At 71.0% G+C, this 56,855-nt stretch carries 50 protein-coding genes (2 of these 50 running past the window's edge); 31 read left to right on the top strand and 19 right to left on the bottom strand.

What is annotated here, in order from left to right:
- On the bottom strand, positions 1-942 hold the 5' portion of the coding sequence (locus OG302_RS16355) for an ABC transporter ATP-binding protein (protein WP_371750137.1). It extends 18 nt beyond the left edge of the window; the window shows 942 of its 960 coding nt (coding positions 1-942); it begins with the start codon at positions 940-942; its stop codon lies beyond the left edge, outside the window.
- Positions 943-1,405: 463 nt separating this feature from the next.
- Here OG302_RS16355 and OG302_RS16350 point away from each other — a divergent pair, with 463 nt between their 5' ends.
- From OG302_RS16350 to OG302_RS16335, 4 genes are all read left to right on the top strand, one after another.
- Positions 1,406-2,725: a sensor histidine kinase gene (locus OG302_RS16350; protein WP_371527474.1), complete on the top strand. Its 1,320-nt coding sequence runs from the start codon at positions 1,406-1,408 to the stop codon at positions 2,723-2,725.
- Complete coding sequence (locus OG302_RS16345) at positions 2,722-3,381, top strand: response regulator (RefSeq protein WP_371527473.1); 660 nt, start codon at positions 2,722-2,724, stop codon at positions 3,379-3,381. Before OG302_RS16350 ends, OG302_RS16345 begins: the two co-directional genes overlap by 4 nt.
- 652 nt (positions 3,382-4,033) lie before the next feature.
- Positions 4,034-5,236, top strand: coding sequence for an IS110 family transposase (locus tag OG302_RS16340; RefSeq protein WP_371527472.1), 1,203 nt, complete (start codon positions 4,034-4,036; stop codon positions 5,234-5,236).
- Positions 5,237-5,278: 42 nt separating this feature from the next.
- Positions 5,279-8,263, top strand: a complete 2,985-nt coding sequence (locus OG302_RS16335; protein WP_371527471.1) for a CARDB domain-containing protein — start codon at positions 5,279-5,281, stop codon at positions 8,261-8,263.
- Between the two features lie 56 nt (positions 8,264-8,319).
- Here the strand turns inward: OG302_RS16335 and fusA are convergent, their stop codons facing one another.
- The gene (gene fusA, locus OG302_RS16330; RefSeq protein WP_371527470.1) at positions 8,320-10,464 is read right to left on the bottom strand and encodes an elongation factor G; all 2,145 of its coding nucleotides are present in this window, start codon (positions 10,462-10,464) and stop codon (positions 8,320-8,322) included.
- A 500-nt stretch (positions 10,465-10,964) separates the two neighbouring features.
- Between fusA and OG302_RS16325 the strand changes: the two genes are divergently transcribed.
- The gene (locus OG302_RS16325; protein WP_371527469.1) at positions 10,965-11,621 is read left to right on the top strand and encodes an NADH oxidase; all 657 of its coding nucleotides are present in this window, start codon (positions 10,965-10,967) and stop codon (positions 11,619-11,621) included.
- Between the two features lie 48 nt (positions 11,622-11,669).
- Here OG302_RS16325 and OG302_RS16320 read toward each other — a convergent pair whose 3' ends face one another.
- From OG302_RS16320 to OG302_RS16305, 4 genes are all read right to left on the bottom strand, one after another.
- On the bottom strand, positions 11,670-12,275 hold the full coding sequence (locus tag OG302_RS16320; RefSeq protein WP_371527468.1) for a response regulator transcription factor: 606 nt from the start codon (positions 12,273-12,275) through the stop codon (positions 11,670-11,672).
- A gap of 69 nt (positions 12,276-12,344) precedes the next feature.
- Positions 12,345-13,586, bottom strand: coding sequence for a sensor histidine kinase (locus tag OG302_RS16315; RefSeq protein WP_371527467.1), 1,242 nt, complete (start codon positions 13,584-13,586; stop codon positions 12,345-12,347).
- Positions 13,587-13,856: 270 nt separating this feature from the next.
- Positions 13,857-16,151, bottom strand: coding sequence for a TOMM precursor leader peptide-binding protein (locus OG302_RS16310; protein ID WP_371527466.1), 2,295 nt, complete (start codon positions 16,149-16,151; stop codon positions 13,857-13,859).
- Positions 16,148-16,327, bottom strand: a complete 180-nt coding sequence (locus OG302_RS16305; RefSeq protein WP_371527465.1) for a hypothetical protein — start codon at positions 16,325-16,327, stop codon at positions 16,148-16,150. Before OG302_RS16305 ends, OG302_RS16310 begins: the two co-directional genes overlap by 4 nt.
- 344 nt (positions 16,328-16,671) lie before the next feature.
- Here OG302_RS16305 and OG302_RS16300 point away from each other — a divergent pair, with 344 nt between their 5' ends.
- From OG302_RS16300 to OG302_RS16270, 7 genes are all read left to right on the top strand, one after another.
- Complete coding sequence (locus tag OG302_RS16300; protein WP_371527464.1) at positions 16,672-17,454, top strand: thioesterase II family protein; 783 nt, start codon at positions 16,672-16,674, stop codon at positions 17,452-17,454.
- A 25-nt stretch (positions 17,455-17,479) separates the two neighbouring features.
- Entirely contained in the window at positions 17,480-18,127 is a 648-nt protein-coding gene (locus tag OG302_RS16295) for a thermostable hemolysin (protein ID WP_371527463.1), read from the top strand.
- A gap of 4 nt (positions 18,128-18,131) precedes the next feature.
- Positions 18,132-19,742 carry an AMP-binding protein gene (locus OG302_RS16290; protein ID WP_371527462.1) on the top strand — a complete coding sequence of 537 codons (1,611 nt, stop codon included), beginning with the start codon at positions 18,132-18,134 and terminating at the stop codon, positions 19,740-19,742.
- Complete coding sequence (locus tag OG302_RS16285) at positions 19,739-20,641, top strand: TauD/TfdA family dioxygenase (protein WP_371527461.1); 903 nt, start codon at positions 19,739-19,741, stop codon at positions 20,639-20,641. Before OG302_RS16290 ends, OG302_RS16285 begins: the two co-directional genes overlap by 4 nt.
- A 103-nt stretch (positions 20,642-20,744) precedes the next feature.
- Complete coding sequence (locus OG302_RS16280) at positions 20,745-22,988, top strand: MMPL family transporter (RefSeq protein WP_371527460.1); 2,244 nt, start codon at positions 20,745-20,747, stop codon at positions 22,986-22,988.
- Between the two features lie 52 nt (positions 22,989-23,040).
- Positions 23,041-25,401 (top strand): LuxR C-terminal-related transcriptional regulator, encoded by a 2,361-nt coding sequence (locus OG302_RS16275; protein ID WP_371527459.1) that lies wholly within the window; start codon positions 23,041-23,043, stop codon positions 25,399-25,401.
- On the top strand, positions 25,398-26,168 hold the full coding sequence (locus OG302_RS16270) for a 4'-phosphopantetheinyl transferase superfamily protein (RefSeq protein ID WP_371527458.1): 771 nt from the start codon (positions 25,398-25,400) through the stop codon (positions 26,166-26,168). Before OG302_RS16275 ends, OG302_RS16270 begins: the two co-directional genes overlap by 4 nt.
- A gap of 65 nt (positions 26,169-26,233) precedes the next feature.
- On the opposite strand, the gene OG302_RS16265 is transcribed toward OG302_RS16270, so the two are convergent.
- The 5 genes from OG302_RS16265 to OG302_RS16245 form a co-directional block, all read right to left on the bottom strand.
- Positions 26,234-26,728 carry a hypothetical protein gene (locus tag OG302_RS16265; RefSeq protein WP_371527457.1) on the bottom strand — a complete coding sequence of 165 codons (495 nt, stop codon included), beginning with the start codon at positions 26,726-26,728 and terminating at the stop codon, positions 26,234-26,236.
- A 93-nt stretch (positions 26,729-26,821) separates the two neighbouring features.
- Complete coding sequence (locus OG302_RS16260) at positions 26,822-28,018, bottom strand: FAD-dependent oxidoreductase (RefSeq protein ID WP_371527456.1); 1,197 nt, start codon at positions 28,016-28,018, stop codon at positions 26,822-26,824.
- Positions 28,019-28,104: 86 nt separating this feature from the next.
- Positions 28,105-29,130: a 3-oxoacyl-ACP synthase III family protein gene (locus OG302_RS16255; RefSeq protein WP_371527455.1), complete on the bottom strand. Its 1,026-nt coding sequence runs from the start codon at positions 29,128-29,130 to the stop codon at positions 28,105-28,107.
- A complete protein-coding gene (locus OG302_RS16250) occupies positions 29,127-29,798 on the bottom strand; it encodes an SRPBCC family protein (protein ID WP_371527454.1) in 672 nt (223 codons plus the stop codon). The genes OG302_RS16255 and OG302_RS16250 overlap by 4 nt, the downstream gene beginning before the upstream one ends.
- Complete coding sequence (locus OG302_RS16245; protein WP_371527453.1) at positions 29,795-31,570, bottom strand: thiamine pyrophosphate-binding protein; 1,776 nt, start codon at positions 31,568-31,570, stop codon at positions 29,795-29,797. The genes OG302_RS16250 and OG302_RS16245 overlap by 4 nt, the downstream gene beginning before the upstream one ends.
- Before the next feature lie 206 nt (positions 31,571-31,776).
- Here OG302_RS16245 and OG302_RS16240 point away from each other — a divergent pair, with 206 nt between their 5' ends.
- From OG302_RS16240 to OG302_RS16180, 13 genes are all read left to right on the top strand, one after another.
- The gene (locus OG302_RS16240) at positions 31,777-32,025 is read left to right on the top strand and encodes an acyl carrier protein (RefSeq protein ID WP_363307939.1); all 249 of its coding nucleotides are present in this window, start codon (positions 31,777-31,779) and stop codon (positions 32,023-32,025) included.
- Positions 32,022-32,915, top strand: a complete 894-nt coding sequence (locus OG302_RS16235; RefSeq protein WP_371527452.1) for a class I SAM-dependent methyltransferase — start codon at positions 32,022-32,024, stop codon at positions 32,913-32,915. The genes OG302_RS16240 and OG302_RS16235 overlap by 4 nt, the downstream gene beginning before the upstream one ends.
- Positions 32,916-34,241 (top strand): FAD-binding oxidoreductase, encoded by a 1,326-nt coding sequence (locus OG302_RS16230; protein ID WP_361833077.1) that lies wholly within the window; start codon positions 32,916-32,918, stop codon positions 34,239-34,241.
- Entirely contained in the window at positions 34,238-35,254 is a 1,017-nt protein-coding gene (locus OG302_RS16225) for an SDR family oxidoreductase (RefSeq protein ID WP_371527451.1), read from the top strand. The genes OG302_RS16230 and OG302_RS16225 overlap by 4 nt, the downstream gene beginning before the upstream one ends.
- Before the next feature lie 21 nt (positions 35,255-35,275).
- The gene (locus OG302_RS16220) at positions 35,276-36,226 is read left to right on the top strand and encodes an SDR family NAD(P)-dependent oxidoreductase (protein ID WP_371527450.1); all 951 of its coding nucleotides are present in this window, start codon (positions 35,276-35,278) and stop codon (positions 36,224-36,226) included.
- Positions 36,227-36,278: 52 nt separating this feature from the next.
- On the top strand, positions 36,279-37,757 hold the full coding sequence (locus OG302_RS16215) for an MFS transporter (RefSeq protein WP_371527449.1): 1,479 nt from the start codon (positions 36,279-36,281) through the stop codon (positions 37,755-37,757).
- Between the two features lie 53 nt (positions 37,758-37,810).
- On the top strand, positions 37,811-38,821 hold the full coding sequence (locus OG302_RS16210) for an acyl-CoA desaturase (RefSeq protein ID WP_371527448.1): 1,011 nt from the start codon (positions 37,811-37,813) through the stop codon (positions 38,819-38,821).
- 2 nt (positions 38,822-38,823) lie between these two features.
- Positions 38,824-40,473, top strand: a complete 1,650-nt coding sequence (locus tag OG302_RS16205) for an AMP-binding protein (protein ID WP_371527447.1) — start codon at positions 38,824-38,826, stop codon at positions 40,471-40,473.
- 56 nt (positions 40,474-40,529) lie between these two features.
- Positions 40,530-41,636: a histidinol-phosphate transaminase gene (locus OG302_RS16200; RefSeq protein ID WP_371527446.1), complete on the top strand. Its 1,107-nt coding sequence runs from the start codon at positions 40,530-40,532 to the stop codon at positions 41,634-41,636.
- A 43-nt stretch (positions 41,637-41,679) separates the two neighbouring features.
- Positions 41,680-43,518: an acyl-CoA dehydrogenase gene (locus OG302_RS16195; protein ID WP_371527445.1), complete on the top strand. Its 1,839-nt coding sequence runs from the start codon at positions 41,680-41,682 to the stop codon at positions 43,516-43,518.
- 64 nt (positions 43,519-43,582) lie between these two features.
- Positions 43,583-44,224 (top strand): hemerythrin domain-containing protein, encoded by a 642-nt coding sequence (locus OG302_RS16190; protein ID WP_371527444.1) that lies wholly within the window; start codon positions 43,583-43,585, stop codon positions 44,222-44,224.
- Between the two features lie 174 nt (positions 44,225-44,398).
- Positions 44,399-45,061, top strand: coding sequence for a DUF6875 domain-containing protein (locus OG302_RS16185; RefSeq protein ID WP_371527443.1), 663 nt, complete (start codon positions 44,399-44,401; stop codon positions 45,059-45,061).
- A complete protein-coding gene (locus tag OG302_RS16180) occupies positions 45,058-46,083 on the top strand; it encodes a beta-ketoacyl-ACP synthase III (protein ID WP_371527442.1) in 1,026 nt (341 codons plus the stop codon). Before OG302_RS16185 ends, OG302_RS16180 begins: the two co-directional genes overlap by 4 nt.
- A 56-nt stretch (positions 46,084-46,139) precedes the next feature.
- Here the strand turns inward: OG302_RS16180 and OG302_RS16175 are convergent, their stop codons facing one another.
- The gene (locus OG302_RS16175) at positions 46,140-46,403 is read right to left on the bottom strand and encodes a hypothetical protein (protein WP_371527441.1); all 264 of its coding nucleotides are present in this window, start codon (positions 46,401-46,403) and stop codon (positions 46,140-46,142) included.
- A gap of 159 nt (positions 46,404-46,562) precedes the next feature.
- Between OG302_RS16175 and OG302_RS16170 the strand changes: the two genes are divergently transcribed.
- Complete coding sequence (locus OG302_RS16170) at positions 46,563-46,856, top strand: chaplin (protein WP_371527440.1); 294 nt, start codon at positions 46,563-46,565, stop codon at positions 46,854-46,856.
- Positions 46,857-46,901: 45 nt separating this feature from the next.
- On the opposite strand, the gene OG302_RS16165 is transcribed toward OG302_RS16170, so the two are convergent.
- The 3 genes from OG302_RS16165 to OG302_RS16155 are packed head-to-tail and all read right to left on the bottom strand — an operon-like array spanning position 46,902 to position 48,924.
- Positions 46,902-47,774, bottom strand: a complete 873-nt coding sequence (locus OG302_RS16165) for a tyrosinase family protein (protein WP_371527439.1) — start codon at positions 47,772-47,774, stop codon at positions 46,902-46,904.
- A 44-nt stretch (positions 47,775-47,818) separates the two neighbouring features.
- The gene (locus tag OG302_RS16160) at positions 47,819-48,235 is read right to left on the bottom strand and encodes a tyrosinase family oxidase copper chaperone (protein WP_371527438.1); all 417 of its coding nucleotides are present in this window, start codon (positions 48,233-48,235) and stop codon (positions 47,819-47,821) included.
- Between the two features lie 38 nt (positions 48,236-48,273).
- Positions 48,274-48,924 (bottom strand): vitamin K epoxide reductase family protein, encoded by a 651-nt coding sequence (locus OG302_RS16155; RefSeq protein ID WP_371527437.1) that lies wholly within the window; start codon positions 48,922-48,924, stop codon positions 48,274-48,276.
- Between the two features lie 134 nt (positions 48,925-49,058).
- Between OG302_RS16155 and OG302_RS16150 the strand changes: the two genes are divergently transcribed.
- Complete coding sequence (locus OG302_RS16150; protein ID WP_371527436.1) at positions 49,059-49,271, top strand: hypothetical protein; 213 nt, start codon at positions 49,059-49,061, stop codon at positions 49,269-49,271.
- Positions 49,272-49,373: 102 nt separating this feature from the next.
- Here the strand turns inward: OG302_RS16150 and OG302_RS16145 are convergent, their stop codons facing one another.
- The 4 genes from OG302_RS16145 to OG302_RS16130 form a co-directional block, all read right to left on the bottom strand.
- On the bottom strand, positions 49,374-49,877 hold the full coding sequence (locus tag OG302_RS16145) for a DUF5949 family protein (protein WP_371527435.1): 504 nt from the start codon (positions 49,875-49,877) through the stop codon (positions 49,374-49,376).
- A gap of 300 nt (positions 49,878-50,177) precedes the next feature.
- Positions 50,178-50,459: a hypothetical protein gene (locus tag OG302_RS16140; RefSeq protein ID WP_371527434.1), complete on the bottom strand. Its 282-nt coding sequence runs from the start codon at positions 50,457-50,459 to the stop codon at positions 50,178-50,180.
- Positions 50,460-50,700: 241 nt separating this feature from the next.
- Complete coding sequence (locus tag OG302_RS16135) at positions 50,701-51,369, bottom strand: hypothetical protein (protein ID WP_371527433.1); 669 nt, start codon at positions 51,367-51,369, stop codon at positions 50,701-50,703.
- Between the two features lie 179 nt (positions 51,370-51,548).
- Positions 51,549-51,788, bottom strand: a complete 240-nt coding sequence (locus OG302_RS16130; protein WP_361833779.1) for a chaplin — start codon at positions 51,786-51,788, stop codon at positions 51,549-51,551.
- A gap of 345 nt (positions 51,789-52,133) precedes the next feature.
- Between OG302_RS16130 and OG302_RS16125 the strand changes: the two genes are divergently transcribed.
- The 4 genes in view from OG302_RS16125 to OG302_RS16110 are tightly spaced (at most 55 nt apart) and all read left to right on the top strand, a layout consistent with a single transcriptional unit that may run on beyond the window.
- Positions 52,134-53,240, top strand: a complete 1,107-nt coding sequence (locus OG302_RS16125) for a DUF3344 domain-containing protein (RefSeq protein ID WP_371527432.1) — start codon at positions 52,134-52,136, stop codon at positions 53,238-53,240.
- A gap of 33 nt (positions 53,241-53,273) precedes the next feature.
- A complete protein-coding gene (locus tag OG302_RS16120; protein ID WP_371527431.1) occupies positions 53,274-54,428 on the top strand; it encodes a glycosyltransferase in 1,155 nt (384 codons plus the stop codon).
- Positions 54,425-55,903, top strand: a complete 1,479-nt coding sequence (locus OG302_RS16115; RefSeq protein WP_371527430.1) for a sugar transferase — start codon at positions 54,425-54,427, stop codon at positions 55,901-55,903. Before OG302_RS16120 ends, OG302_RS16115 begins: the two co-directional genes overlap by 4 nt.
- A gap of 55 nt (positions 55,904-55,958) precedes the next feature.
- Positions 55,959-56,855: the 5' portion of an O-antigen ligase family protein gene (locus tag OG302_RS16110; protein ID WP_371750136.1), read on the top strand. 411 nt of this gene lie beyond the right edge of the window; the window shows 897 of its 1,308 coding nt (coding positions 1-897); its start codon is at positions 55,959-55,961; its stop codon lies off the right edge, out of view.

The raw sequence follows: 56,855 nt of genomic DNA, 5'->3' as shown, positions 1-56,855 counted from the left end.
CTGCTGGTCGCGGGCGATGATGTCGTGGATGTCGCCCGCCTGGGCGCTGGGGGCGATCAGCGGAGGCGCGTCGGGCGACCGCAGATAGGCCAGGAGAAGCTCCTCCAGGGTGGGCGGCTCGGCCTGCCCGCCGTACTGGACGGGTGTGCCGAGACGTACCAGGACACCCGGACGTCCCTCGTCGTTGCGGGACTCGATGACCCGGTGGGGGGCGAGGGCGGGGGACGTGGCGGCCGTCGGGACGGCGAACAGGGCGTGTGCGGCGCGCAGTTCGTTCACCTCGCCCGCCAGCCGCAGACCGCCGTTCGCGACGACGACGAGGTAGTCGCAGATGTGCTGGAGCTCGGCGAGCATGTGCGACGACACCAGTACCGTCGTGCCGTGCTGGGCTGCCTCCGTCTTGAGCGTCGTCATGAGCTCGCGGCGGACCAGCGGGTCCAGATCGGACATCGGCTCGTCGAGGATGAGCAGATCGGGGCGCTTCCCGAAGGCCAGGGCGAAGGCCACTCGGGTGCGCTGCCCGCCGGACAGGGTCCCGATCTTTGCCTGCATCGGCACCCCGCCCGCGTTGACGATGCCTTCCGCGACACCCTGGTCCCAGCGGGGGTTGAGTTCGCGGCCGAGGCGCAGGGTCTCGGCGACGGTGAAGCGCCGGAACAGCGGCTTCTCCTGGGACAGGAACGCGGTGCGCAGGACCGCCTCCCTCGACCCCGGTACGGCGCCGAACACCCGCAGGGCGCCGGCCGTCGGCTGGATCATGTTGGTGGCCAGGCTCATCAGGGTGCTCTTGCCCGCGCCGTTGGGGCCGACGAGGCCGCACACCCGCCCGGCGGGCAGCCGGAAGGAGACGTCCCGCAGTGCCCAGCCGCGCCGGTACCTCTTGCCGAGTCCGTGGGCCTCGATCGCCGATGCTCCGAGGGAGGGCGGGGGCCCGAACCCCATTCCGTTTCCGTGGTGCATCGCTGAGTGGCCGTGGTCCATGGGTGGCTCCTGTACGTGGGGAGAGGAGGGGGGGAGCGCGGAGGGGAGACGGGAGGGGGTGACCGGGGCGGTCACGGTCACGGTCTCGGTCTTCCCGCGGGGCGCGGCTGCGAGCGGTGCCCGGCTGTTCCGTCGCCCCGGCCGACGCTCCGGCATCCCGGGGCGGGGAGCAGTCCCCCGGGGCGGGCTCCAGCACCTGCGGGGTTCCCCGCCGGGGTGAGGTCGGCCGTGATCATGACATGCTCCCTGTGTGGTGAAACCCGTGTGGTGAGACCGCGTGGCGGAAGGCGATTGCCGCCCCGACCGCCGCCCCGGTGGACACCACTCTTCTCCGCCGCGTCCCGCGGCGGATCGGGCGAAAGGCAGATCTTGTGCGGCCGGCTCCGACTTTCGGCCGGTCCGCGGAGGGACGACGGTGAGAGAGATGACGGACGCGGCGGAGACGGCGCACGAAGCGGCCCCGCCCGCGGCGACACACCTGGGCACATCCCCGGCCGCGAGCACAGCCATGGCCGCGGCCACTCGTGGCAAGGGGCGCGCCCTGCAGGCCCTGCCCGTCCAGATCTGGGCCCTGCTCGTCTGCGGTCTGTTCGGCCTGGTCGTGCTGGACACGTTGGGCGGTGCCTACTGGATCGAGAGGCACGGCCCCGCCAAGCTGATCGGCGTCCTGGTGGCCATCGGTGTCGTCATGGCCTCGCCCCGGCTCGGCAGCCGGGCACTGCCGGGCGTCGCCTGCGTACTCGCGGTGGTGTCGCTCTGCCTCTCGGTATGGCTGCACCTGGAGATGCGGGTCGCCTCGCAGGCGTTCGGACTCGCCGAACCGGCCGCACTGGTGTGGCTCGTGCTGGTCGTCGCCCGACGAGGGAAGCCGTCCTGGGCGACGGTGGCCGTCCCCCTGCTGTTCATGGCGATCGTGCTGCGGCCGGTGTCGATCTCGGTACGGCAGAACATGGTCATCATGGCGCTGATCTACGCCCTGGCCGCGGTCACCGCATTGGGCATCGGCCTCGGGATACGTCTGCTCCTGGTGGACCGGCGGCGACAGGCGGCGGCTCTCAGGCTGGAGCAGCGGACGGAGTTCGCCAGGGACCTGCACGACTTCGTCGCCCACCACGTGACCGGCATCGTCGTACAGGCACAGGGAGCCCAGGTGATGGCCGGCCGGAAGCCCGAGCTCGTGCCGCCCGCGCTGCAGCGGATCGAGCAGGCGGGCTCGGAGGCGCTGACCTCCATGCGCCACATGGTGGGGATGCTGCGCGACGCCGACGGGGAAGTGGCGCTGACGCCGCTGGCCGGCATCGACGAAGTGCGTTCGCTCGTCGAGGAGTTCTCGGCGGTCGGTGGCGCCCGGGCCCGGCTCGATCTGCAAGGGAGCTTCGACGACCTGCCGGTGGAAGTGACCACCACCGCCCACCGGGTGGTGATGGAGGCCCTCACCAACGTACGCAAGCACGCCCACGGATGCACCGAGGTGCGGGTGCGCGTGGACCGCTCGGGAGACCGGGTCGCCGTACGGGTCACCGACGACGGACGGCCGCGGCACGTCTCCGGCAGCGGTTTCGGGCTGAAGGGGCTGGCCGAGCGGGTGGGCCTGATCGGCGGAAGCGTCCAGGCGGGCCCGGTGACGGCAGGCGGCTGGGGCGTCGAGGCGACGCTCCCCATGACACCGGTGCCACCGGAATCCCAGGGAGCCCAGACAAACCGGACGTCATCGGCGTCCTCGACAGGGACGGTGTCCTCGTGACGATCCGAGTGCTCATCGCCGACGACCAGGCCATGGTCCGCGCCGGGTTCGCGATGATCCTGGCCGCGGAGGACGACATCGACGTCGTCGCGGAGGCCGTGGACGGCGTGCATGCCGTGGAACTCACCCAGCGCCACCGGCCCGACGTGGTGCTCATGGACATCCGGATGCCCCGCATGGACGGGCTGGAGGCACTGCGCAGGCTGACCCGCCCCGGCACCGTGAACCCGCCGAAGGTCGTCGTGGTGACGACGTTCGACGACGACGAGTACGTCCAACGAGCCCTGGGCGAGGGCGCTTCCGGGTTCCTGATCAAGGACTCAGGACCCGCCCTCCTCGTCGAGGCGATCAGGGCTGCCGCCTCGGGCGAGGCGCTGGTGAGCCCGGCCATCACGGTCCGGTTGCTGCAACGCCTCAACAGCGCGGTGCCCACCCCGCACCGGCAGCCGCACACCGCGCTCTCCGTGCGGGAGGAGGATCTGGTGCGGCTGGTGGCCAGAGGCCTCACCAACGCCGAGATCGCCACCGAACTGACCATCTCGGTGGGCACGGTGAAGACCCATCTCGCCAACGTGCAGACCAAGTTGACCGCCCGCAACCGCGTGGAGATCGCCGCCTGGGCGTGGGAGTCGGGGCTGGTGGAGGGGCGAGGCTGACCCACGTGGCCCCGGACAACCGGTGCCACGGGGGACGCAAGATCTTGATGAATTCGAGCAAGAAGTTCGCTTGCCTGGGTGCCGGCCCTCACGCTCCTCGCTCCGTGCAAACCATCCGCTGGCCAGGCGCATGTCGCCCCGGGCCCCGGCGGTGCTGCGGCGCACGGTGAACACCCTTGCTGTGTACAGGAGTTACATGGTGTGCGTGAAGCGTTGACATTCCTGAGGCGTGGGGCAAATCTGTGGTCCTGCAAGTGCAAAAAATCGACTGGACTCAGAAAATTCCGCATAGACCCATGCGCGTCGTGAGTTCACGTCAGGAACTTCCCCCAGTACTCCCAGTTCCCCCGGCACTCCCAGTTCCTCCAGTACTCCCAGTTCCCCCGCCCCGTTATCTTCTTCGCGGTTCCGCAATGGGACCGCTGGCCTCCGGGCCCGGCATGACTGTTGCCCCCTGTCGAACCGATGACCTGGGGGGTGGTGTCACCGGGCCCGAGAGGCGCCGTTGGAGACGCTGATGAGAGGTCCGACCACCGCCTGGCCTGGCGCAATGCCCGGCCGTTCGCGGGCGGCAGGTCTGCATAACGTGGATGCGCGCATACGACGCCAACGCCCTGGCCAGCACCGCACGAACCTCGTTAGGGAGGATGGGTTGGACAACATCGACGACGTGGGCGTCTTCCTGGGTCTGGACGTCGGCAAGAGCGCCCATCACGGGCACGGCCTCACCCCGGCCGGGAAGAAGGTCTTCGACAAGCAGCTGCCCAACAGCGAGCCGAAACTGCGGGCCGTCTTCGACAAGCTGACCGCCAAGTTCGACACCGTCCTGGTGATCGTGGACCAGCCCGCCTCCATCGGCGCCCTGCCCCTGACCGTCGCCCGGGACGCCGGCTGCAAGGTCGCCTACCTGCCCGGTCTGTCGATGCGACGCATCGCCGACCTCTACCCCGGCGAGGCGAAAACCGACGCCAAGGACGCCGCGGTGATCGCGGACGCGGCCCGGACCATGCCACACACCCTGCGCTCGTTGGAACTGACCGACGAGATCACCGCCGAGCTGACCGTGCTGGTGGGCTTCGATCAGGACCTGGCGGCCGAGGCGACCCGCACCTCCAACCGGATACGCGGCCTGCTCACCCAGTTCCACCCCAGCCTGGAGCGCGTCCTTGGCCCGCGCCTGGACCACCAGGCCGTGACCTGGCTGCTGGAACGCTACGGGTCCCCGGCCGCGTTGCGGAAAGCCGGCCGCCGCAGGCTCGTTGAGGTGATCCGGCCCAAGGCTCCGCGCATGGCCCAGCGGCTGATCGACGAGGTCTTCGACGCGCTCGACGAGCAGACCGTCGTGGTCCCGGGCACCGGCACCCTCGACGTCGTGATCCCCTCCCTGGCCCGTTCGCTCACGGCTGTCCACGAGCAACGACGAGCTCTGGAAGCGCAGATCGGACAGCTGCTGGAGGCTCACCCTCTTTCCGCGGTCCTGACCTCGATTCCGGGGGTCGCGGTCAGGACCGCCGCCACCTTGCTGGTCACCGTCGGCGACGGCACCGGCTTCCCCACCGCCGCCCACCTGGCCTCCTACGCCGGCCTCGCCCCCACGACCAAGTCATCCGGGACATCGATCCACGGCGAACACGCCCCCCGAGGCGGCAACCGGCAACTCAAACGGGCGATGTTCCTGTCCGCGTTCGCCGCCCTGCACGATCCCGCCTCCCGCGCCTACTACGACAAATGCCGGGCCAGAGGAAAGACCCACACACAAGCCCTCCTCCGGCTCGCCCGGCAACGGATCAACGTGCTGTTCGCGATGCTCCGCGACGGCACCTTCTACGAACCCCGCACCCCACGCCTCGCTTGACGAAAGACATAGAGGCACCCCCGTGGAACAGAGGACGACGCCATGAGACGGAAGCAACGCAGCCGGCGGCTGATCCCCGCCCTGCTCAGTGCTGGACTGATAGCCCTCGGCATTGTGCCCCTCGGCTCCGGCGCGGCCACCGCGCGGCCCGCCGCCGAGCCCGTGAACCTCGCCCTGAACAAGCCGATCGAGGCGTCCTCGTCGACGCAGAACTACTTCGCCACGAACGCCAACGACAACAGCACCAGCACCTACTGGGAGTCGAGCGGCCATCCGTCGACGCTGACGGTGAAGCTCGGCGCCAACGCAGACCTCGCCTCGGTCGTCGTCAAGCTCAACCCCGACGCCGCCTGGTCGACCCGCACGCAGAGCATCGAGGTGCTCGGGCGTGAGCAGGCCGCCCAGGACTTCAAGTCCGTGAAGGCGCGGGCCGATTACTCGTTCAACCCGTCCGGGAATCAGAACTCCGTGACGATCCCGGTCAGCGGCCGGTACGCCGACGTACAGCTGAAGATCTTCGGCAACAGCTCCGGATACGGCGCCCAGGCCGCCGAGTTCCAGGTCATGGGGACCCCGGCCCCCAACCCCGACCTGACCGTCTCGAACCTCACCTGGGATCCCGCGCAGCCCTCCGAGAGCGACACGATCAACGTGAACGCGACGGTACGCAACACCGGCAGCGCGGCAGCCGCCGCGACCACGGTGAACGTCAGTCTCGGCGGCACCGTCGCGGGCAGTGCTCCGGTGCCCGCGCTCGGCGCCGGGGAGTCGGCCGTCGTCAAGGTCGGCATCGGCAAGCGGGCACAGGGGAGTTACACCGTGTCCGCGGTGGTCGACCCGACCGACACGATCGACGAGCAGAACGACGACAACAACAGCCGTACTGCGGAAAGCAAGTTGACGGTCGGTCAGGCTCCCGGGCCCGACCTGGAGGTCACCGGGATCACGTCCAGCCCGGCCAACCCCGCCGTCGGCGCGAAGGTCACCTTCGCGGCGAAGGTCCACAACCGCGGTACCAGCGGCGTGAGCGCGGGATCGGTGGCCCGGCTGACGGTGGGCGGCACCACGCTCAACGGCACGACTCCGGCCATCGCCGCGGGTGAGACGGCCACCGTGAACATCAGCGGCAGCTGGACCGCCGCCAGCGGCGGTGCCACGCTCACCGCGACCGCGGATGCCACGAACGCCGTCGCCGAGACCAACGAGAACAACAACGTCTTCGCGCGCTCCATCGTCGTCGGGCGCGGGGCGGCCGTCCCTTACGTCGAGTACGAGGCGGAGGACGCCCGGTACGAGGGCACCCTCCTGGAGGCCGACGCGGAACGCACCTTCGGTCACACCAACTACGCATCGGAGTCCTCGGGACGCAAGTCGGTGCGCCTCAATTCCGCTGGCCAGTATGTGGAGTTCACCTCGACGAGCGCGTCCAACTCCATCGTCGTACGCAACTCCATCCCCGACGCGCCGGGCGGCGGCGGCCAGGAGAAGACCCTCAGCCTCTACGCGGACGGCAAGTTCGTGCAGAAGCTGAATCTCTCCTCCAAGCACAGCTGGCTGTACGGCAACACCGATCAGCCCGAGGGTCTGACCAACACCCCGGGCGGCGACGCGCGGCGGCTCTTCGACGAGTCGCACGCACTGCTCGCGCAGACGTATCCGCAGGGCACCAAGTTCAAGCTGCAGCGCGACGCCGGTGACGACGCCGCGTTCTACATCGTCGACCTGGTCGATCTGGAGCAGGTGGCCCCCGCGGCTAGCAAGCCCGCCGAGTGCACCTCGATCACCACGTACGGAGCGATCCCGAACGACGGCATCGACGACACGGCCGCGATCCAGCGCGCCGTGACGGCCGACCAGAACGGCGACATCGCCTGCGTGTGGATCCCGGCGGGACAGTGGCGCCAGGAGCAGAAGATCCTCACCGACGACCCGCTGAACCGCGGCCAGTTCAACCAGGTGGGCATCCGTGACGTCACGATCCGCGGTGCGGGCATGTGGCACTCGCAGCTCTACACGCTGACCCCGCCGCAGGACGCGGGCGGCATCAACCATCCGCACGAGGGCAACTTCGGCTTCGACATCGACGACAACACCAAGATCTCCGGCATCGCCATCTTCGGCTCGGGCACCATCCGCGGCGGCGACGGCAACGCGGAGGGCGGCGTCGGTCTCAACGGCCGCTTCGGCAAGAACACGAAGATCGACGACGTATGGATCGAGCACGCCAACGTCGGCACCTGGGTCGGCCGCGACTACAGCAACATCCCCGAGCTGTGGGGCCCCGGCGACGGCCTGGAGTTCAGCGGGATGCGGATACGCAACACGTACGCCGACGGCATCAACTTCACCAACGGCACCCGCAATTCGACCGTCTTCAACTCCTCGTTCCGCAACACCGGTGACGACGCGCTCGCCGTGTGGGCCAGCAAGTACGTCAAGGACACGTCGGTGGACGCCGGTCACGACAACGTCTTCCGCAACAACACGGTGCAGCTGCCCTGGCGGGCCAACGGCATCGCGGTGTACGGCGGTTACGGCAACAAGATCGAGAACAACCTCGTGTACGACACCATGAACTACCCCGGCATCATGCTCGCGACCGACCACGACCCGATCCCCTTCACCGGGGAGACGCTGATCGCGAACAACGGGCTCTACCGCACCGGCGGCGCGTTCTGGAACGAGGACCAGGAATTCGGCGCCATCACGCTGTTCGCGCAGGGTCCTTCCATCCCCGGCGTCACGATCCGCGACACCGACATCCATGACTCGACGTACGACGGCATCCAGTTCAAGACGGGTGGCGGTGCCATGCCGGACGTGACGATCTCCGACGTGACGATCTCCAAGTCCAACAACGGCTCCGGCATCCTCGCCATGGGCGGCGCACGCGGCAGCGCGACGCTCACGGACGTGACGATCACCGACTCGCGGGACGGGAACATCCTGATCGAGCCCGGCTCGCAGTTCGTGATCAATGGAGGAGGCGCCAAGAAGTCCGCCGCCCGGAGTTTCTCCCTCCGGTAACGGCGGAGGTGGCGTCGAAGCGGGGTCATGCCGTGGGGGCGTGACCCCGCTTCTGCCTACCGGGCGAGCACCCCGGCCGCGACGCCCGCCGGGACCGCCGCGTAGCCCAGCGGCCGGGTGGTGAACGTGCCCCGGCCCTGCGTACGGCTGCGCAGACGTGACGCGTAGCCGAACAGCTCGGACAGCGGCACCGTCGCCGTGACCGTGACCGTGACCGTGGCCGTGCCGGAGCGGGTGGCCGAATCCGTGACCCGGCCGCGACGTGCCGCCAGGTCACCGAGCACTCCGCCCACCGCGTCCTCCGGCAGTGTCGCCGTCAACTCCACCACCGGTTCCAGGAGTTCCATCCGCGCCGCCCGAAGTGCCGTACGCAGGGCGAACCTGCCCGCCGTCCGGAACGCCATCTCCGAGGAGTCCTTGGAGTGGGTCGCCCCGTCGGTGAGCGTGACGCGCAGACCCGTCACCGGATGCCCGCCGAGGGGGCCCTCGGCGAGAGCGTCCCGGCAGCCGGCCTCCACCGCCCGGATGTACTCCTGCGGCACCCGGCCCCCGGTGACCGTGGCGGCGAAGGCGAAGGTGTCGGCCGCGAAGGTGTCTGTCGTGCCCGGCTGTGCCTCCAGTGGGTCGACGTCCAGGACCACGTGCGCGAACTGGCCTGCCCCGCCGTCCTGTTTGACGTGCCGGTACACCAGACCCGACACCCCACGCACGACCGTCTCGCGGTACGACACCTGCGGGCGGCCGACGCCGACCTCGATGCCGTGAGCCCGGCGGATCTTCTCCGCCGCGACCTCCAGGTGCAGTTCGCCCATGCCGGAAAGGACCGTCTGGCCCGTCTCGCGGTCGACCCGTACCGCCAGCGAAGGATCTTCCTCGACGAGGCGTGCCAGCGCAGACGACAGCCGGCCGCTGTCCACGCTCCTGCGCGCCTCGACCGCCACGGAGACCACCGACGCGGCCACCGCGGGAGGTTCGAGGACCAGCGGCGCCGCGGGGGAGCACAGCGTGGTGCCGGCGCGGGCCGTCTTCAGGCCCACCACGGCCACGATGTCCCCGGTCGTCGCCCGGTCCAGTTCCGCGTGGCGGTCGGCCTGCACGCGCAGGATCCGGCCGATGCGTTCGGTGCGGCCCGTGCCCGCGTCCATCACTGTCTCTCCCTTCGTGATCGTCCCTGAATACACACGCACGTACGTCAGCCGTCCCGTCGCCGTCGCGTTCACCTTGAACGCCAGGCCCGCGAACGGCGCCGCGGGGTCGGCGGGCCGCTCCTGCACGGTGTCGCCCAGGGTCCCGCGCACCGCGGGAACGTCCGTCGGCGACGGCAGGTAGGACACGACCGCTTCGAGCAGCGGCTCGATTCCGCGGTTGCGGTAGGCGGACCCGCACAGCACCACCACGCCCTCACCGCTGAGGGTGAGGTCGCGCAGCGCCGCCGCCAGCGTGGGGGTGGAGAGTGCCGATGCCGTGCAGTACTCCTCCATCGCCGTCGCGTGCAGCTCCGCCACCGTCTCCTCCAGCGCGTGCCTGCGCCGGTGCGCCTCGTCGCGCAGGGTCTCGGGGACCGGCGTCACCTCGTACGTGTCGTTGCCCGCGTGCCAGATCAGCGCACGCATGCCCAGCAGGTCCACGACCCCGGTGAACCCGTCCTCCTGCCCGACCGGCAGCTGCACCACCAGCGGAACCGTGTGCAGGCGCTCCCTGATGGACGCGACAGCCGTGTCGAGGTCGGCGCCCGCCCGGTCCAGCTTGTTGACGAACGCGATCCGCGGCACCGCGTACCGGTCGGCCTGCCGCCACACCGACTCGCTCTGCGGTTCCACGCCCGCGACGGCGTCGAACACCGCGACCGCGCCGTCGAGCACCCGCAGCGAACGCTCCACCTCGTCGGCGAAGTCGACGTGACCCGGGGTGTCGATCAGGTTGATCCGGTGGCCGTCCCAGGAGCAGCTGACCGCCGCGGCGAAGATGGTGATCCCGCGGTCGCGTTCCTGCGCGTCGAAGTCGGTGACGGTCGTGCCGTCGTGGACCTCGCCCCGCTTGTGGGTGGCGCCGGTCAGGAACAGGATCCGTTCGGTGACGGTCGTCTTGCCCGCGTCGACGTGGGCGAGGATGCCGAGGTTCCGTACGTCGGCCGATGAACGGGCCTGCGGGCGTGCGGTGTTGGTGGTGGTCCTGCTGGTGGTGTGGGTGTTGGTGCGCATGGCCCTGGGCCTTTCGGTGTCTTGCGGGGCGGGGCAGCGCGATTTCCGGGCGGGACTGTTCCACGTGACTGTTCCAGGAGCCCGCAGGCAGGAGCGAGCAGGCAGGAGCCGGCAGGGGAGAGCCGGACGGCAGTGGGTCAGGTGGTCAGGTGGGTCAGGTGGTCGCCGCGGACACTCGGTGACGGCCGCGCAGCCGGCACCGCACGCGCGAAGACACCAGGATCACGTCGAACCGGGTCCGGGGAGCGCGGGCAGCTGTGCGGTGACGCATGGCCCGGTCCTCTCCCTCGACTGATCGGTTGACCGATCACTTGGCTTGCGAGTCTAGGCAGCCGTGCCTCCGCCGTCACCGGAATATCCCCGCCCCCCCGCAGCCGGCAGACGATGCCGGGGCCCGAACCCGTGAAGGGATCACAGTCCCCGGCATGAGTTCATGACTGTCGGGACTCCTTCGCGCGCCTTCAGAGTGGACACACTCAGACACTGCGAGGAGCGCGCGCATGGAGGCCACGATCGACCTGCTGGAGCTGCCTGGTGGACGGCTCCGGCATCTCTGGTCGTTGCGCGAGGACGTGGAGGTCGAGTCCGACGCGGTCACGGGGTCCCTGGTGCTCACCTGGGACCAGGGCACCGCCCGCCTGGCGTGCCCGGAGCCGACCGTCCTCGAAGTACTCCGGCGCATGCAACTGGGTCCGGTGCTGCTCGGCAACGCGCTGCTGGACGACGGCGAAGGGGGCCGGGACCGGGACGCGAAGGTCTACGTCATGATGCGGCCGGTGTTCGGGCGCTTTCCCCACCTGCTGGTCCGCACCCTCGCGCTCGACGGACTGAGCAGTCCGCTGCTCTCGTTCGCGCCCCTGCCCGAGGCGAGCGGGGCCTCCCTGACCGTCGTACCCCTGGATCAGTTGGAACCCATCCGGCTCTTCCTCGGCCTCTCCTTCGCGTTCGACCCGCTCACGGCCGTCTTTGAGTCCCGTACGGCCTCGCACCGCCTGGTCATCCACCGGCAGGAGGCCATGATGGTCTTCGCCCTCGCCCTCGCCCGTCCCGTGACGCTGCGGGCCATCACCGCCGTGCTGCCGCTGCCCGCCGACGTGACGGAGGGCATCCTGTGCTACCTCGCGGCGGCGGGAGTGGCTGCCCAGCCAGGGGCCTGACGGCCCCCGGACACCGCTTCCCGATACCGCTCATGGTGGAGCGCGGCCTCACAGCCACCCGGAGTCATTCGCGATGCGGATCGCGTCCACCCTGTTGCGGGCGTTGAGCTTGGTCACCACGGTGGTCAGATAGTTCCGTACGGTCCCCACCGACAGGCGCAGCCGCTTCGCTATCTCGCCGGCGTCCGAACCCTGTGACGTGAGGCGCAGCACCTCGGTCTCGCGGGAGGTGAGCGGGCTGTCCGCGCTGCCCCACGCGGCCAGCGCCAGTTCGGAGTCGATGACCCGCTGGCCCGCCGCCACTTTCCTTACCGCCTGGGCGAGTTCCTGCGGCGGGGCGTCCTTGAGCAGGTATCCGGAGACCTTGGCGGACATCGCGCGGCGCAGTGTGCCGGGGCGGCCGAGGCTGGTGAGGATCAAGGTGCGGCACTGCGGCAGCCGTTCGTGCAGTTGTTCCGCCGCGCTCAGGCCGTCGAGGCCCGGAAGATCGATGTCGATGATGGCGACGTCAGGCTGGAACTCGCGGGCCGTGGAGAGAATCTCGTCGCCGCGTTCCACGCTGGCCACGACATCCAGGTCATGTTCGAGATTCAACAAGGCGACCAATGCGCCTCTCAGCATCTGCATATCCTCAGCGAGCATTACACGGATCATCGATAGCCCCCCATGATTACCCGTATCGCGAACCCCCGTTGTTGCTCGCGGCCACATGTTATCAGCCGACTAGAACACGCCATTCGGATTTATTCGCCCGATTTTCTGGGATTGTTCCGCACTGTTTCGGCCGACGGCCTGCGCGGGCAACTCGGCGACGAGCCGGAACCAGCCCCCGCAGGCCGGGGGTATCTCCTTCTCGCGTTCGGTGATCAGCCGCCCGCCGAGCTCGTCGAGCCGCTGTTTCAGGTTGCCGAGGCCGTTTCCGCTGTCCGGCGAGGGATCGTGATAGTTCTCCACCACACCGTCGTTGATGATGGTGAGCCGTGCCGTTCCGTCGTCGACCACCGCGGTGATGTTGCAGTGCGAAGCCTTGCTGTGGCGCAGCAGATTGGTGACGCCCTCGCGCAGGACGGTGGCGAGCGCCGTGCCGGCCTGCGAACTGATCTTCTCGATGGCCGGGGCGAGGACCACCTCGACCTCGACCTCCGCGGCGTCGAGCACCGACTTGGCCGACGAGACCTCGGAGACGAGCGACATGTCGCGGTAGCTGCGGGCCACCCGGCGCACGTCGCTCAGCGCCTGCCGGGAGATGGCGAGGACCTCCTCCACCTCCTGGTCGGCGCGGGGGTGCTGGGCCCGGACCAGCCGCTGCAGGAGCTCGCTCTTGAGCACGATCGCCGAGATGCTGTAGCCCAGGAGGTCGTGCAAGTCCCTTGCAAGCCGCAGGCGTTCGCTGGCGACCGCCATCCTGGCTATCTCGGCGCGGGCGGCGTACACCTCCTCGACGAGGGACGAGAGCCGGGACAGGCCGTAGACCACCAGGCCGGTGAGCAGGGTGCTCTGGCACATGTAGACGAGGTCGACCACGGACATTCCGCCGATGATCCCCGGGATCAGCAGGCTCAGCCCGGTCACCCCGTAGAGCGGCCAGGCCGCCCGGGGCGGCAGCAGGAGCAGCAGCGATCCGCCGAGGAAGCCCGCCATCGCCCCCCACAGGATGCCGAAGAAGGCCAGGGGCAGATAGGTCAGCAGGGCCTGCGCGCCCAGGGTCGCGGCCTTCGACCAGGGTGCGGCGCGGTCGGCTCCGGGCCTTGAATGCAGGAGTTGCAGGCCGAATACGGCGGAGAGCGTGACGAGACCGGTGATGAGTTCGGGCGTCGAAGGCCCTTGGCTCAGCAGATTGATCGCGGTGATGCCGAGATAGCAGATGAGCGCCGCCAACAGGATGACGTGGGCCAGCCGGGGGGCGGGCCGAGGGCTCCATCGGGAACCGGTCACGTCAGACGTGTCCTTGGTGTCGCTGTGCATCCTCGAAGTGCTCCTCTTCTGCCAGGAGAGCGTACGAGAGCGCGTCCTCGCGGGCGCCCCCGAACCCCGGGCCCGCGGTATTCGGCCACAACGCTCGTCCAGCAGACCTTACGTGGGATGGCTGCGCATCAGTCCCTTCCGGGAAAAACCGTGCTTTCGCATGAACTCGTGGAGAAGGGCTAGGACTTTGCGTGGTGCGTCGTCCGGAGAAATGCCTCTCCTGTTAGACGTCCTGTCAGATGTCCCCACGGGAACTCATGAGTTCCCGTGTCAGACGAACAGCGGGATCGGGTTGAGTTCCTCGTACGGCGTCGGTTCCGCGAGCCTGCCGAGTGCGACGGGCACGTCGTAGAGGCGTCCGGGTGCGTATCGCGCCCAGAAGTGCCTCAGTCCGGGAACGACGACCTTGACCACGGGGAGCCCGATGTCGGGGCGGGTCTGGTCGAGTACGAGCAGATCCATGCCGTGCGAGGCGAGCAGGCCGGTGGCCGCCGAGAGGTCGTCCCGCAGGTCGCCCCGCGCGGTGTAGGACCAGGAGTGGGGCGCGCGGGGTGACGCGTCGGTTGCGGGCGTCACGTAGGTCTGGCTGGCCGTCGTCTCGCGCAGCCACCAGTGCATGGCTTCCGGCTGGTCGACGCGGTAGCCCGAGCCGTCGGGACGCGCGCCGGAGACGGCGGGGAGGAGCTGCCCCATCTCGGTCAGCGCCCGGCGCAGTGCGATGCGGGGATCGAGGTGGGCGCCGAAGCCGAAGATGATGTCCTCGGACGGTTTGTCGGTGCGCCGGGAGAAGGCCGCGACGACGGGGATGCCGAGGTCGGCCGTGAGGTCGAGCGCCCAGATCTCGCGGTTCAACCGGCGGTACCCATCGCTCAGTTGGTCGATGTAGGGCTCGGCGAAGGACCGCAGGTCGATGCCCGGCTGGCGCGTGCGGTTGTACCACCACAGGGCCACGGCGTCGCGTTCGACCAGCTCCAGGAAGCCCTGGAGCACGGCGTCCTCGAAGCTGCTGCCCGCCGCGTTGCCGTTCGAGTCGGCGATCGGCTCGTGCGCGGCCACCGTGTCGCTGGGGAAGTACAGCATGCTCGTCGGAAGAAGCCGGTGCGTGCCCGTGGCCAGGGACCACAGGGGGGTCCAGTCGACGGGGCGGTTCTCTTCGAAGCGTTCCGGTACGTGGGTGAAGGGCGAGCGGGCCGCGTTCCAGTGGGACCGGTCGCGGAACTGCCGGTCGTCGTACAGCTGGCAGGAGTTGGGGTGCAGGGCCACCTCGCCGAGGCCGCGGAAGGTGTCGCGCACCACTGCCTCGTCGCCGCGCCGGGTCCCGCTGTACCGCTCGATGGCCTCGCCGAGCGCGCTGACCTTCGCCTCCTCGGCGGTCAGGCCCTTGCCGCCGCTGAGCGAACGGAGCCCGGCGCGCAGTCCGGACAGGGTGCTGGCCTCCATGGCGAGGTTCTGGCCCGACACATAGGCCTGGGTGAAGTCGGGGGAGCCGGGAGCCCGGCGGATCTCCTTCACCACGCCCGTGACCGGGCCGACCAGGTGGCCGTAGCGCTGCAGCATCCGCGCGGTGCCGAGTGCGCGGTGGCCGCCGCCCGTGCCGTCCGCCGACTTCGGGCGGCTGCGCGGTTCCGTGGGCCGCCAGCCGCGCTCGCTCATGAGCGCCGGGTCGCCGCACTCCGCGCACTGCGGGAGGCGGGAAACCGGGTGGGTGGCGGTCTGCAGCGTGAGGGTGTTCAGGGTGCGTACGGTGCTCTGTTCCGGACTGCGAAGGCCGCTGGCCCACTTGACCGCCTCCAGGACCGCGGCCTGTACGGCCAGCGCCCGCCCGGTGGGCAGGTCCGCGGCCGGTCTGGCCACCGGGTGGTCCAGGCGCAGCGCGCGCTGCAGGGGCAGTTCGGTGGTGCGGTGGCCGCGCAGCCGGGTCGCCAGACACGACCAGCAGGGCCCGTCGTCCGGGCGGAACACCGGCCCGAACCACGGCTCGGGACCGCCCAGGCGTACGAGGAGCCAGGGGCGCCCCGTAGCCCGGTGCTCGGCGTCCACCTCGCGCAGGCCGGGAGAGAGGTAGTCGTCGCACAGGACGAGGCTGAGGCAGGCCTCATCCGCCGATTCCGTGATCCGCAGGCCCGAGGCCGCACAGGCCTCGCGGACCGGGACCTCGGCCGCCGGGTCCGCGCTCCCGGCGAGCACCACGATCCGCACGGCCGCCCGTGCCGCCTCCTCGGTGGCACGGGCACCGTCGAGGCCCGCGAGGTCCCAGTAGGCCTCCGCGGCCCGGTCGGCCGGGGATCTGCCGGGCTGCCGCTGGAAGCGGAGCAGCCCGGCGTCGGCGAGGACCCGCAGCGCGTCGCCGACCTCCTCGGAGGTCAGGGAGGAAGCGGCGGCGCGGGCGATGGCGGCCGGGGTGCGGGTCCCGTCGAGCAGCGGGGCCAGCGCCTCCGCCTGCGCCCCGCGCAGGGCCGTGATCCCGGAGTGCGATACCAGATAGGCCGCTTCTCCGGGGACGACCGCGCAGCGCAGGTGGCTCTTGAACTCTACGAACGCGGTCTCTTCCCCCGTGACCGTCATGCGTGGGAGAGCTCGTTGACCGTGCTCGTGCCGGGCATGAGGGTGCAGAAGGTGAACAGCGCCACCGAGTCGTCGGCGCCCGCGTCGAGGTGGTCCACGACGAGTGCGGGACGCGCGGAGGTGTGGCTGTCCGCGGTGGTGGGGAGCGTGAGTGCGCCGGCAATGATCTCGATCATCAGCACGTTCCTTTTCGGTCTGGGGAGGCGTTCTCCGTTGACAGGATCCTCATACGGGGAAGCGCCCGCAGAAAGTGAAGGGCTCATCAGTGGGGGGTGAGACTTTCCCATGCGTCACCTTCGTATTTCACCCCCCGCCGGCCCCAGCGGCACCGCGGTAATCGGAAACTTCCCTTCACCTTTGCTCCGCCGAATGGCAGGCGGTCTTCTGGAGGATTCGATTCCGGCGTTGTGATTTCTTCACGGGTGTGACGTGGTCACATCCCGGGGCAGAGAAACCCACCCCGAACGCCGGTACGCACCCACTGTTTCCAGCCCCTGCCCGAATGGAATCTTCGGTGTCCATGAGGGTCACCGAGACGCCGTATCTGCCGCAGCCGGCACGCACCGCCGCCGCCGCGGGGCCGACTCTGTTCTGCCTGCCCTGTGCGGGCGGCGGCGCGTCCTCCTACGCACGGTGGCAGCGGGAGCTCGATGTGCGCGGCGCGGGAGTCCAGGTGCGGCCGGTGCAGCCGCCGGGCCGTGAGGAGCGCGCCCACGAGACGCGGTTCACCGACCTGGACGCGCTGGTGGAGGAGATGGACGAGCAGCTGGACGACGCGTTGTCGCGCCCCCACCTGCTCTACGGACACAGCATGGGGGCGTTCATCGCCCACGCACTGACCCTGCGCAGACAGCGGCGGGGTGCCGCACTGCCGCGGGCGCTCGTCCTCAGCTCCCACCGCGCACCCCACATACCGCCCAACCGGATCCTGGACCCGGCGGCGGACGACGAGGAACTGGCCACGAGCCTGGCCGGACTGGGCGGAATTCCGCCCGAGCTGGCCGCCCGGCGCAGATTCCGTCAGCGGTTCATGCCACTGGTCCGGGACGATCTCAAGCTCTGCTCGGGGGTGGTGAAAGAGAACGAGATCGAACCGCTGCGGGTGCCTCTGCGCCTGTTCGTGGGGGAGCAGGACCGGCTGGTACCGGTCCACAAGATGGCCGCCTGGTCGGAGCACGGAAGCAGGGGGGCCGAGCTGCGCACGATGCCGGGCGGACACTTCTTCGTCCGCTCCCAGGAAAGCGCCTTGCTGGAAGAACTCGCCGTGGTGCTGCGTGAGTTCGGTGCCGTACCGGCCGAGTAATCCATTCTCGAAAGGAACACGGAACGTGAAGATAGTGATCGCCCGGCGGGGGACGCCGGTCTGGCTGGAATCCGCATCGCTGGTCAGCAAGGTGTTCGGGACGAGTTTCGGGGCCCAGGTGACCCCGGATCCGGATCAGTTCATCGCGTACGTAGGACGGCAGGACGGCGGCCCCGACGAGGTGGAGGCCTGCATCGGGATCTCCTTCCCGGAGAACGGACCGGTCTTCCTGGAGCGGTACCTGGACGAACCACTCGAGGACGCGCTGCGCGAGGCGGCGGGACAGGACGTGCGGCGGCACCAGATCGTCCAGCTCGGCAGCGTCGCCTCGGTCGCGAACCTGGCGGGCGCGGAGATCTACCGCGCGCTTCCGCTGATCCAGGCCTGTCTGGGCCGGTCGTACGCCGCCATGACGATGACCAACCGGTCCGCGGCGCTCGCGAAGCGCCTCGGCCTCATCACCCACCGGCTGTGCGACGCCGACGGCACCCGCCTGGGCGCCGAGGAACTGGCCCGCTGGGGAACCTTCTACGACCAGCGGCCCGCGGTCCGCTGGGGCCGCCTGGCCGAGCACTCCCAGCAGCTGGTCACGGGGGTCGAACGCTACGCACTCGACTCCGTCGACATCCGCCTGCTCTCCCGGAACCGAACGGAGCTGACCCGTGCTGCCTGATGTCATGCCGGACACCGCATCCCTGGCGGCCGGGTTCCTGAAGCGCGCCGAGAGCGACGCGGCCATGGTCGAGGTCCTCTCCTCCACCGGAGGGCCCGGCATCCGCCACACCTACCGTGAACTCATCGGCGCCGCGCGGGTGTTCGCCGCCGACCTGCGCCGCCGCGCGGAGGCGCTCGGCCGCCCCGTACGGGTGGGGCTGCTCGCCGACAACTCAGCGCAGTGGGTCGTCGCCGACCTCGCCGCCCTGTTCGCGCGGGCCGTGGAGATCCCGGTCCCCATGGCCTTCACCTCCGAACAGGCCGCCTCGCTGCTGGCCGGCGCCGACGTCTGCCTGGTCGACGCGCGGGGCGGGCAGTGGCTGGAGCAGGCCGCCGCCGCGGGCGCCCGGGTACTGCCCGCGGACTGCGCGGTCGTCACGATCGACCTGCCGGGGCTCATCGAGGCCGCCGCGAGCGCCCAACTCCCTCCGCTCGCCGAGGAGATCGCGGAGGCGGAAGCGGCCGGGGACACCGTCATCAAGGTGGTGCACACCTCGGGCACGACCTCCGCGCCCAAGGGCGTGCAGGTCAGGCTGCACGGAGTCGAGGCACTGCTCGCCTCGCTCGGCGGCCGGGTCGACGACGCGGTCTTCGCCCGCTATCTCTCCGTGGTGCCGCTGAGCCTGCTCATCGAACAGGTCGCCGGCCTCTACATGCCCTTCCTGAACGGCGGCAGCGTCACCTTCCTGCCGCCGGGCACCGCCCTGATCGGCACGGTCGCCGACGCGGGCCCGCGGATGCTGTCGCTGCTCCGCCAGGCGCAGCCCACCGCCATGGTCGTACCGCCCACCGTCGCGGGCCTGCTGCTCGCCCTGTGCGAACAGAACCCCACGGAGGACCTGGCCCGGCGCAGGCTCCGGCTCTTCGGCCACACCGGCCCCGTCTTCATCGCCTGCGGCGGCGCGCCCGTCTCGATCGACGTGCTCAAGCGCCTCGAAGCGTTCGGGATCCCCCTGTACGAGGGGTACGGGCTGAGCGAGAACAGCTCGGTCGTGGCCTGGAACTTCCCCGGGCAGTTCCGGTTCGGCACGGTGGGCCGGCCGCTCGACCACGTACGGGCGCGGCTGGCGCAGGACGGTGAACTGCTCATCCAGAGCACGTCGTTGTTCGCCGGATACACCCAGGAGGACCCCTCCAGCGTGGTCGTCGACGAGCAGGGGTGGCTGCACACCGGCGACCTCGCCACCATCGACGACGACGGCTACATCCGGATCACCGGCCGCAAGAAGAGCCTGGTCATCACGGCCGCGGGACGCAATCTGTCCCCCGAGTGGGTCGAGGCCCGCTACCGCGAACTCGGCTTCGTGCGCGAGGCGGCCATCGTCGCGGACGGCCTGGACGAGGTACGCGGCCTCTTCGTGATCGGCGCCGGCACGGACCGCGCGGAGGCCCGCCGCCAGATCGAGGAGTTCGGCACCGGCCGCCTCTCCGCCATCGAACGGGCCACCTCCGTACGCCTCATGGCCGAGGACGACCCGGAGTACACCACCTTCTTCACCGTGACCGGACGCCCCCGCAGGGACGCCGTCCGAGACCTGCTGACCCGCACCGCACCCGAGGAGATCACCGCATGAGCACGGCCCTGACCACCACCCCGTACGGCACCGGCGGCGGCCTGCTCGTGACGCCCGCCGAGCCGGGCGCCCTGTCCGGCGTCGAGCCCAAGGAACTGCTCGACCTGCTGGCCGAGGCGGGCTTCCTGCTGCTGCGCGGCTTCGGCGCCGACATGGCCTCGTTCACCTGCCTGGTGCAGCGCACCTCCACCTCCACCACCCTCGACCCGGCCCGCGACTTCTACTCGGAGGTCGCGCAGAAGGTCGACGCGGGCCTCGACGAGGTCGGCCTGCACACGGAGAACGGCAACAGCCCCTTCCGCTCCCACCTCGCCTGGTTCTTCTGCGAGAAGGCGGCCACGTCCGGCTCCCAGACCACGGTCTGCGACGGCTACCGGGTGTGGGAGAAGCTCGAAGAGCCCGTACGCACGGCGTTCCTCGGCCAGGACATCGTCTACAGCAGGCACGTCGCCGAGCCCCAGTGGCGCGCCATGGCCCACCACCTCACGGGCAGGCACGCCGAGGAGATCTCCGTGGACGAACTCGTCGGCCTCGCCGCGACGCTGCCCGGCACCGAGGTGACGCCCGAGGCGGACGGCGGGGTGCGCTACTCGTTCCGCACGCCGGCGGCCGGACCGACGCTGTTCGGCGAGCGGATCTCCTTCGCCAACAGCATCCTCGGCCCGTCCTTCAACTACGAGAAGCCGCGCATCACCTTCGCGGACGGCCATGAGCTCCCCGAGGAGCTGCTCGCCGCCGTCACCGAGACCACCGGCGCGCTCACCGAGAACCTGGAGTGGGCCGACGGTGACGTCGCGGTCATCGACAACACCCGGGTGATGCACGGCCGCAGGGCGATCACCGACCCGCGGCGGACCATCTACAACGCGCTGAGCTTCGTGGAGCCCGTGGCCGCCTGATCCGCGCCGCCCGAGCGGCGGCGCACCCTACCGGCGGAGGCCGGAACCACCCCCCGGCGCCGGCCTCCGCCCCCGTACTCCCGAACTCCGAAGGTGATCACGCATGTTCTCTGCCCTGGGCTCCGCCCTCCACGCGAAGCGGAGGCTGACCCTGTACCTGGTCATCGGCCTCGCCGTGCTCGCCGCCCTCTTCGGCGGCACCCTGCAGAGCAAGGTGACCAACGGCCTCGCCGACTACGACGACCCGACCGGGTCGCACACCGTGGCCCGCAAGGTCATCCAGGACGCCACCGGCATCGACCCCCAGCAGGGATACGCGCTCCTGATCCGCACGGACGAGGCCATCGAGCCCGGCGGACCGCGGCCGAAGGCAGTGACGGCGGGCATCGCCCTCCTCAAGGACCGGCCCGAGGTGAAGCGGGTCATCGACTACAAGTCGGCCGGGGACCCGGCCCTGATCTCCAGGGACGCACGCTCCACCGTCCTCGTCGGCGCGGTCGGGCCGATGAAGGACAAGGAGACCAAGGACGCCGAGAAGGCGTTGCGGGAGGCGATCGACGCCGACCCCGCGCTGCGCGGCCACGCCCACCTGGGCGGGCCGACCATCGGCATGGTGCAGGTCGGCGAGGTCACCACCAAGGACCTCTCGATGGCCGAGGGCATCGCCCTGCCGGTCGTGCTCGTCCTGCTCTTCCTCGTCTTCCGCGGCCTGGTCGCGGCGCTCCTTCCGGTCATGGGCGCGATCCTCACGCTGCTGCTCACCATGGCGGGGCTGCGCCTGGTCACCCTCTTCGACAACGTCTCCACCGGTGCGCTCAACCTGGCCTTCGCGCTCGCGCTCGGGCTCGCCGTCGACTTCGGCCTGCTGATCGTCTCCCGCTACCGCGACGAGCTCGCGCAGCACGGCGCCGGGGCGCTCGCGCTGCGCCGCACCATGGAGACCGCGGGACGCACCGTGCTGTTCAGCGGTCTCACCGTGGCCGCCGCGCTCGCCGCGCTGCTCGTCTTCCCCCAGCCGTACCTCCAGTCCATGGGCATGGCGGGCGTGATCACGTCGCTCGCGGCGGTGCTCTTCGCGCTCCTCGCCCTGCCCGCCGTGCTCGCGCTGCTCGGCGATCGCGTCAACTCCCTCGCCCCGCGGCGCTGGCAGCGCGTCACGCGGACCGAAGGGACCGAGGGGTCCGGCGACCCCGCCGTCAGGCGCTGGCGGCGGATCGCGCAGCTCGTGATGCGCAGGCCCGTCGTCGTCGCGGTCGCCGCCACCGCGCTGCTCCTCGCGCTCGCCTCACCGGTGCTCGGCATCCGCTTCACCGGCGCGGACGCGTCGGCGCTGCCCACCGGCATCAGCGCGGGGAAGGTCTCGGCGGCTCTGCAGGACGACTTCGCCGAGCCCGCCACCTCGCCGCTACGGGTCGTCGCCGACACCTCCGACGGCGGCCGGCTCGGCGCGTACGCGAAGGAGATCGCGGAGGTGCCGGGCGTCGAGGCGGTCGCGAAGCCGGTACGCCTGGACGCCGGGCACTGGGAGATCGACGCCGTACTGGAGGGGGAGCCGCTCGGCACGGCCGCCAAGGACGCCGCCGACGAGGTCAGGTCGCTCGACGCGCCCACGCCCGTACGGTTCACCGGGCAGACCGCCGACTTCCTCTCGCAGAAGGACGGCATCCGTGACCGGCTGCCGCTGGCCATCGGCGTACTCGCCCTGGTGACCCTGCTGCTGCTCTTCGCCTTCACCGGCTCGGTGGTCCTGCCGTTCAAGGCGCTCCTGATGAACACCCTGTCCACCGGGGCCGCGCTCGGCTTCCTCGTCTGGGTCTTCCAGGACGGGAACCTCGGCTTCACGGCACAGAGCGGCATCGAGTCCACCACTCCGGTCCTTGTCTTCGCACTCGCCTTCGGACTCTCCACGGACTACAACGTCTTCCTGCTCGGCCGGATCAAGGAGGCGCGGGCCGCCGGCCTGGACGACCGCACGGCGGTGGCCGAGGGCCTGGCCCGCACCGGACGCATCGTGACGTCGGCGGCGCTGCTGTTCTGCGTGGCCGTGGGCGCTCTCGCGCTCTCGCGTCTCGTCTTCGTCAAGGAGCTCGGGCTGGGCACCGCGTTCGCGGTCATCCTCGACGCCACGGTCGTCCGCGCGCTTCTCGTGCCCGCCCTGATGACGCTGCTCGGCGGCGCCAACTGGTGGGCGCCCGGCCCGTTGCGCCGACTGCACGCAGCGCTGCGGCTCGACCGCATGGAGACCTCGGACGACACCCCGGAACCGGGTTCCGGGAACTCCGGGGACGCCGGGGACTCGGGGAGCGGCGGGCGGACCGGGCGTGAGGAGGCGGTGAGCAGGGCCTGAGACACGGACTCACCGGTTGGGGTTGCGGGGAACCACACGAGGGAGAGCGGACATGTTCGCACCAGAGCGGGAGTACGAGGTCGTGATCCCGGCAGTGCCGGGTGGCGGCGTGGCGGCGGAAGCGCAGACCGACCGCCTGATGGGCCATGGGTTCGGCAGACTCCGTGGCCGGGAGGGCGAACTGGCCCTCCTGGCCCGGCTGCTGGCCCAGCCCCAAGAGCGTCTCATCACGCTGACCGGGCCCGCCGGAGTGGGCAAGAGCCACGTGGCCCACGCGGCGCTGATCGCGCGCACCCGGGCCGGTGGCGCGCCCCTGCTCTGGACGGACCTCGCCGAATCGGACGGGGCCGGAGCGGTCTGGTCCAGTGTGGGCGCCGAGACGGCCGGGGCCGCCGCGGAGCGGATCGGCACCCGGCAGGCGCTGCTCGTCCTCGACAACTGCGACCCGGTGGCCGCGCACGTGGCCCTGGACATCTCCGCCCTGCTCAGGGCCTGCCCGCGGCTGAAGATCCTGGTCACGAGCCGGGTGTCCCTCGACATAAGGGCCGAACGCGTCCTGGTGACGGAGCCGCTGCCCACGGGCGTGGGCTCACCGGCCGAGGAGCTCTTCACCGATCACGTGAGCCCCCGGTACCGCGCCGGACTCGACGGCGCCCAGGCGCAGTCGGCGGTGACGGACCTCTGCCGGGAGCTCGACGGCATTCCGCTGGCCATCGAGCTGGCCGCGGAGGCCGTCGGCACCGAGGGCCCCCAGGCCGTCCTGCACAGGCTGGGCAAGGGCGAGCCCATCGGCCGGCGCAGGCTGCGGGACACCTCCGCCCGGCACGACGGCATCAGCAGCGCTCTCGGCTGGGCGGCGCACGGGCTGAGCACCGCCGACCGTGAACTCCTGCGCACGCTCGCCGTGTTCGAGGCGCCGGTGGGCCTGGCGGAGGTGCGCAGGGCGGCCGGCGCCGGTCAGGCGGACGCGGTGGCCGGTATCGAGTCCCTGGTCCACCAGAGCCTGCTGCTCAGCGGGCGCGGCCCGGACGGCGAGCCGGAGTTCCGGCTGCCGCTCATGGCGCGCGCCCACTACCACCAGGGCCTCGCGGGCGATCCGGAGGCGCTGGCCCGGGCCCACGACCGGCACGCGGCGCACTGCACGGCCTTCGCCGCCGGGCTCGCGGACGGGCTCCGCTCGGGCCGCGACATGGGCCAGCTCCTCGCCGCCGTCGAGGCCAGGCTGCCCGACCTGCGCAAGGCCACGGGCCATCTCTGCTCGCGCGGCGACCACGCGGGCGTACTGCGCATGCTGACCGCACTGGAGGGCCCGCTGCTCGGCCACGGGCTCGACCTCGACGCGGCGGACGCCATGGAGGCCTCCGCCGCCGCCTGCCCCGACGGGGAGCTGGCCGCCGAGGCGCTGATGGCCGTGGCCCGCTGGGCCCTCGGCCGCGACGAGCGCCCACGGGCAGAGGCGGCCCTCGACCGGGCGGCCGTCGCCGCCGCCGGACTCCCCGCCGTACGGGCGCGGGTGGCGGCGCACACCGGGGAGCTGCTGCGCCGCAGGGGCGAGACGGCGGGCGCGGCCGCGCTGCTGGAATCCGCGCTCAAGGAACTCGACGCCGTGGGGGACGTGTACGGCGCGGCCCTGGCCCGGCGGTCACAGTCGCTCCTGCGGGCCGGACACGGCGACCCGGACGCGGAACGCCCCGCACTGCGGGCGCTGGCCGAACTGCCGTGCACGCCCGTCGAGCCGGAGCCCGGGGCGGTCGACTTCTGGCGCGACCCGTGGTCCCCGGTCGTGGTCCGCGCCGCCCTGCTCAACGCGCTCGCCCGGGTGCGCCGGCTGCTCGGCCGCGCCCCGGAGGCGTACGTGAACGTGCGTGAGTCGATCAGGCTCCTGATGGGCAGCAGCGGTCCCGCGGAGGCGGCCGAGGCCCTGGAGACGATGGTGACCGTCGCCGTGGGGCCCGGCAACGAGGAGCACAGGGAGGCGCTGGCCCAGGTCCTCGCGCACGCCGAGGCCCTGCGCCGCCAGCACTCGCTGGTCTCCGAGGAGGGCGTCGCGCTGCGGGCGGTGGCCGACCGGCTGCACCAGGGCCTCGATCCCGCCGTGCTGCGCAGGATGCGGCTCGACGCCCGCCAGGTCTCGCCGCACAGCGCCCTGATCGCGGGGCTGTTCGCGCCCGCACCCAAGCAGCCGCCGCAGGGGGAGCGGTCCCCGCAGACCGGGGCCGCCGCCCCGCACGGACTGACGCCACGGCAGCACGAGGTCGCGCTGCTCGTCGCCGAGGGCATGACCAACCGGCAGATCGGCAGGCAGCTCGGCATCTCGGAGTGGACCGTCACCAACCACCTGCGTGTGGTGATGCAGAAGCTGGAATGCGGCTCACGGGTACATGTCGTACGCGCCATCCAGCAGGTCGGGTGAGGGCCGGGGCCGGGCGCGCGGGCGTCCACATCTGGGCCGGGCGGGTGCCCGACGCCGTGGCCGAGCGGGACGTGGCGCTCCTGGACGAGCGGGAGACGCGCCGGTTCGAACGGTTCCGGGACGAGGTGACGCGGGCCCGGTACGCGGGTGCCCGCGCCGCGGTCCGGCGCACGGTCGCGGGGTGGCTCGACGTCGAGCCGTCCGGGGTGGTCTGGGGTGTCGCGCGATGCCCGGGATGCGGGAGCGACCGCCACGGCCCTCCCTACGTCCGCCTGCCGCGCACCGAGTGGCGGACGAGCGTGTCGCGCTCCGGGGAGTGGTGGATGCTCGCCCTCTCGTACGGGGTGCCCGTCGGCGTCGACCTGGAGCGCCGGAGCGCACCCGAGGCGCCTGCGGTGGCCCGCCGTGCCCTCACGCCTGAGGAGCGGGTCCATGTCGCCGCCGCCCGGGAGGGCGTGGAGCGGGACGAGGCGCTGATGCGCTGCTGGGTGCGGAAGGAGGCCGTGGCCAAGGCCTGGGGCGTCGGGCTCGGGACGGATCTCGCGGCCGTCGCGGTACGGCCGTGGCAGGACTCGGCGGTCGTGGAGCGGGCGGCGGGCAGTGGTGGTGCTGCCGGAGGCGGCCCGGAGCGCTGGGCGGTGCGTGATGTGCGGGTCGGGGCGGTCGGGGTGGACTGCCTGGCCGCGCTGGCCCGTCCGGCGGCCGACACGGCACCCGTCGTGGTGCACCGGAGCGACGCGGCGCGGGCGGCAGCCGTGAGGGCCTGACTGTGCGCACAGTCAGGCCCCCAAAGGTCAGCTGGGTCAGCTGGGTCAGGTCAGGTCAGGTCAGGTCAGAAGACGATCGGGCCCGGCGTCTGCTTCGAGACGGCCTTGCAGGTGTTGTCCGTGCCCAGGATGTTCAGGCTCAGCGAGACGTCGGAGGAACCCGCGGCCGGGATGTAGGAGTCGAGGCTGTCGCCCGCGGACACCGCACCGGTCAGCGCGCCGATGGTCACCGGCTGCCCGGCGGCGGCCGCGTCGTTGGCGGTGCCGGTGAAGTCCACCGTGCCGCCGCCCGCCCGCTCAAGGCGCAGCGTGGCGGTGATCGAGTTCGCCGGGATGTCGACCGGGGCCAGGCCGCCGCTGGTGGAGATCTTGACGGAGCCGGTGCCGTTCGCGGCCGACGCCTCGATCGTCAGGTCGGACACGCCGTAGCTGCCGCAGTCGTACGACGCCGTCACGGTCTGGGTGGCGGTGGGGGCCGCGGCGGAGGGGGTGGCGAGAGCGATGCCGCCTGCGAACAGGACGGCGGTGGCAACGGTGCTGGCCTTGATGGTGTGACGCACAGTCAATTTCCTTCTGTTGCGGGTGTGTTGACATCGCGGTGTGGTGACACCGCGCAGGGGTTGAGCAGACGGACGGCCGGCGGGCCGCCCGGGTCACAGGGGGTGGCGCTCGGCCACCGGGATCCGCGCGGTCGGCGGATGCCAGTCGGCGATTCCGTCGAAGCCGCGCAGGAGCAGGCCGGGGATGGCCTTCGAGGCGGCCCTGAACACCGCGTCGCGCATCGAGACGGCCGCCCGGGAGCGCAGTGACGTCAGCTTCAGGATGCGTTCCGCGCGCCGCACCATCGCGGTCGTACGCGGCCTGCGATCGCGGTCGTAGGCGGCGAGGGCGGGCAGGGGATTTCCGCCCGGCAGGGCGTGATGGGCGAGGACCACGGCGTCCTCGATCGCCATGTTGGCGCCCTGCCCCAGGGTCGGCACCATGGCGTGGGCCGCGTCCCCGAGGAGCGCGGTGCGGCCCCGGTGGAACGAGTCGAGCGGCACGTCCATGTGGTGGACGTCGTGGCGCAGGATCTCGTCCTCGCCGACCGAGTCGATCAGGGCCGGTATGGGGTCGTGCCAGTCGCCGAAGCGCCTGAGCAGTTCGGCCTTCTCGCCGTCGGGGGACCGGCCGCCCGCCTCGGTCGCGGCGCAGGCGTAGATGAACACGCTGTCCGGGTCCCGGACGAGGCTGCCCCATACGAGGCCGCCGCCCCAGGACTCGTGCGGCACGAAGCCGGGTCCTGGCATCGGTGCGAGGATGCGCCAGACGGTCCAGCCGCCGTAGGCGGGTCCCGGGTGGGCGGGGAACAGGATGCCGCGCGTCTTGGAGTGGACGCCGTCGGCGGCGACGACGAGATCCGCCTCGTACACGCCTCGGGGAGTGCTGACGTGTGCCGTGCGGTCGGCGGAGCCCGCATCCGCGAGGTAGGCCGCTTCGCCGGTGTGCAGGACGCCTTCGGGCAGCCGCTCGACGATCAGGTCGACCAGGTCGCTGCGGCGCAGCACGACCAGGGGTCCGCCGAACCGGGCGGCGACGGCCGAGCTGTTCGTGCGGGTCAGCGTGCGGCCCCGCGGATCGCACATCAGGCCGTCGCCCTGCCACGCCGCGAGGGCGGTGATCTCGTCGCCGAGGTCGAGGGCGGCGAGCGCGCGCTGTGCGTTGGGGGCCAGGGTCAGGGCGGCACCGATCGGTGCCAGGGTGGGGGCGCGTTCCAGGACGGTGATGTCCCAGCCGCGCCGGTGCAGGGCGAGGGCGGTGGTCAGGCCGCCGATGCCGGCACCGATGACGACGGCTTTGGGGCGGGTCATGGACTCTCCTCGTGGGTCAGGCGAGCTGCCGTGATCTGCGGGACGACCGGGGGCGGCGCGAACCGCCGCCCCCGGGGGCCCGTGGGTCACCCCCGCGTGCCTCCCGCCCGCCAGTGCACGGCGGCGGCTCCCGCGAAGTCACCGGCGTGGGCGAAGCCCGCCAGCATCAGCAGGCTGCCGTCCTTGACCCGGCCCTCGCGGATGCCGTGGTCGAGGGTGATGGGGACGGCCGCGCCGAAGAGGTTGCCGAACCGGTCGAAGGTGTCCAGATGGCGGTCGGGGCCGATGGAGAGCCGCTCCTGCCACTGCTTCAGGAACATCCGGTTGGGCTGGTTGGTGATCAGCAGATCCAGGTCGTCGGTCTTGAGGTCGAGCGACTCGCAGACCCGGCCCACCACTTCCGGCACCAGACGGTTGCCGCGCTCGACGATGTCGGAGACCTTGTCGGGCGTGAACCCGACGTGCATCTGACTGGTGCCCGCCTCCCAGTACTTGCGCCCGTCGTGCAGCGCGAGGCCGCAGTCCCGGGTGTATTCGCCGTGGTTGGCGACCTCGATGCCGAGGATCGGCGACTCGTCGGACGCCGCCACATAGGCGGCGCCGCAGCCGTCACCGGGGATGACGGCCTCGGGGAGCCCGCGCACGTCGGGCTGGGTCATCACCGGGCCCGCGCTGTTCTGCACGTTGAAGAGCAGCGCCGACCTGGCCTGGCCCGAGCCGATCAGCGCACGGGCAAGCCGCAGCAGATGCACGAAGGACGCGCAGCCGCCGTTGTGGGCGTCGAGCACCCAGTCGGCCTTGACGCCGAGCCGGTGGGCGACTTCCGCCCCCGGCCCGGTGAACGGCACCTCGGGAAGCAGCGAGTTGGTGATCACCACGTCGACGGCGCGCAGGGCGTCGTCCCCGATCCGCTCCCGCAGGACGAGACCGGCCTTCTCCATCATGTCCGCGGGCGTCTCGTCCCTGGACACCTGGTGCCGGGTGCGCGGCGCCTTGAACATCGTGTGCCCGGCCAACTCGCCGGAAGCTTCCTGATGCTGGAGGAAGTACTCCGTGCCGACCGGTTCCCCGGGCAGGTAGGAGGCGAGTTCGAGCAGACTGACGGCTCTCATGCGCCGGTGCTGCCGTTGCGCAGCTCCAGGATCTTCTTCATGTTGTCGATCTCTATCTGGTGACCGGCGTAGAAGAGGTTCCACATGTCGCCGACCCACGGGCGCTCGGGGCTCGACGCCAGCTCGGGGTGCGGGTTCTTGTCGTAGTACGGGTGGCGGCAGTTGGTCCAGATGACCACGGAGCCGGGCTTGTTCAGGACGGTCTGCGCGTCGATGATCCGGTGGATGTAGACCATCCACAGCTCCTCGCCCTGGTCCCAGGCGCACTTCATGTCGACGGTGAGGGCGCGCGGGTCGCCGTCGATCCGCAGGAAGATCTTGGTCTCGTCGTCGAGGAGGGTGTCGCGGCCCTGGTAGAGGCCGGGGGTGTCGGTGGGCGCGAAGTCACGGGTGCTGTAGGTGTACTCGTTGAGGTTGCGCTCGTTGGTGAGGTAGTCGTAGACGTCCTGCGGCGGCGCGTCGATGTACTGGTGGACGGTGACGAACTTGCCGTACACCTCGTCGTACGTGAACGACTCCTTGGTCATCTGCGCGGCCTGCGCGAGGGCTTCCTCGCGCGGCGTGGTCTCCCAGCGGAGCAGCCCGGGGACGTCCTTGAGGTCGGCGGGGATCGGCTCCGGCGCGACGTATCCGGCGGTGGTGTCCGTGTGCGTGAGGGCGGTGGTCATCCTGGTACGACTCCTTGGTTGATGGGCCGGCTCTTGCCGACGGCCATGGCGTGCTGCTGGAAGGGGCGGAACGGAGGCATTTCGGTGGGGTCGACGTCGACGCAGATCAGCGAGGGAGACCGGGTGGCCTCGGCCCGGGCGAGCGCGGTGCGCAGCTCGTCCGGGGTCGTGGCGGTCACCGCGTCGAGGCCGGGGAACATCGCGGCGGCGCCTTCGCCGATCCGCGCCGGGCGGAAGAGGTTGTAGGTGTAGTCACCGGAGAAGAAGAGCTGCTCACGGGTGTGGCACATGCCGTGCGAGTTGTTGTTGAAGATCACGAACGTGACGGGAAGCCGGTGCTCGACCGCGGTGTGCACCTCCATGCCGTGCATGAAGAAGGCCCCGTCACCGGCGAACACGCAGGTGCGTCTGCCGGTCGCGAAGGCGGCGCCGATGCCGGCCCCGAAGCTGTGGCCCATGCCGCCCATGCCCATGGCGACGATGAACCGGCCGTCGACGGGCACGCCGACGTGATGGATGACGGTGGCGCCGGTGTTGCCCGCATCGCTCACCACGGTGGCCCCTTCGGGCAGCGCGGCGCCGACGACGGTCGCGGCGGTACGCATGTCCAGCGGGCCCGAGGGTGAGAGGTCGGGAGGCGGTGGAGTCAACCCGGCTGCGGGGACTGGAAGTTCACGCCCGACAGCTCCCGGTCCGGCTCCCGGTCCGGCTGCCGGTGTCTCGTCCGCTGCGTTCCTGGCCATCAACTCCTCTGTCAGTACGGCCATTTCGTCGCCCAGCGGCCCGGTGAGCCGCACCAGGTCCTCGTGCGGCTCCAGGAACGGCGGCCGCGGATCGAGGCAGACCACGGGCGAGCCCTTGAGGTGGTCGTGCAGTCCGGCGCCCGCCATCTGCGGCAGCCGGGTGCCGGCGAGCACCACGGCGGACGCCTGCTCCAGGGCCTCCTGCACGTCCGCGGTGCCGATCACCCCGGCGATGCCCAGATGACGCGGATCGCGGTCGTCGAAGACGTCCTTGGCGTCCGGGGCCACGGCGACCCGTGCCCCCAGCGCCCGGACGAGCCGGGCCAGCTGCGGCCGGGCGTCCGCCCTCGCCACCGCCTCACCGGCGATCACCACCACGCCCTGCCGCTCCCCGGCCGAGCGCAACAGGCCGACGGCCCGGTCGCGTTCGGCCGCGGAGGAGAGCTCGGAGGGGATGAGCTCCGGCGGACCGGGGGCGTCCCAGGGGGGCAGTACGGCCTGCTGCACGTCCTTGGGCAGCAGGAGCACGGCGGGCCCCGGCGCGGCCGGGTCAAGGGCCGCCGCGAGGGCACGCGGCAGCGCGTCGGTGATGGACTCCGGGTCCTCGACGCGTACGCAGTGCACGGCGATCTCGCCGAACAGCCGCTGCGCGTCGATGGATCCGGCGAGCCCGCTGGTCTCCTGGAAGGAACCGCGCCCGTCCAGTGAGGTGGGCGGCTGCCCGATCAGGACGAGGGCGGGCACGAAGGAGGCCCTGAGTTCGGCTATCCCGGGGACCAGGTTCATGGCCCCGGCGCCCGACGTGGCGGCCATCACCGGCAGGCGCTGGGAGGCACGGTGATATCCGTCCGCCATGGTGGCCGCCGAGAACTCGTGTTTGGCGACCACGCCGAGCGGGCCGGATTCCGCGTGCTCCATCGCGTCGTAGAGGTCTTCGATATTGGCGCCACCGACTCCGAATACGTGCCCGACGTCCTGTCGGCGAAGAAAGTCGACGATGAAGTCGACCACGCGGAATTGGTTTCTCATGGACCGTCCCTCTTTCCAGGCGGTGGTCCATCCATTGCAGGTCTTGAGGTCCACCACGGGCAAGTGGCACATCCCTGTCAGCCCGCCGCGGCCATGGCATGGCAGGGATCTGCCATACGGCTCTGTCATGTCCCGTGGAGGGGCCCGAAGTTAGGTTCTGGTCAATCGCTCACCGCGCCACGCAACGACCGGAAGGAACAACGATCGTGATCACCGTTGAAACCGTCTGCGCCCTCATAGCGAAGAAGCTCGGCAACAAGGCGTCGGGCCTCACGCTCGGTGCCGACACGGCCTTCGACTCGGTGGGTCTCTCCAGCCTGCAGATCGCCGACATCGTCTACACCGTCGAGGACGACGCGGAGATCGAGCTCGACCCGAGCCAGGCGGCGAACGTGAAGACCGTCGGCGACCTGGTCAAGCTGGTCGAGTCCACCCAGACGGCCGCCGCCGCATGAGCACCGCCGCCTACCAGGGCGCCACGGCCGAGGCGATCAGGCACCATTACGACGTCTCCAACGACTTCTACGGCCTGTGGCTGGACGGTTCGCTCACCTACACCTGCGCGCTGTGGGACGAGTCGGGCGCCGAACTCGCCGGTCTTCAGGATGACTTGGAGGCGGCGCAGGCCCGCAAGCTGGACTACCTCATCGAGGGGGCCAGGGCGGCGGGCGCCGGCCGGGTACTGGACGTGGGCTGCGGCTGGGGAAGCCTCCTCAAGCGCCTCACCGGGATCTACGGCGTGCAGCACGCGACGGGGCTCACCCTCAGCGACAGCCAGGCCGAACTGGTCAGGGCGTCCGGGATCGCGCGCAGCGAGATCCGGGTGGAGAACTGGCTGAACCACGAGCCGGCGGAGGGCTACGACGCGATCATCTCGATCGGCGCGTTCGAGCACTTCGCCAGGACGGGGCTCTCCAGGGCCGAACGCATCGCGGCCTACCGCGAGTTCTTCGAGCGCTGCTACGAGTGGCTGCCCTCGCACGGCCGCATCGCCCTGCAGACCAACATCAAGGGCAACAACACCGTGATGGACAAGGCCACCGTGCGTGAGCTCATGTTCATCATCGAGACCATTTTCCCGGAATCCGAGATCCCGGCTCTCTCCGAGGTCATCGAATCCAGCGAAAAGCTCTTCGACGTGGTGTCCCTGCGCAATGACCCGGACCACTACAGCCGGACCTGTGCGGAATGGCTGCGGCGCCTCCAGGAGAACAGGGAAGCGGCCGTACGCATCTCGGGCGAGGACAACGTCGTCAATTACGAGAACTATCTCGGCGCGAGCGTGCGGCACTTCAAGAACCGCCACCTGGGCCTCGCGAGGATCATTCTCGAAAAGGGGCGTTGAGTGAGCACGCGGAAGAACGTCGTCTACTGGCACGAGACGGAATCCGTCACGCCCGAGCCCCCGCTGCGGGACGACGTCGACTGCGATGTCGCCATCGTCGGCGGCGGCTACACCGGCCTGTGGGCCGCGCACTTCCTCAAGGAGGCCGAGCCCGCGCTCGACATCCGCATCGTCGAGGCCAAGCACTCGGGCTACGGCGCCTCGGGCCGCGCGGACGGCTTCGTCACGCCCACCATCGGCAAGGACATCCAGGCCCTGGTCGAGGAGTTCGGCACCCGCCGCGCACTGGAGGCCTCGCAGGCCGTCGGGCGTTCCATCCTGGAGATCGGCCGCTTCACGCGCCGCAACAAGATCGACGCGGAGTACGAGGCCAACGACTACCTGATGGTCGCCACCGATCAGGCGCAGCTGCGCCGCCTGCGCGCGGACCGGGAGCTCGCCACCACGATCGCGGGCCGCGAGCAGCCCGAGCTCCTCTCGGGCCCGCAGGCACGGGAACTGATCGGTTCGCCCGCCATCCTGGGCGCCATGCGGACCGGTGGCGCCCTGATCAACCCGTTCCGCCTGGCCCGTGGCATCGCCCGGGTGGTCAAGGAGCGCGGGGTGACCGTCTACGAGAACACCCCGGTCCTGCGCGTCGACCCCGGGGTGCGGCCCACGGTCGTCACGCCCGGCGGCCGGATCACCGCCGACAAGGTGATCATCGCGGCCAACGCGCACCAGTTCACCTTCGAGAAGTTCCGCAACAAGACCGTGCCCATCTGGAGCTACGCGATGGTGAGCGAACCGCTCACCGACGAGCAGCTCGGCCGGATCGCCTGGGCGGGCCGTGAGGGTCTCGTCGAGGCGAAGACCTTCCTGACGTGCGCCCGGTTCACCGCGGACAACCGCCTGATGTGGGCGGGCGGCCCCGCCCTGTACTTCTTCGGCCGCGACATGCGCCGGCGCCGCATGAACGACCAGCGGGCCTACCGCGAGCTGCACAAGGAGTTCGCGCGGTTCTTCCCCATGTGGAGGGACGTCAAGTTCACCTACACGTACGGCGGCACCGTCGACGTCACGCGTGACTACGCCCCGCACTTCGGGTCGCTGCCCGGCGGCAACGTCTTCTACGGCTACGGATTCAACGGCAACGGCATCGCCGCCACGCACACCGGCGGCAAGGTCCTGCGCGACCTCGTCCTCGGCAAGGACTCCGAGTACTCGCGGCTCCTCTACGTGGACGACAAGCACCGCAAGCAGCGGGACTTCCCGCCCGAGCCGTTCCTCTACGTCGGGGCCCGCGCCACCACACGGCTGATGGAGTGGAAGGAGTCCCGGGCATGAGCGAGCAACGCACCGTCCTGCTCACCGGCGCGTCCGGCGTCGTGGGCCGCGCCATCCTCCAGGAGGCGCCGGGCCGCCCGGTCCGGCTGATCTCCATGGCGAGGCCCGGCGGCGCCGCCCTGCCCGCGGGGACCGAGCACGTGCTCGACGCCGACCTGGCGCAGCCGCGCTTCGGTCTCGACGAGGACAGCTACCGCGCGCTGGTCCGGGACGTGGACACCGTCATCCACTCGGCGGGCCTCACCGAGTGGGGGCTGCCCGACGAGCGCTACAAGCCGGTGAACGTGGACGGCACCCGCCGGGTCATCGAGTTCGCCGAACTCTCCGGCGCCACCGTCCACTTCATGAGCACCGCGTTCGTGGCCGCGCTCTCGTCGACCGCGCCGCACCGGCTCAGCGACACCAACGTCACCACCAACTACGTACGGTCCAAGCTCCGTTCGGAGCAGCTCCTGCGCGACAGCGGCCTGCCGCACACCGTGTTCCGGCCGACCAACCTGATCGGCGACTCGCAGACGGGCTGGACCTCGCGCGGTCAGATCGTGCAGCTGATGTCCGACTGGATCTGCCGCGGCCGGGCGCCCTTCATCCCCGTGCACGAGGGCAACCGCATCGACATCGTGCCGCAGGACCTGCTCGCCAAGGCGGTGCTCGCGGCCGTCGAACTCGGGGACACCAGCGGCGAGTTCTGGGTGACGTACGGCGACGAGGCCATGGACATGGAGGCGGCCATCGGCGTGTGCGCCAAGCACGCGGCGGGCCTGGGCCGCACCCTCACTCCGCCCCCGGTCACCGACCCCGATGCCCTGGACCCCGAGGTGCTGCGCCGGCTGCCTCCGCTGGCCCGCTCCTACCTCTCCGTCCTGCGGGACGTCAGCGAGGTGACGCGCTGCGGCGGCGGAGTCCTGCCCACGTCGATGCCGGAACTGCGCGAGCGCTACGGCGTCCCCTTCGTCCACGACACGGACGCCTACCAGCGGACGCTCGAATACGCCTCCGCCCACCTCAGCTAGAGAGTCAGGAAGGACGCAACCGTGAACCCCGCGAACCCCATGAACCCCGTCAACGAGGAGTGGCAGCCCCCGCGGCTCGACGGATCCGTCGCCGTGGTCACCGGCGCGAGCCGGGGCGTGGGCCGCGGCATCGCCCTCGCCCTCGGCAGCGCCGGCGCGACGGTGTACGTCACCGGACGGAGCACCCGCACCGAGGGCCGCACCGAAGGCCTGCCCGGCACGGTCGACGACACCGCCGACGAGGTCACCGCCCGCGGCGGCACCGGCATCGCCGTGCGCTGCGACCACCGGTCGACCGAGGACAACGAGGCGCTCACGGACCGCATCCGGTCCGAGCACGGCAAGCTCGACCTCCTGGTGAACAATGCGTGGGCGGGTTACGAGCGTTCGAGCGACGTACGCTTCGACGCCGCGTACTGGGACCAGCCGATGTGGCGCTACGAACTGTGCGAGGGCTCGCTGCGTGCCCAGTACGACATCACCCGGCTGCTCACCCCGCTGATGTTCGAGCGGGGCGAGGGCCGGACCGGGCTGATCGTCGGCATCGGCTTCACCGACGGCGACACCTACCTGGGCCAGGCTGCGTACGACGTCTTCAAGTCCGCCAACGACCGGCTCAGCAAGGCGTTCGCGGCCGACCTGCGCAAGAAGAAGATCGCCGCCCTCTCCCTGCACCCGGGCTTCGTCCGCACCGAGCGGGTCGAGGCGGCCTGGGAGGCACTCGGCGACGGCCCCGCCGCCGTCGTCCACACACCCGAGTACGTGGGCCGCGCGATCAACGCGCTCGCCGCGGACCCCGACGTCCTGAGCCGCTCGGGCCAGGTGCTCTCCACCGGCGATCTCGCCGACGAGTACGGCTTCAGCGACGTCGACGGCAGGCGGCTGCCCGCCTTCCGTCTGGAGGGCCGGATGAGCCTGGCCACGCGCATGGACCGCCTCAACCGGGTCGTCGCCCGGGCCGCGGCCTCCTGACCTCCGACCCACCGGAACACCCCCACACAGCTCGGCGAACAGGAGAAGGCATATGGGCAGGGGAACCGCCTCGTCCACCGCGGCAGCCGTACCCGGCGGCGCGGCAACCAAGGCGGCAGGGCTCGCGCTCGCGGTGACCTGCGGCGCACAGTTCATGGTCATCATCGACGACACGGTCGTCTCCATGGCGCTGCCGACCATCCGCACCACCCTCGACTTCGACCGGGCCTCGCTGGCCTGGGTCGTCGACGCCTACATGCTGCTGTTCGGCGGCTTCCTGGTGCTCGGCGGCCGCTGCGCCGACCTGTTCGGCAGGCGGCGGGTGTTCCTCACCGGCCTCGCGGTCTTCACGGCCGCCTCCCTCGCCTGCGGTCTGGCCAACTCTCCCGAGATGCTGATCGTGGCGCGCGGCGCCCAGGGCTTCGGGGCCGCGCTGCTCAGTCCGGCCGCGCTGTCCATCCTGATCACCGTCTTCACCGAGGCGAAGGAGCGCCGCAAGGCCCTGGGCATCTGGGGCGGACTCACCGGGATCTCGGGAGTCTCCGGCGTACTGCTCGGCGGGGTCATCACCGACCTCGTCGACTGGCGCTGGGTGTTCTTCATCAACATCCCCGTCGGCGTGCTCCTGTTCGCCCTCGCCCTGAAGCCGGCGCTCGCCGACCGCGAGGACGGCGCCCCCCAGAAGCGGCCCGCGACGGACGGCATGGGAGCCGTCCTCATCACCGGCGGCCTGCTGCTGTTCGTCTACACCGTGATCAGCACCAACCACCGCCCCTGGGGCTCCGCCGCCACCGTGGCGGGCCTGGTGGGATCCGGCCTGCTCCTGGTTGCCTTCGTCATCAGGGAACAGCGCGCTCCCGAGCCGCTGATCCGCCTCGGGATCTTCGCGAGCCGGCAGATCTCCGCGGCCAACATGATCATGCTGCTCGCCGCGTCGGGCCTGTACGGGATCTTCTTCTTCCTGACCCAGTACATGCAGAACCTCCTGGGCTGGTCCCCGCTGCGCGCCGGAGTGTCCTGGGCGCCCTTCGGCATCACCATGGCGGTCTTCTCCGGCATCGCGATCCAGCTGCTGCCCAAGCTGGGCAGCCGCGTCCTGTGCCTGATCGGCCTCGCCTCCGCCACCACCGGCCTCGGCCTGCTGCTCAACGCCCCGCTCAAGGCCTCGTACGCCTCCGACATCCTGCCCACCCTGCTGCTCTGCGCGGCCGGGTACGGCCTGGCGATGGTGCCGCTGGTGGTGGCCGCCGTCAGCGGTGTGCCGAAGGCGGACTCGGGCGCGGCCTCCGGGGTCCTCAACACCGGCCAGCAGATCGGCGGCGCCATCGGCCTCGCCGTCCTCGCCACCCTGGCCAGCACCCGCCTGGACGACGAGATCGCGTCCGGCGCGGCCATGCCCGACGCCCTCCTGACGAGCTTCCACACCGTGTTCCTCGTCGGGACGGTGCTCACCGGCTGCGCCGCGCTCCTCTCACTCGTCCTGCCCGCGCTCCGCACCGAATTCGACCCGGAGACCACCTCGGGCGTCTGACGCCCTCAGGTGCCCGACGCCGAAGACCAACCACAGCAAGGGGAAGAGAAGAAATGGACGGCAAGGAACACCGCTGGTACATGCTCGCGGCCTCCCTGGTGCCCCTGTTCGCACTCGGCGCCGCCATGGTGCTGGCCTGGAACCACATATTCGGCTGGACCGACGTGCTGGTCACGGTCGTCATGTACGTCATCTCCGGCATCGGCATATCCACCGGCTACCACCGGATGCTGACCCACCGCTCCTTCGAGACGTACAAGCCGATCCGCGTCGCCCTCGCCACGGCCGGGGTGCTCGCCGGACAGGGACCGCCGATCATCTGGGCGGCCCACCACCGCAAGCACCACCGCGTCGCCGACAAGGAAGGCGACCCGCACAGCCCACACCTGGGCTTCGAGCCCGGCTTCAAGGGCGCGATCGCCGGCATGTGGCATGCCCACCTGGGCTGGCTCTTCGACGAGGACCTCAGCTCCGACCCGATCCGCTACTGCCCCGACCTGGTCAGGGAGAAGCCGCTGCGCTGGCTCAGCGAGAACTTCGTGGCCGTCGTCGCCGCCGGTGTCGTCCTGCCCGGCCTGCTGGCCTTCGCCATCACGGGCGGCTCCGTCCAGGCGCTGTTCACGGGCATGCTCTGGGGCGGTCTGGTCCGCATCTTCCTGATCAACCACATGACCTACGCGGTCAACTCCGTCGGCCACGTCTTCGGCCGCCGCCGCTTCACCACCACCGACCAGTCGCGGAACGTCGCCTGGCTGGCCCTGCCCTCCTTCGGCGAGGCCTGGCACAACAACCACCACGCGTTCCCGCGCTCCGCACGGCACGGCATGAAGTGGTACGAGGTCGACCTCTCCGCGATCTTCATCTGGAGCCTGGAGACCACCCGCCTCGCCTGGAAGGTCATCCGGATCGACACCGAGCGGATGACGATGCGCGAGGCCGGTGTGAGCCGGGTCAGCGGCAGCAAGCTCAGCCAGGAGGAACTGCTGGTCAGCCAGCAGAAGATCGCCCCCATGGCGGACCGTTCACGCGGCGGCTCCGACCTTTCCCTCGTGGACGTGGAGTGACCATGGCAACCACCGGCACCGGACTCTGGGACCTCCTCCTGCGCGACGATTCCCACGGAGTCCTGCACCACTGGCAGGAGGACGAAGGCTTCGGGCACATGCCGTGGAGCGAGGTCGTCGCCGACGCCCACGGCATGGCCGCGACCCTCCGCGCCGCCGGCGTGCGGCCCGGCAGCCGGGTCGCCACCGTCCTGACCAACTCGGCGCACACCCTGCGCGGACTCCTCGCGATCTGGCTGGCCGGCGGGGCCGTCGCCTCCTTCCCGCTGCCCGCCCGCGGCCAGAGCCCGCAGGAGTACGGGGCCCAGCTCGGCGTGCTCACCGAACGCCTCGGCCCCACGGTGCTCCTCATCGACGAGGGCCTGGCGCCGCTCGTCCCCGTCGAGCTCGCGGCGCGGCTCCCGGTGCTCAACTGGACGTCCCTGTACAGCGACCAGGGCTTCGACCCGTCGCCGCCGGGCGCCGAGGAGACCGCCTTCATCCAGTACTCGTCGGGCAGCACCAGCCTGCCCAAGGGCTGCGAGCTCAGCACCAGGGCCATCGGCACCCATCTGCACATGCTGCACGAGATGACCGGCGGGCGCCCCGGCGCCGAGACGATCGCCTCCTGGCTGCCGCTCTCGCACGACATGGGCATCTTCGGCACCATGCTGCACGCCTGGGCGTTCGACTACGACTTCGTCCTGTCGTCGCCCGAGCGGTTCGGCATGGCACCGCGCACCTGGTTCCGCGACATGTCCGAGTACGGCGCGACCATGACCGCGGGCACCAACACCGCCCTGCACCTGGCCGCCCGCGCCCAGGGCCGCAACCAGCTGCCCAGGCAACTCGCCCTGAACGTCTGCGTGGTGGGCGCCGAACGGGTCGACTGGGAGACCCTGGAGGCCACCGTCGCCGCGTTCGGCCCCTCGGGCCTGAAGGCCACGGCGTTCATGCCCGCGTACGGAATGGCCGAGGCGACCCTCGCGGTCTCCTGCACCCCGCTGGGCGCGGTCCCCGTCACCCGCAGCTTCGACGGGCCCGCGCTGCTCGACGGCCGGATCGTCGAGGTCCCCGAGGACGCGCCGGGCGCCACCCGGCTCGTCTCCAACGGGCCGCCGCTGCCCGGCGTCACGGTGACCACCAAGGACCCGGAGCGTGTCTCCGAGCTCCGCGTCGACTCGCCGAGTCTGGCCTCCGGCTACCTCAACGACGCCGAGCGCACCGCGGAGCGCTTCCACGACGGCCTCCTGCACACCGGTGACCTGGGCTTCGTCCACGACGGCGAGGTGTACTTCGTCGGCCGGGCCGACGACCTGATCTCGGTGGGCGGACGCAACGTCTACACCAGTGAGATCGAATCGGCGGTGGAGGCGATGGGGCCGGTCCGCAAGGGCTGCTCGGCACTCGTCGACATGGCCGGCGGCGGCGTCTCCAAGCTGGTCCTGCTCCTCGAACCCACGCGCAAGAGCGCCGACTTCGCGCTCATCGCCGACCAGGCCGCCGCCGTGGCCAGGGAGAAGTCGGGCATCGCGCTCTCCGAGTGCGTCTTCGTGGAGCGCGGCCATCTGCCCAGGACGCCCAGCGGCAAGATCCAGCGGTTCCGCTGCCGGGCCCTGCTCGGCGGCGACGCCGGCCAGCTGCAGACGATAGCCCGCGTCCAACTGGGCTGACCCGAGAGGCCGGTCGGGCGGCCTGCCCGGCGACACCGTACGAGAAGGGATCCACCATGCCCCAGGTCCAGGCTCCACCGCCGGGCTTCTTCGCCGACACCGAGATCGTCGGCAGGGAGGACCATCTGCGACTGCACCTCAACGAGAACCCGTACGGCCCGCCGCCCGGAACCGTCGACGCCGTGCGGGCGGAGGCGGCGAGCTACCTCAACCGCTACCCCGACAGCGAGTGCGCCGAACTCCGCGCCAGGCTCGCCGGCCACTTCGGGGTCACCCCCGACATGATCGCGGTCGGCAACGGCACCGACGAACTGGTCCTCGTCACCTCGATGGCGTTCCTGCGCGAGCCCGGCGCCTCGGTCGTCACCACCGCCACCACCTTCCCCGGTTACGTGGTGTCCGCCGCGGCCGTCGGGGCGCGGGCGCGCACCGTGCCGCTGCGGGACGCGTCGATCCCGGTCGAGGGGGTCGTGGCCGCGATGGAGCAGGGGGCCGAACTCGCCTTCGTCTGCAACCCGCTCAACCCCACCGGGGCGGTGCTCGACCGGGCGGGCGTGACGCGGCTCATCGACGCGGCGGAGCGCAGCGGGACGGTCCTCGTCTTCGACGAGGCGTACATGGACTTCGCGGGCCAGGCCCACGAGTTCGCCCTCGACGAGGTGCGCAAGGGCCGCCGCATCCTGGTGACCCGCACCTTCTCCAAGGCATGGGGACTCGCCTCGGTCCGCGTGGGGCTCGTCATCGGCCCCCAGGACCTCATCGGACGGATCAACGCCGTCGCGGGCGCCCTGCCCTTCAACGTCAACCGTCCCGCTCAGCGGGCCGTGCTGCGCGCCCTCGAACAGCCCGAGCACATCGAACGGGTACGCGCGGACAACGCCCAGGCCAGGGAGCTTCTCTGCAAGTCCCTGGACAACCTGAACATCGAACACGCCCCGTCCGTCACCAACTTCGTGATGGTGAAGGTGCCGGGGGCGCCGGGGGAGGGGACGGCCCCCGGCGACAGCGTGGCGTTCGCGGCCCGGCTCGCCGCCGAGCACCGCATCTTCGTGCGCAACCTCGACGTGCTCGGGCTCCCCGGCTACCTGCGGATCTCCGTCGGGACCGTCGACGAGGTGGAGCGCCTCGCCACGGCGCTCACCGCCCTGCTCGAACACCACTGACCCACCGGCCCACGATCGCCGAGAAGGAGCGAGGGAGCGCGTCATGAGCCACTACAAGTCGAACCTGCGGGACCTGGAGTTCAACCTCTTCGAGGTCCTCGGCTGCGAGCGGACGTACGGCAGGGGCGCCTTCGAGGCGACGGGCCGTGACACCGCGCGCGGCATCCTGGCCGAGGTGGAGCGGCTCGCCGTGCACGAACTGGCGGGCCCCTTCGTCGAGGCCGACCGCACCCCGCCCCGCTACGACCCGGCGACCCGTTCGGTCACGCTGCCCGACTCCTTCAAGCAGGCGTACGGCACCTGGATGGAGTCCGGCTGGCACCTGCTCGACCTGCCCTCCTCCCTGGGCGGCGCCGACGTGCCGCCGTCGCTGCGCTGGGCCGTCGCCGAGCTCGCACTCGGCGCCAACCCGTCGCTCTACCTCTACCAAGGACTCGCGGGCTTCGCGAAGATCCTCGACCGGCTCGGCACCCCGGAACAGCGCGGGCTCGCCCGCCTCATGGTCGACCGGCAGTGGGGCGCCACCATGGTGCTCACCGAGCCGGACGCGGGCAGCGACGTGGGGGCCTGCCGGACCAAGGCGGTCCAGCAGCCGGACGGCAGCTGGCACATCGAGGGGGTCAAGCGGTTCATCACCTCCGGCGAGCACGACCTGGCCGAGAACATCGTCCACTTCGTGCTCGCCAGACCCGAGGGCCACAAACCGGGAACGAAGGGCCTCTCCCTCTTCCTGGTGCCGAAGTTCCATGTCGCCGACGCCACGACGGGTCGGCTCGGCGAGCGCAACGGCGTGTTCGCCACCTCGCTCGAAGAGAAGATGGGCCTGAAGTCCTCGGCCACCTGCGAGCTCACCTTCGGAGCCGAGCGGCCCGCCGTCGGCGTGCTCCTCGGCGACGTCCACGACGGCATACGGCAGATGTTCCAGGTCATCGAGCAGGCCCGGATGATCGTCGGCACCAAGTCGGCGGCCACCCTCTCCACCGGTTATCTGAACGCGGTCGCGTACGCCAAGGAACGCCTGCAGGGCACGGATCTCGCGGCCTTCGGGGACAAGTCGGCGCCGAAGGTCCCCATCACCCGCCACCCCGAGGTCCGGCGCTCCCTGCTCCTGCAGAAGGGGTACGCCGAAGGGCTGCGCGCCCTGGTCCTGCACACCGCGACGGTGCAGGACCGGATCGCCGAGGCCGAGGCCGCGGGCGGAACGGACGAGGAGGCGAAGGCGCTCAACGACCTGCTGCTCCCCATCGTCAAGGGCTACAGCTCGGAGCGCGCCTGCGAGCAGCTGGGCCACGCCCTCCAGATCTTCGGCGGCGCCGGCTATCTCAAGGACTTCCCGCTGGAGCAGTACATCCGCGACACCAAGATCGACACGCTGTACGAGGGGACCACGGCGATCCAGGGCCTCGACTTCTTCTTCCGCAAGGTCGCGAAGGACCAGGGTGCCGCGCTCGGAGCGCTCCTGACCGAGGTGGAGAAGACCGCCGCCGCCGTGACGGACGGGGAACTCGCCGCAGCACACGCCCAGTTGGCCGACGCCGTCACGCAACTTCGGGCCGTCGTCGACGTCATGGGCGGACACCTGCTGCGGTCCTTCGAGGAATCCACGGCGATGTACCAGGTGGGGCGGAACACGACCAGGCTCCTGATGGCGGCGGGCGACGTGCTCGTCGGCTGGCTCCTGCTCCGCCAGGCCGCGGTGGCCGAGTCGAGGCTGGCGGAGCGGCCGGATGGCCTGAACGCCCCCGATGCGGCCTTCTACCGAGGCAAGATCGCAACAGCCAGGTTCTTCGCCCAGGAGGTGCTTCCGCTGCTGACCGCGGAACGTTCCGTCGCGGAGTGCACGGACACGGTGCTCATGACCGTGCCGGACGAGGCCTGGTGAACCCGGAGTACCCGGCGGGCGGACACCTGAACAGCCCGCCGTCGACCTGTAAGGAGCGTCATTCATGACCGAGTCCATCGCCCACCTGCCCTCGGGCCACCAGACGATGCTGCTGGCCCACCGTGCCATGGTGCGCGACCTCGACCGCGTCGCCCGCAGCGCCGAGCAGCTGGCCCGTACGCCCGATGCCGCACAGGCCGCCGCCCTCCTGGACTACGTGGACAAGCTGTTCCAGGTGATCGAGCACCACCACGAGGGCGAGGACGACTTCCTCTGGCCCCGGCTGCGTGAACTGGGCGCGGACCAGGAGGCCTTGGCCCTCATGACCGCCGAGCACGAAGAGCTGGCGAAGGTCCTGCACACCTGGCACGAGACGAGCAGACGACTCGGCACGGACCCCGCGGTCGCGGCGGAACTGGCCACACGCACAAAGGAGGTGCGCGAACAGCTCGCCGGACACGCGGGCGACGAGGAGCGCGAGCTGCTCGGCCGGCTCGCCCCGGCCCTCGGCAAGCAGATCTGGAAGGGCTTCGCGACCCACATGCGCAAGACGGCCCCCGGCTGGACGCTGCGCTTCATGCCGGCCTGGCTCCTCTCCGTGGCCGGACCGGGGGAGCAGGGCGGCGTCGCGGCGGCGCCGATCGGGCGGCTGTTCAGCGGCTGGCTGGAGAAGCGGCAGCGCGCTGCCTTCGGCGACAACTACTGAGATCCGCCGGCCCGTCACGCGCCCCTGAACACGCCACACCCTGACGAGAGTTGACCGGCCAAGACCACAACCGTACGAGCTGAACCGCTGGTCGCACGGCGACCTCGACACCCCTCTGCGTCACGCGAGTCCGGGTGGCGGTTCAGTGCGTCCTGAATCACGGAGGGAACCCTCATGAGCCCGTCGGCATCGGCCGTCACTCCGCAGTACGGGAGGGCGGACACACCGGACCGCTCGGCCGCACCGCCTCTGGAACGGGGGCGGCAGTGGATAGAAGAGTTCATCATGCGGCCGCACGAGCGTATCAACCGGGAGGGCGCCGTCTGCCCGTTCGTCGAATCCTCGATGAAGGCGCAGAGTTTCCGCATCGAGGAGTGGCCGGTCGACCCGGACGTCGACGCCGAAGGAATGGTCGAGCTCGTGCGCCGGATGGCCGAGGCCTTCGAGGCCACGCGCTGGGAGGGCCGCAACCGCGTCCTGCACACCCTCGTCCTGGTCCTCACGGGACTCCCCGAGGGCAGCCACCGCCTGCTCGACGAGGCACACACGCTCGCCAAGCCCGAGCTGGTGGGCCGTGGCCTGATGCTGGCGCAGTTCCACCCGGCCTGCGACGAACGCGCCGCGCGCAACCCGGAGTTCGAGGTGTCGCGCTCGCCGGTGCCGATGCTGGCCATGCGCTGGATGGCCTTCCACGACGTCCTGTTCCTCGACTCGGACCCCGAGTGGTTCGCCGCCTACGAGGAGCGGTACGGAGGCAGGCACGAACGGGGCTCGGTGGCCGACCCGATGTTCGCCGAGGCCTTCGCCGAGGCCCGGGACAAGTGGGGCACCGCATGAGCCCGACACCGAGCCCGACGGCGAGTCCGACCCTGAGCACGTCACAGGGCGCCCGCTTCGCACGGATCATGGGCGTGGGGACGTACCGCCCGCGACGGATCGTCGACAACGAAGAGGCGTCCCGCCAGATCGACTCGTCGGACGAATGGATCCGCGCCCGCACGGGCATCCACACCCGGCGCTGGGCCGGCCCCGACGAGACCCTGGCGGTGATGGCCGAGGAGGCCGGGGCCAAGGCCATCGCGGCGGCGGGCATCACTCCGGCCGACATCACCTGCGTCATCGCCGCGACCTTCACCTACCTCAAGCAGACTCCGGCCGTCGCGACGGACATCGCCCACCGCGTCGGCGCCCGGGGAGCGGCGGCCTTCGACGTGTCGGCGGGCTGTGCCGGGTTCGTGCACGGCGTGGTGCTCGCGGCGGACGCGGTCCGCAGTCGCGGCGGCCATGTCCTGGTGGTCGGCGTGGAGCGGATGACCGATCTGCTGAACCTCAAGGACCGCTCGACCGCCTTCATCTTCGGGGACGGAGCGGGCGCCGTGGTGATCGGTCCCTCCGAGACGCCCGCCATCGGCCCGGCGGTCTGGGGAGCTGACGGTTCCCAGGCGGACGCCATCGAGCAGACGGCCCCGTGGGACGTGCTCAGGGGCGCGCCCGGCGAGGAGTTCCCGTGGATGCGGCAGGAAGGGCAGCGGGTCTTCCGCTGGGCCGTCTACGAGATGGCCGAGGTCGCCGCACAGGCACTGGAGGCCGCGGGCATCACCCCCGCCGACCTCGACGTCTTCATCCCGCACCAGGCCAACGTCCGCATCATCGACGCGATGGCGAAGCGCATCGGCCTGCCGGACGGCGTGCGGGTGGCCAAGGACATCGTGACCTCCGGCAATACCTCGGGCGCTTCCATTCCGCTCGCCATGGACGCGGTACTCGCGTCGGGCGAGGCGAAGCCCGGCGACACGGCCCTGCTGCTCGGCTACGGCGCGGGTCTCTCGTACGCGTCGGTCGTGGCCACCATGCCGTGAGGCGGGGCCGGGCCCTGGAAGGACCCGACCCCGCCTCCGTTCGTGCGTGACCGGTACTAAGCGTTGAGCAGACCCGTTACGGGCGCGGCCAGGTCGGTCAGCTGGTGCAGCTGCTGCAGCTCGTACAGGTTGTTGAGACCGTTGAGCTGCTGGGTGACGGTCGGCACCTCGGCGCGCCGGTCCTCGGGGATCGAGGACGCGGCCAGCGAGTCGAGCGTGGCGGTGGGGGAGATGGGGGCGGCGCTCGCGGCGGGCGCGGCCAGGGCGGTGGCGCCGGCGGCGAGAGCCAGGGCGGCGGCCATGCGTCGTGTTGAGATCATGTGATGCGCAACGGCTCGGAACAGCGCTGGACACGGGCGCCCGGCCGTTTTCACCAATGATGTACCGATCGGTGCCGTTACCTGTGGTCGATGACGCCGTTGAAGGGACAGTACGGCCGCGTACATGCGGCGGTACTCGTCAATTCAAAGGAGAACGTGATGTCTCGCATCGCGAAGGCAGCCGCTGTCGCCCTCGGCACGGGCGCCGTGGTGCTCAGTGGCACCGGCATGGCCATGGCGGACGCGGGCGCCGAGGGTGCGGCCGTGGGCTCGCCCGGCGTCCTTTCGGGCAACCTCGTCCAGGTCCCGGTCCACGTCCCGGTCAACGTGTGCGGCAACACTGTGGACGTCATCGGGCTGCTGAACCCGGCGTTCGGCAACACGTGCGTCAACGCCGACGGCGGCCACGGCGGCCACGGCAACCACGGCGGCCACGGCGGCTACGGCGGCTGACCCCGTGTGTGAGCCCCCGGCGGTCCATGACCGCCGGGGGCTTTTTCACGCGTAGCGGTAGATGCCCCGATGGCCGATCAGCTCGTCCGGCTGCACGTCCCACGGCGGCATCCCCTCGTAGCGGGCGCAGATGCGGCCGTGCAGCGGGCCGTGCCCGGCCCGCGGGGGCTTCTCGGGCAGGTAGGGCGCGGAGCGGGGATGCCGTGCCTGCCAGCGGTCCCACAGCAGGTCCACGAAGGCGTGGTTCAGCCAGAAGACGGGGTCGTTGACCGACGCACCGCCGAGCATGTGGCCGCCGACCCAGCGGTGGACGAGGTTGTGGTTGCGCCACTTGTCGTTGCCGGTGCCGGACGTCCACCCCTCCAGCTTGTTGCGGAAGCCGCCGGACGAGGTGGAGTCCCAGGGTTCCGTGTCGTACACGGGGTCGCGCATCGCCCAGGCCAGCGTCGCCTCGGTCGGCAGTTCGATCGGGTTCTGCGGCCGGCCGAAGTCGCGCATGAGGAAGTCGCCGTCCGTCTCCCCTTCCCTGATGATCCAGGTCCCGTTCCCGCGGGCGAAGGGCCCGGTCATGACCTGCCGGTCGGAGCGCCGCCCGTTGCCGCCCATGAGCCCGCTGCCCCAGAGCGATGCGCCCGCCGTCCTGTCCGCCGTCCAGTCCCAGTACGGGACGGACACCGAGGGGTCCACCCGCCGCAGTGACCGCTCGAAGTCCAGGAGGAACCTGCGGTGCCAGGGCAGGAACGAGGGCGTCATGTGGGCCACCCGCAGTCCGTCGTCCCCGTCGGACACGTAGTGCTCGATGTGGACCCGCACGAACTCGTCGTACTCGCCGCTGCGTTTGAGTTCGAGCACCGCGTTGACGAAGCGCCGCTTCTCGGCGCTGGTGAGCCGGGCCTGGTTCTTGCGCGTGTAGACCACTTCGGTTCGCTCCTGCCGTCCGGGTGTGCGGTGCGGGGCAGCGCTCAGGCGTTCCTGCCGCGCAGCTGCCGGCCGCGGCCGAGTTCGTCGACCGCTCCGCGGGTGGCGATGAGGGGCGTCGGATACGACTGGTAGTGGTCGATCATGCTCAGATAGCCGCCGTCCGCGCGCCGCATGAGATGGAGCGGACGCCCGTCGACGGTGATGTCCCAGCCGGCGCCCGCGTGTTGATGTCCCGCGGCGGCTCTCGCCCCGCGGATGTGGCGGCCCGCGTACATCTCGTCGAACGAGCCGTCACCGACGGCGTCGGCCGGCGGCTCCTTGGCCGGCTGCCGGGTCCACCACTGAAGGGCGGTCTGTGCCGTCACGGCGGCCACGGCCACCGCGATGAGGTTGCGCATCGTGGCCCGGCGCGTGAACCGCCCTCCGGCCGGCGCGCTGCCCGCTGCTCCTTCGCTCACTGGTGATGTCTCCTTGTGCGTGCTGCCTTACGGGGGTGTCAGCTGGTCCAGAAGTCCCACCAGCGCGTGAGGATCAGCATTCCGACGATGCCGACGTGCAGCACCGGGAACACCCAGGTGAACTCGGAGAGGAACGTACGCAGTCCGGAGGGCGCGGGCAGCAGGCCGTTACGGACGTTGAACGAGGTCACGTACCAGAACATGGTGATCGTGGCGACCCAGGCGAGGCAGCACCACAGGCACAGCGAGTTGATCTCGTACAGCGACTGGTACTGGAGCCAGGTGCAGAAGCCGACCCCGAAGAGCGTGCCCGCGTTCAGCGTCAGGTAGTACCAGCGCGGGAAACGCGCCCCGCCCAGCAGGCTCATGCCGACGCACATCACGACGGCGTACGCGGCGATACCCAGCATCGGGTTGGGGAACCCGAAGGCCGCCGCCTGCTCGCTCTTCATGATGTTGCCGCAGGAGACCACCGGATTGAGGCTGCAGGCCGGCGAGAAGTTCGGGTCCTCCAGGAGCTTGAACTTGTCCAGCGTGATGACCCACGCCGCGAGCAGCCCCGCGGCACCCGTGATCACCAGGAGCAGTGCGAACGCACGGCTCCCGCCGGTGCCACCGGATGGCGGGTCCACGTGCCCTAAGGGTGCTTCGGGCTTACGGGCCTCGGGGAGAGACGTCGTGGTGTGCATCGATGCGGTCCTCACTGGGTTCACCGGCGGCGGGCCCGGCACCCTTTTGCAGTAGTTGTGCATCTCTCGGCAGGACAGGGTCTGTGGGGCTGATTAGCGTCGGTCGCGTCCCCAACGGATCGAGGAGATCCCCCATGAAGATCACGCTTCGTCGTGCCGCCGCGACCGCCATGCTCACCTTCGCCGTGGCGATCCCGCTCTCAACTTCCGCTCAGGCAGCGGAGGTTCCGACGCAGAAGACGGCCTCGCACCCGTGCGACCACGGCGGCTGCTGGGGCGACCACCACCACCACCACGACCACGACCACCACCTGCTGGACGCTGACCTGGGCCTCGGCCTGCTCTGACGCGGAGCGCTGAGCCACCGCGTCACGGGTACTGGGGTCCGCCGGTTCGTCCCGACCGGCGGGCCCCAGCCGTTTCGCGGGTCCCGGCGGCGCCCCCTGCTCCTAGCCGCGCAGCCTCTTCGCGGTGAGCAGGCAGTGCGCGGCCCGGGTCATGGTCTCCTCGGAGCCCGCGAACGCTGCGAGGGCCTCGTCGGTGAGGGGGACGCCGGGCTTGGCCTCGGGCCAGGGGCGCGTGGTGAACATGAAGTAGGCGTGGCCCCGCTCGCCCACGGCGGCGAGCCACTCCGGCGGTACGACGCACTGGGCGTTGAGGTACGGCATGTTCAGCACGGCCTGGCCCGCCTCGACGAGGAGGCTGACGGGCAGGCTCGGGTTGCGGGAGCTCTCCACGATGGGGCCGCCGATGGGGAGTCCGGTGTCCTGCAGCAGGAGCTCGATGGCTTCGGCGCTTCCCTCGGGGCCGCCTTCGCCGTCACCGAGCGAGTAGGCGAGCAGGAAGGGCATGTCCTTTTCGTCTTCGGGGTGTTCACCGCTCCAGGCGACCACGGTGAGGGTGCCCAGATCGGCGGCGCGGAAAGTGCGGGTTTCGCTCGATGTCGAGGTCATCCCGGAACCGTATCGACGAGTGCTGATGTCCCGGCCCCGCTTGTCACTTGACTGGGTGATTGTGGGCGAGCGATCACACGATCGGGGCACGCGCCGGTCGAACTCCGGCGCCCTCCAGTCGAACTGAGGCCCAGGGAAAGCAGGATGGGCCGGGGAAAGCCCGAGGGCCGGTTCCGCAGAATGCGTCTGCGGAACCGGCCCTCACTGCCGCGTGCCGTCTGCTCGTGGCAGCTACTTCCCGGGGGCATCGGCTGTCGCCCCTGGGGGCGTCGCACCGGATGAAGGAGCAGGAAAAGAGCTCTACTTCGCGACGGGGAGTCCGCCGAGGAGCTTGCCGGCGCCGCCACCCGCGTGCAGGCTCTTCGCGGCACCGGAGACGGTGTTGACGACGGAGTCCTTGTTCTCGGTGTCCAGGGCGTTGGTGGCCAGCGGGAGCGCGTCGATGGACGACGTCTTGCTCGTGACCGTGTCCAGGGCACCGTTCAGGCTGGTGGGCGTGAGGTCGGCGGCGAAGGCGGGTGCGGCAACACCAGCGATGACCATGGTCCCGGCAACGACGGCGGCAGCCTTCAGGGGCTTCATCGGGTTCCTTTCTGCGGCGACACACGGTCACCAGAGGGGATTTTCACTTCGCCATGGGTAACGAGCGCTCTGTACGGCGGAAACTCTGTGCGGCGGAAATTCCCGGAACCCACCCGAACGAAGGCGGTGTCTCATTCTCTTATGAAATGGATGCGTGGCCGGAGCGGGGAAGACAGCGATACGCACGTGAAAAGCCCGTCGCGCCGGCCCTGAGGACCGGCGCGACGGGAGGTGACCTGACTCAGGAAAGTCCGGGCGCCTGGGGGAGGTTGGGCGCCGGGGCCTTCGGCAGGGCCGGGAGCCCCGCGAGGTCGGGCGCGGGCAGGCCGCCGCCGAGCAGCGTGGCGGCGACGAGGTTGACGAGGCCGGTGAGCACGGTCGGCACCGCGCCGGTCACCGCCTTGACGTCGCCGCTGGTGGCCGCCTTGAGGAGGGCGTTGACGGAGGTCTGCAGCGCCTTGAGGGCGTCGGCCTTCGGGTCGGCCTGCGCCATCGAGTCATCCGGCAGCGCCTTCGGCAGCGCCGGGGTCTGCGGGAGCGTCTGGGTGTCGGGGGCCGCCGGGGTCTTGGGGAGCTCCGGTGCCTTGGGCGCCGCGGCCGAGGCCTTCGTGATGGCGTCCTTCACCGGCCCCGCGAGCTTCGCGGCGTCGGCGGCGGGCAGCTTCCCGCCGTCGGCCTTGAGCACGGCGGTGAGCAGATCGGTGACCGGGGTGAGCACACCACCGGCGTCGGCCAGGGTCTTGACCTGGGGCAGCAGCTTGTCCGCCCCGGGAACCGGAGCACGGGCCGCCTCCTGGGTGCTGCCATGCGGAGAGTCGCTCTCGGCGGCGATGACGGGGCCTGCCGTCCCGAGGAGGAGAGAGGCGCAGAGGACGGATGTCGCGATACGCCGTACGGGCAGAGCACGCATGGATGTTCCCTTCGGTGATGCGTCGGATCTTGTGTTCACCGTGAAAGCGGTGAACACCGACCGCAACCGAGCGACTGCCATTCGGGGGGATGGCGGCCGTCCGGGGGCCCGGCGGGAACGCACGACGGCCGTCCTCCTCGGGGGAGAACGGCCGTCGCTCAGAGCGTGCTGCCGCAGCGTCAGCTGTTGACGCAGGTGTTGCCGAACGCCGGGTTCAGCAGACCGATGACGTTCACGGTGTTGCCGCAGGCGTTGACCGGGATGTGGATCGGGACCTGGACGGCGTTGCCCGAGAGGACACCGGGGGAGTGGGTGGCGGCACCCTGGGCACCGGCGTCGGCGGCGGCGATGCCGGCGCTGCCGGCCATGGCGGCCACGGCAACGGTGGAGAGGGCGAGGGCCTTCGCGGTACGCGACATGGAGAGTTGCTCCTTGGTCAGTTGATGCATCGGCAGGGCGGGGTGCCCGGCCCATGGATCAACGGACGGCGCGCGCAGGAGTTGTGGGCCCAAAAGGGTGATCTGCTGGCGCAGGGTTGCCGCGACGGCCCAGTGGGCCGTGCTCACAGGGGGCCCCGGACGTTATGTACTTCACGTTTCCGACACACTTGTCAGCCTTCCTGGATTAATGCTGAAAGCGGCTAGTGTTGCTCTCCTCCTGAAGCCATTTGAAAGAACAAGTGCGGGAAGTTACGAGCCAAGTGTGACTGTCGCATTTCAATTCTCCCTCCTGGTTCAGACCTTCCCGAAAGGGCAACGCCGGTCATGCGTAATTCCCTGGGCCCCCTTCTGCGTCGCGTGACGCTGTGCGCCCTTTCCCTCGCGGTCGTCGCCACTCCCGGCGGCCCCGCCGTGGCCGCGCCCGCGCCCCCCGCCGCCGCCGAAGCGGCGTCCCTCACGTTCGAGCAGCGCTATCACGCCCTCCAGCACGGCGGCATCACCCGCGCCGCCAACACGGCCGTCACCTGCCGGAAGCCGATGGCCGCCCGCGCGGTGTCGTGCCCTGCCGCGCGCGGGGGCAAGGCAGCCGCCAACAACGACTTCGACATGTTCTACGTCGACGTCGACAAGGACCCGAACACCTACAACTCCAGCCGTGGAGAGGTCCGGCTCCCCCCGGGCTCCCGGGTGTCCTACGCGCGCCTGTACTGGGGCGGCAACCTCCGCGTGGGTGAGCAGAAGCCGGCCAGGGACAACGGCAGGGCCCTCATCGCCGAACCGGGCGGCAGCTACCAGCACGTGCGGGCCGACACCCTGGTCGGCCACCGCACCGCCCACGGAGCGGACGCCTTCCAGGCATCGGCCGACGTCACGCCCCTCGTCCGGGCCAGCGGTGCCGGGCTCTACACCGTCGCGCAGGTCAACGCGGCGATGGGGCACTCCAAGGCCGGCGCGTGGGGCGGCTGGACGCTGGTCGTCGCGTACGAGAACGAGGCCGCGCCGCTGCGCCACCTGGCCGTGTGGGACGGCTTCGACTCCCTCGGCGGCGCGCGCGGGCGCGGCCATGCGGTCCGTCTCGCCGGTCTGCCGGTCCCGGCCCGCGCGAAGGGCAGCGTGGGCATGGTCGCGTACAACGGCGACTGCGGCACGACCGGCGACACGCTCACCGTGTCGACCAACCGGAGCAGGCCCGTGCGGCTCTCCGACGCGGCGAACCCCGCCCGCGACGTACTGAACTCGACCATCAGCGAGCCGGGCAGGCAGAGCGCGAGGACGCCCGCGTACGCCAACACGCTCGGCTACGACTCCGACATCTTCCGCCTCGACGGGGGCCTCAAGGCCGACCGAAAGGGCCTGCTCATCCGACTCGCCTCGCGGCGAGAGTCCGCGTGGGCGGGTGTGCTCTTCGCCGCTGTGGACGCGAAGCGGTAGGGCACCACCTTCCCCCTGAGCAAGGCGCCGTGCATGCAACTGTCATCAACTGACCCCCGGCTGAGCGTCCTTCACGTCGCCCAGCCCGTCGACGGCGGAGTGGCCCGCGTGGTCACCGACCTGGTGCGGTCCCAGCTGTCCACCGGGATGCAGGTCGACGTGGCGTGCCCGGACGGCGGCTGTCTGCCGGATGCCGTGCGTGGCCTGGGCGGCGCCACCCACCCGTGGGCGGCGACCCGCTCCCCGGGGCCGGGTCTGCCGGACGAGGTACGGCGCCTCGCCCGCATCGTCGACGAGCTCCGGCCCGACGTCGTGCACGCGCACAGCGCCAAGGCGGGGCTCGCCGCCCGGCTCGCCCTGCGCGGCAGGGTGCCCACGGTGTTCCAGCCGCACGCGTGGTCCTTCGAGGCCGTCGGCGGTGTGACCGCGCGGCTCGCCCGGCACTGGGAGCGCCTCGGGGCGCGCTGGGCCGCGCACGTGGTCTGCGTCAGCGAGGCGGAGCGGCTCACCGGGCAGCGGTCCGGGATCGACGCGTGCTGGTCCGTGATCCCGAACGGGGTGGACGTCGGACGCTTCCGTCCGGTGGCCGCGCAGGCGGCACGGACAGCCCTCGGGCTGCCCCGCCAGGAGCTTCTGGTGGTGTGCGTGGGACGGCTGTGCCGGCAGAAGGGACAGGACGTCCTGCTGCGGGCCTGGGCGGAGGTCGCCGAGCGGCTGCCGCTCGCTCGGCTCGTCCTCGTGGGGGACGGGCCCGACGCGGCCGGTCTGCGCGAGCGGGCGCCCGCCTCCGTGCGGTTCGCCGGGGGCGTCCTCGACGCCACCCCTTGGTACCAGGCGGCCGACGTCGTGGTCCTGCCGTCCCGGTGGGAGGGCATGGCACTCGTACCCCTGGAGGCGATGGCCTGTGCCCGGCCGGTGGTGGTCACCGACGTGGACGGCGCGCGCGAGAGCCTGCCGCCCGCACTCGCGCCGCACGGCCTCGTTCCCGCCGAGGACCCGGCGGCGCTGGCACGCGCCCTCGTCGGACTGCTCGGCGATCCGCCCCTGCGCGAATCCCTCGGCCGCGCAGCGCACCGCCACGTTCTGAACACCCACGATGTGCGGCACACCGCGGACGCTGTCGCGGCCGTGTACCGCGAGCTACTGGGCGTGGGGCCCATCAAGTGCAGGGAGTCCATCAACCCGTGAGTGCGGAACGAACCGTCGCCCCTGCCGCGCAGCCACGGGCGGCCGACCATGCCACCGCCACCCCCTCGGTCATCCCTCCCCGAGGGGCCGGGGGCGGCCGTAGGACGAGCGTCAAATGGGGGACTTCGGCGCGCCGCTCGTCGGTCCTCCCGCTGTACGCCGTCGACTGCAGCGCCGCGCTCCTGGGCACCGTGCTGCTCACCGATCCGCAGCGCCACCCCCTCCTCGTGGTCCTGCTCATCACCGCGGTGACCGTCCTGAACGCACGGGCCGCGCTGTACCGCCCGCTCGCCGTGCCCGCCGCCCTCGACGAACTCCCCTCGCTGGCCTGGCAGTCCCTCCTGAGCTGGTGCGCCGTGGGACTCCTCGCCACGAGCGTCTCCACCCTCAGCCCGCTCTCCCTCACCACCCTGTGCACCGGCGCGGCCCTCCAGAGCGTGCTGTGCTGCGCGGGCCGCGGCGCCCTGTACGGGTGGGCGCGCAGGGCGGCGCTCCGGCAGCCGCGCCCGGCCCTGGTGGTCGGACCCGGCGTCGTCGCCCGGCGCGTGGCGGAGGCGGTGCTCCGTCATCCGCAGGCCGGGGTGCGGCCCGTGGGCATCGTGGGTGACGCGCCCGCCGAGCGCACGGAGTCGGAGGGGGCCGAACTCCCGGTGCTCTCCACGATCGAGGAGCTGCGCCGCGCGGTCATCCAGAACGCCGTACGCACCGTCCTGGTCGTCGGACCGACCCCCGGCCCCGAACAGATCGGCTGGCTGCGGACGCTGAGCGGTTCGGGCTGCGACGTATGGGCGGTCGACGCGACGCAGCCGCCGGGCTACGACGCGCCGGGGCGCCAGGCGAGAACCGGGCGGCTCGCGGGGTTCCCCTGCCGTCAGCTCGTGCCCGTGCGGCGCGGGCACTTCAGCGTCAGCAAGCGCGCCCTGGACCTCGTGACCTCGGGGATCCTGCTGCTGCTGATCAGCCCCGTGCTCCTCGCCTGCGCCCTCGTGCTGCGGGCCACCGACGGCCCCGGGGTGATCTTCCGTCAGGAGCGCGTCGGCAAGGACGGACGGCCGTTCACCCTGCTGAAGTTCCGCACGCACCGCCCCGCCGACCCGCACGAGGCCGCCACCCGGTGGTCCGTCGCGGGCGAGCAGCACATGAGCCCCTTCTGCCAGTTCCTGCGCCGTACGTCCCTCGACGAGCTCCCCCAGCTGTGGAACGTCCTGTGGGGCGACATGAGCCTGGTCGGCCCCCGGCCCGAACGCCCCTACTTCGTCGGGCAGTTCAGCAAGGCGCACCCCGGTTACGCCGAGCGCCACCGCATGCCGACCGGCATCACCGGGCTCGCCCAGATCCAGGGGCTGCGCGGCGACACCTCGATCGAGGACCGCTGCCGGTTCGACAACGCCTACATCGACAGCTGGTCGTTCTGGCAGGACCTCTGCATCCTGCTGCGCACCGCCGCGTCCCTCGTACGCCCGACGGGGAGCTGACCCGGTGAACGGTGCCTCGATCACGCTCTTCCCGGCCGGCTCACCGGCCGCCGCACTGTCCTCGGCACTCCGCGGCGCCGGTCCCGTGCTGCCCGTCACGGCCGTGGTCGCCCTGCTCGCGCTCCCCGCACCGCCGGGCGAGGGCGGCTCCGCGGGCGGCACGGTCGCCGACGCGGTCTCCGCCCTGGTGGTGCTCTGGTGCGTGGCCCGCACCGTGCGCGGGGCGCGTCGGCCGCTGACGCGCAACGCCGCCGTCGTGCTCGGCCTGCCGGTGATCGGCATCGCGGTCGCGGCCGTCGGCGCGACCACCGCGTCGGCCGGGATGACCGGCCTGGTGCGCTACCTGCAGATCTTCGTCCTCGTACCGGCCGCGGTCCTGATGCTCGTCCGTGACCGCCGCGACTTCCGCCTGGTGGCCTGGTCCCTCATCGGCCTCGCCCTCTTCCAGGGCACGCTGGGCGTCTACCAGTACGTCACCGGGACGGGCGCCAGCTACATGGGCTCGGACGTCCGCGCCGTGGGGACCTTCGGCCCGACGGACGTCATGGGAATGGCGACCGTGGTGTCGTACGGCCTGGTGTGCGCGGTCGCCCTCGCGCTCGGCCCGGCCTCCCCGAGGCGGCGTCAGATCGCGCTGGCGTGCGCGCTGCTCCTGACCGTGCCGCTCGCGCTCTCCTTCAGCCGCGGCGCCTGGATCGCCACCGTCGTGGCCTGCGGTGCGCAACTGGGGCTCGCGGGCGTGCGGAACGCGCTGCGGGCCCTCGCGGCGATGGCCGCTGCGGCCGTGGTCCTCGTGGGCGGCCTCGGCATCGGCTCGCAGATGCTGTCGGAGCGCGTCACCAGCATCACGCAGGTGTCCGACGCCCCCGACCAGTCGGTCACCGACCGGTACACGATGTGGGCCGCGGCGGTGGACATGTGGCGCGACGCACCAGTGTCGGGCGTGGGCCTC

It is taken from the genome of Streptomyces sp. NBC_01283 (genome assembly GCF_041435335.1).
Lineage (GTDB): Bacteria > Actinomycetota > Actinomycetes > Streptomycetales > Streptomycetaceae > Streptomyces.
This window is presented reverse-complemented; position numbering and strand designations above follow the sequence as displayed.

What these genes read in the sequence shown, in the direction of transcription:
- OG302_RS16350 (WP_371527474.1), top strand. Translation starts at nt 1,406, where the DNA reads ATGACGGACGCGGCGGAGACGGCGCACGAAGCGGCCCCGCCCGCGGCG.
- OG302_RS16335 (WP_371527471.1), top strand. Translation starts at nt 5,279, where the DNA reads ATGAGACGGAAGCAACGCAGCCGGCGGCTGATCCCCGCCCTGCTCAGT.
- fusA (WP_371527470.1), bottom strand. Translation starts at nt 10,464, where the DNA reads ATGCGCACCAACACCCACACCACCAGCAGGACCACCACCAACACCGCA.
- OG302_RS16325 (WP_371527469.1), top strand. Translation starts at nt 10,965, where the DNA reads ATGGAGGCCACGATCGACCTGCTGGAGCTGCCTGGTGGACGGCTCCGG.
- OG302_RS16320 (WP_371527468.1), bottom strand. Translation starts at nt 12,275, where the DNA reads ATGATCCGTGTAATGCTCGCTGAGGATATGCAGATGCTGAGAGGCGCA.
- OG302_RS16315 (WP_371527467.1), bottom strand. Translation starts at nt 13,586, where the DNA reads ATGCACAGCGACACCAAGGACACGTCTGACGTGACCGGTTCCCGATGG.
- OG302_RS16310 (WP_371527466.1), bottom strand. Translation starts at nt 16,151, where the DNA reads ATGACGGTCACGGGGGAAGAGACCGCGTTCGTAGAGTTCAAGAGCCAC.
- OG302_RS16305 (WP_371527465.1), bottom strand. Translation starts at nt 16,327, where the DNA reads ATGATCGAGATCATTGCCGGCGCACTCACGCTCCCCACCACCGCGGAC.
- OG302_RS16300 (WP_371527464.1), top strand. Translation starts at nt 16,672, where the DNA reads ATGAGGGTCACCGAGACGCCGTATCTGCCGCAGCCGGCACGCACCGCC.
- OG302_RS16290 (WP_371527462.1), top strand. Translation starts at nt 18,132, where the DNA reads ATGCCGGACACCGCATCCCTGGCGGCCGGGTTCCTGAAGCGCGCCGAG.
- OG302_RS16285 (WP_371527461.1), top strand. Translation starts at nt 19,739, where the DNA reads ATGAGCACGGCCCTGACCACCACCCCGTACGGCACCGGCGGCGGCCTG.
- OG302_RS16280 (WP_371527460.1), top strand. Translation starts at nt 20,745, where the DNA reads ATGTTCTCTGCCCTGGGCTCCGCCCTCCACGCGAAGCGGAGGCTGACC.
- OG302_RS16275 (WP_371527459.1), top strand. Translation starts at nt 23,041, where the DNA reads ATGTTCGCACCAGAGCGGGAGTACGAGGTCGTGATCCCGGCAGTGCCG.
- OG302_RS16260 (WP_371527456.1), bottom strand. Translation starts at nt 28,018, where the DNA reads ATGACCCGCCCCAAAGCCGTCGTCATCGGTGCCGGCATCGGCGGCCTG.
- OG302_RS16255 (WP_371527455.1), bottom strand. Translation starts at nt 29,130, where the DNA reads ATGAGAGCCGTCAGTCTGCTCGAACTCGCCTCCTACCTGCCCGGGGAA.
- OG302_RS16250 (WP_371527454.1), bottom strand. Translation starts at nt 29,798, where the DNA reads ATGACCACCGCCCTCACGCACACGGACACCACCGCCGGATACGTCGCG.
- OG302_RS16245 (WP_371527453.1), bottom strand. Translation starts at nt 31,570, where the DNA reads ATGAGAAACCAATTCCGCGTGGTCGACTTCATCGTCGACTTTCTTCGC.
- OG302_RS16235 (WP_371527452.1), top strand. Translation starts at nt 32,022, where the DNA reads ATGAGCACCGCCGCCTACCAGGGCGCCACGGCCGAGGCGATCAGGCAC.
- OG302_RS16225 (WP_371527451.1), top strand. Translation starts at nt 34,238, where the DNA reads ATGAGCGAGCAACGCACCGTCCTGCTCACCGGCGCGTCCGGCGTCGTG.
- OG302_RS16215 (WP_371527449.1), top strand. Translation starts at nt 36,279, where the DNA reads ATGGGCAGGGGAACCGCCTCGTCCACCGCGGCAGCCGTACCCGGCGGC.
- OG302_RS16210 (WP_371527448.1), top strand. Translation starts at nt 37,811, where the DNA reads ATGGACGGCAAGGAACACCGCTGGTACATGCTCGCGGCCTCCCTGGTG.
- OG302_RS16205 (WP_371527447.1), top strand. Translation starts at nt 38,824, where the DNA reads ATGGCAACCACCGGCACCGGACTCTGGGACCTCCTCCTGCGCGACGAT.
- OG302_RS16200 (WP_371527446.1), top strand. Translation starts at nt 40,530, where the DNA reads ATGCCCCAGGTCCAGGCTCCACCGCCGGGCTTCTTCGCCGACACCGAG.
- OG302_RS16195 (WP_371527445.1), top strand. Translation starts at nt 41,680, where the DNA reads ATGAGCCACTACAAGTCGAACCTGCGGGACCTGGAGTTCAACCTCTTC.
- OG302_RS16190 (WP_371527444.1), top strand. Translation starts at nt 43,583, where the DNA reads ATGACCGAGTCCATCGCCCACCTGCCCTCGGGCCACCAGACGATGCTG.
- OG302_RS16185 (WP_371527443.1), top strand. Translation starts at nt 44,399, where the DNA reads ATGAGCCCGTCGGCATCGGCCGTCACTCCGCAGTACGGGAGGGCGGAC.
- OG302_RS16180 (WP_371527442.1), top strand. Translation starts at nt 45,058, where the DNA reads ATGAGCCCGACACCGAGCCCGACGGCGAGTCCGACCCTGAGCACGTCA.
- OG302_RS16175 (WP_371527441.1), bottom strand. Translation starts at nt 46,403, where the DNA reads ATGATCTCAACACGACGCATGGCCGCCGCCCTGGCTCTCGCCGCCGGC.
- OG302_RS16170 (WP_371527440.1), top strand. Translation starts at nt 46,563, where the DNA reads ATGTCTCGCATCGCGAAGGCAGCCGCTGTCGCCCTCGGCACGGGCGCC.
- OG302_RS16155 (WP_371527437.1), bottom strand. Translation starts at nt 48,924, where the DNA reads ATGCACACCACGACGTCTCTCCCCGAGGCCCGTAAGCCCGAAGCACCC.
- OG302_RS16150 (WP_371527436.1), top strand. Translation starts at nt 49,059, where the DNA reads ATGAAGATCACGCTTCGTCGTGCCGCCGCGACCGCCATGCTCACCTTC.
- OG302_RS16145 (WP_371527435.1), bottom strand. Translation starts at nt 49,877, where the DNA reads ATGACCTCGACATCGAGCGAAACCCGCACTTTCCGCGCCGCCGATCTG.
- OG302_RS16140 (WP_371527434.1), bottom strand. Translation starts at nt 50,459, where the DNA reads ATGAAGCCCCTGAAGGCTGCCGCCGTCGTTGCCGGGACCATGGTCATC.
- OG302_RS16135 (WP_371527433.1), bottom strand. Translation starts at nt 51,369, where the DNA reads ATGCGTGCTCTGCCCGTACGGCGTATCGCGACATCCGTCCTCTGCGCC.
- OG302_RS16130 (WP_361833779.1), bottom strand. Translation starts at nt 51,788, where the DNA reads ATGTCGCGTACCGCGAAGGCCCTCGCCCTCTCCACCGTTGCCGTGGCC.
- OG302_RS16125 (WP_371527432.1), top strand. Translation starts at nt 52,134, where the DNA reads ATGCGTAATTCCCTGGGCCCCCTTCTGCGTCGCGTGACGCTGTGCGCC.
- OG302_RS16120 (WP_371527431.1), top strand. Translation starts at nt 53,274, where the DNA reads ATGCAACTGTCATCAACTGACCCCCGGCTGAGCGTCCTTCACGTCGCC.